Raw genomic sequence first — 57671 nt, forward strand, 5'->3', positions numbered from 1 at the left:
CTGGGGTTTGCAGAAGCGTTGGCCTTTTTTAGCCAACCCGAAGCTGAAACTCTGGAATTCGTAGCACTGGCTATCGACGGAGAAGATGAAGACAACCTTTCCCTGCTGGGTGAGATAATTACCCAAGCAAATGAAAAGAAAGTAAAAGTTGTTCTGATCGCCGAGGACGTTACTCCGGCTTCATTGCACCAACTGCTGCGCAAGGGCGCGGACGAGTTTGTGCCCTACCCTCTTCCGGAAGGTGAATTGCAGGAAGCCATTGAGCGTATGAAGCAGCCAGACCCGGTTGCCGTGGCGCAAGCGGCTGCCGTTCCTCTGGCGGGTGGCGAATCAAAGGAAGGCGCCTTGTTTGTCGTTCAGGGCCTGGCAGGTGGTGTCGGAGCGACGACGCTGGCCGTTAACCTAGCTTGGGAACTGGCATGTGCCTCTGACAAGGACGCGCCAACTGTCTGCCTGATCGATCTGGACCTGCAATACGGTACTGTTTCCACCTACCTGGACCTGCCGCGGCGGGAAACAGTGTTTGAAATGTTATCGGACACGGATGCGATGGACAGCGAAGTGTTCTCGCAAGCTCTTCAAACATATGAAGAAAAATTGCAGGTTTTGACAGCCCCCTCTGATATGGTGCCGCTGGACCTGATTACTCCGGAAGACATTCAACGCGTGATCGACGTGGCGCGCGCGCATTTCGACTACGTCATTGTTGATATGCCGAAGACGCTTGTCCTGTGGTCTGAAACAGTTTTGCAGGCTGCCCATGTGTATTTCGCCATGATTGAGCTGGACATGCGGTCCGCCCAGAATGCCCTGCGCCTGAAGCGTGCTTTGCAGGTAGAGGAACTGCCATTCAACAAGTTGCGCTTTGCATTGAACCGGGCGCCGAAGTTTACCGACCTGAACGGAAAAAGCCGTGTGAAGCGCATGGGGGAAAGCCTTGGTATCTCCATCGACCTGCTACTGCCTGATGGCGGCAAACCGGTCATGCAAAGTGGGGATCACGGCCTGCCTCTGGCAAATGCGGCCGCCAAGAATCCGTTACGCCGGGAAATCGCAAAGCTGGCAAAGTCGCTTCACAGCCTTGGCAGCAGTGCCGAAGAAGCTGCGTAACATCATCCCAAGGGGGGATAAGCCGTGTTTTCAAGATACAAAAAGCAGCCCATAGCGCAGCCCGTCAAAACGCCGGCGCAACCGCCCGAAACTGAGGCGTCCACAGCGCAAGAGACACCTGTTGCGACTGCCGTGGCCCGCAAGCCTGTGAAAAAGATTGCAGGTGAGGTCGCAAGCTCGGACCGGGATCGGAAACGCAAAGAGCGGCTGGGCGAGATCAAGATCGAACTACACCGCGAGTTGCTCGAAAACCTGAACCTGGCAGCACTGGAGAACGCTGGCGAATCGGAGTTGCGTGCTGAAATCAGTGCAATCGCCAGTGAAGTTCTGGAAACAAGAAACATTGTTCTGAACCGCGAAGACCGGTCCCAGCTGAACAAGGAACTTTATGACGAGGTAACGGGGCTTGGGCCGCTTGAAGCATTGCTTCAGGACGATACGGTCAACGATATTCTGGTGAACGGTCCACAACAGATCTTTGTGGAACGCTCCGGTAAGCTGGAAATCAGCGATATTACCTTCAAGGATGAAAAGCACCTGATGCGGATCATCGACAAGATCGTGTCCGCCGTGGGCCGTCGAGTTGACGAATCCAACCCGTATGTTGACGCCCGTCTGGCCGATGGCTCGCGTTTCAACGCTATGGTGCCACCGATTGCGGTGGACGGATCGCTTGTTTCCATTCGTAAGTTCAAGAAAGATAAGCTGGGCATTGACGATCTGGTCAATTTTGGGGCGTTCACCGAAGAAATGGCCGCCTATTTGCAGGCCGCCGTGTCCACCCGGCTGAATATCATCGTTTCTGGGGGTACGGGTTCAGGTAAAACGACCACGCTCAACGCCCTGTCCAGTTTCATAGACGACGCCGAGCGCATTCTGACCATCGAGGATACGGCGGAACTTCAGCTGCAACAGACGCATGTGGGCAGGATGGAAAGCCGCCCGCCCAACGTGGAAGGCAAAGGTGAGGTCAGTCCGCGTGACTGTCTGAAAAACGCCCTGCGTATGCGTCCTGACCGTATCATCGTTGGTGAGACACGTGGTGCCGAGGTTATCGACATGTTGCAAGCCATGAACACAGGCCACGACGGATCGATGACCACGATCCACGCCAACTCGGCCCGGGACGGTATTTCACGTCTGGAAAACATGATCGCCATGGCCGGGATCGAAATGCCGATCAAAGCCGTCCGTAGTCAGATCGCTTCGGCTGTCAACCTGATCGTGCAGGCCAGTCGTCTGCAGGACGGTTCGCGCCGGATGACCTCGATCACCGAGATCACCGGGATGGAAGGTGACGTGATTTCCATGCAGGAAATATTTCGTTTTCAACGCGTTGGCCTGACACCCGACAACAAGATCATCGGACACTTTACCGCGACCGGCGTGCGCAGCCACTATTCGGAACGCTTCCGTCTATGGGGCTTTGATTTGCCAGCGTCCATCTACGACCCAACCACAATGTAGGAGAACCAGGTATGCAATTGCCTATGGAGGCGATCATTTATGTCGCCATCTTTGTGGGGGTTCTTGCCTTGGTCGAGGGCATCTATCTTGTCGCCTTCGGCAAGTCCATCAGCCTGAACAGCCGGGTCAACCGGCGTCTGGACATGCTGGAAAAGGGTGCTGGGCGCGAACAGGTGCTGGAACAGCTGCGCAAAGAGATGCAGCAGCATATGAAGTCGCAGAGCATCCCTCTGTACTCACTGCTGGCAGACAAGGCGCAAAAGGCGGCAATCGCGTTCTCTCCACGTCAATTGATCATGATCATGGGTCTGGTATCCGCCATGGCCTTTGTCGGATTGAGCATCGGCACCGCTACGGACACGGCACTGCGCATCGTTGTTTCCATCGCAATCGGCATCGGTGGCGTCTACGCCTGGGTCAACCACAAGGCCAAGAAACGAATGGGTATGATCGAAGAACAACTGCCGGACGCGGTTGAACTGATGGTGCGATCTCTGCGTGTCGGAAATCCATTTGTATCGACAATTCAAGTGGTTGCAAACGAAGTCCAGGATCCGCTGGGGACCGAATTTGGCGTTATCGCCGATGAATGTGCCTATGGTCGCGATGTGGGCGAGGCGCTAAAGGACATGGCTGAACGTCTGGACATGCAGGATATGCGCTTTCTGGCCGTAGCTGTGGGTATTCAGCAGCAATCTGGCGGTAACCTTGCTGAGATTTTGGCCGGATTGGCAAAGGTGATCCGTGCTCGTTTTCGCCTGTTCCGTCGCGTCAAGGCGATTACAGCCGAGGCACAATGGTCTGGAAAGTTCCTGTCCGGGTTTCCCGTCGCCTGTCTGATATTCATTCTGGTCAAGGACCCGGGTTATTACGACGATGTGTTGGATCACCCCTGGTTTATTCCCGCGTGTTTTGTTGTCGCTATCCTGCTGACATTGAACCTGATCGTCATGAAAATCATCACCAACATCAAGGTCTGAGGGCAGTACCATGGAATTCCTGACCAGCATCAATGACCTGTTGACCCAGCACTTGGGTGAGTTCGGCCCCCTGATCATTGTCGGCGTACTTGGCCTGATTTTGGTTCTGGTCGCTGTCACACTGATGATGAAGCAGCCGGAAGATCCCCTGAAGAAACTGCAAAGATCTAATGCTGCCCCTCCAAAGCAGAAAAAGGGGAAAAAAGAGCAGCTTCGAAACTCAAGCCGAAACGAACAGCTTGAGAAGTTCGCGACTTTTCTGGAGCCCAAGAACGAAGAAGAATATTCGGCCGTCGAGCTGAAACTGCGTCAGGCGGGCTACAGGTCGAAGGATTCAGTTCGGTTCTTTCACTTTGCGCAGTTTTCTTTGGGTATCCTTGGCATTTTCCTTGGTGTTATGTTGGTCACAGTCTTTTCCGGCGGCCAGGAGTTTACCGGAACACAGATGATGATCCGGGTGCTTGTTCCCGGCGCAATTGGCTATTTCGCACCAAAATACTGGATTACGCGCCGGGTTGAAGAACGGAAGGAAGCGATTACCGCCGGCTTTCCCGATACGCTCGACCTGATGCTCGTCTGCGTTGAGGCCGGTCAGTCGCTGGATCAGGCCATTGTTCGGGTAGCCGGTGAAATGAGCGCATCGTATCCAGATATCGCGCAGGAATTCGAAACTGTCGCGCATGAAATGAAGGCTGGTAAGGACAAGGACACCGTCCTGCGTGATTTCGGCGTCCGATGCGGTGTGCAGGACGTGAACTCGTTTGTAACCGTTATGATCCAATCGGCGACATTTGGCACATCGATTGCCGAGGCGTTGCGGGTTTACGCCGGTGAGATGCGCGACAAACGTGTGATGCGCGCCGAAGAGGCCGCGAACAAGTTGCCGACCAAGATGACTCTTGTCACAATGATGCTGACAGTACCGCCACTGCTGATTATTCTGATCGGCCCGTCGGCGAACGTTATTTCGAGTTTTGGACGCTAGGTCGGATAGAACCATATGAATGCTGAAATCAGGTGCTTCCCTTCCGGGTTTCGCCGAATGCTCCGGGCCACCATGGTTTTTGCCATGGTGGCTTCTTGCACAGAAAGCCTGTCACCTAACGGATTGGATGCACCGGGAATTGACGCCAAAGGTCAGGCCGAGGACAGCATCAAAGTCGGAAACAGATTGATGGCCGCCGGAGAATACGAACTGGCGCTTGAAACTTTTTCCCGGGCCGCGCTGGAGCAGGGTATGACGCCCCAGGTCCTGACGTCTCTGGGCACCGCGAATGTCGGACTCCGCCGCTTGGGTCAGGCCGAAAAACTGCTGCGCCGTGCTGTAGAAGACGACACGGACTGGCCCGTGGCGTGGAACAATCTCGGTGTCCTGCTGATGGAGAAACAGGAATACCCTGAAGCCGCGCAAGTGTTTCAGCGGGCCTATGCGTTGGACAATGGCGAAAGTGACGCAATCCGGGACAATCTGCGCTTAGCACTCGCAAAAATGGAAAATCCTGTTAATAATACCCCACAAGAACAACAAGAATACACACTGGAGCAGCTTGGCGACGGGCAATTCACGCTACGCAAGATCCAGTAATTGAGGCGAGAGCAGTAAAGGACGCAAAAAATGCGCCAGCAATTCTTGATTCCGACTGTTGTTATCAGTGGTCTGATCCTTTCGGCCTGTGCAAAGGAAACCGAAGAGGAAAAGGTTGAACGCACATTCCAGGAAGTGAACGTAATCGACGAAACCAACCTGAACGATGTGCTTCTGAGCGCCGCTGATCCAAATGAGGCAGTGACCTATTTCCACGGTGCAGCACTCAAAAACCCGGACCGGATCGATCTTCAGCGTGGACTGGCGATTTCCTTGGGCCGTGCCAAACGCACGACCGAAGCAGTAACCGCGTGGAAGCGCGTTACGACGATGAAAGGCACGAATGCCGCGGACAAGGTCGAATACGCGGACGCACTAGTCCGAAACGGAGACTGGTCGCAGGCCAAAACGGTTCTGGATTCGGTCCCCCCGACCTTTGAAACCTTCAAACGGTATCGCCTTGAGGCCGTGGTTGCGGATTCCCGGAAAGAGTGGAAGCGCGCGGATCATTTCTATGAAACCGCTGTCGGACTGACGACACGTCCAGGCAGTGTGATGAACAACTGGGGGTATTCCAAACTGACCCGCGGCCAATATGCCGAAGCTGAGCGGTTGTTCTCGGATGCAGTCCGCCAGGACAACTCATTGTTTACCGCAAAGAACAACCTTGTTTTGGCCCGATCAGCGCAAGGCAACTATAGCCTGCCAGTCGTCCCCATGACTCAAGTCGAACGGGCGCGCTTGCTGAACACAATGGGTATTTCAGCAGTCAAACAGGGCGATATAACAACTGCCAAGAACCTGTTCCGTGAAGCCATTTCAACCCACCCGCAGCATTTCGACGAGGCAGTCCGCTCGCTTCGGGCGCTTGAAGGGGCCTGACACATGCAAATACCTGCAGTGGCCGCGGCTTGGTTCCTGCCGTTTGTGCTGCCGATCTGCTTTTACGTGGCATTCACGGATATGCGTGAGATGCGGATCAAGAACCATGCAGTCCTTGCGCTGGCACTGGTTTACATTGTGATAGGTCTGATCGTCCTCCCACCCTGGTCCACAGGCGGCATCAGCGGCAACCTGGGGCCGTTCACCGTGTCGATGCCGGTCTATTTCTGGCAACTTCTGCATATCGTCGTGGTCCTGGTAATTGGTATCTTCCTGAATGCTGCAGGCACCATGGGCGCTGGCGACGCCAAGTTTCTGGCTGCCGCGTCGGCGTTTGTATGGCTCGGCGATTTTAGAATTGTGCTGGTGATCGTGACCGCCTGCATTCTGGCTGCCGTGGTCACTCATCGTTTGGCCAAAATCACAAAGCTGCGCACCATTGCGCCGCATTGGGAAAGCTGGGATCGAGGCAAACAGTTTCCGATGGGGTTCGCCTTGGGCGGATCGCTCGCCATGTACCTGATTTTGGGCACTGTTCTCGGATCGTAAACTATCATCAGCGCGCCTTTTCGCTGCCTTTGTCCCGCCACAAAGCTGGTTCATTTTTTTCAAGACGCCCATTTTTGGGTTCTTGGCGTGACATTTTGATGGACGAGCACCGCGCATGAATATGCAGACTTCCTCTGTTATGGCCCCCCCTGCCCCCAAGGGTCTGGGCGAAATGAAGCTTCCGCTTGTAATGATGCGGGATATTCTGCTGAAGACGATTTTCCGCAAAAACGCGAGCACCGTGTCGGAAGTGGCCGAAGCCATCTGTCTTCCCACTTCGGTTACTCAGGAACTGATCGACATCGCGCGCGATCAGAAACTGCTTGAAGCGACCGGGACACTGAACGCCAATAGCGGCAATGAGATGGGGTATCAGCTGACCGATGCGGGCAAGGCCCGTTCGCTGGATGCGCTGAGCCAATCCGAGTATTTTGGTGCGATGCCGGTGCCGCTGGATGTCTATCGCGAGCAGGTTAAACGCCAGTCGATCCGCAATATTCAGGTCACGCGAGAACAACTCGTAGGTGCAATGGGCCATCTGGTCCTACCCGACAGCCTGCTGGATCATCTGGGCCCTGCGGTCAGCGCGGGCCGGTCGATTTTGATGTATGGTCCCCCGGGCAACGGTAAATCCTCAATCTCGAACGGTGTACGGGACGCACTGGGCGATAATGTTTATGTGCCCTACGCCATCGAATACTCGGGGCAGGTGATCACGGTTTATGACCCGATCGTTCACACGGCGATCCAACAGGAGCCGGATGATCCCAACAGCCTGCGCCGTCGCAAGCGGTTCGATTCCCGCTATGTGCAATGTGAACGCCCCACCGTTGTAACCGGTGGTGAACTGTCGCTCAGCATGTTGGATCTGGTCTACAACCCAACCGCACGAACCTATCAGGCCCCGTTGCAGCTGAAATCCACCGGTGGCATCTTCATCGTGGACGACCTTGGCCGTCAGGCCGAGCCGCCGCAGGCGCTGGTCAACCGTTGGATCGTCCCGCTGGAGGAAAACAAGGATATCCTCGGCCTGCAATCGGGTGAAAAATTCGAAGTACCCTTCGACACGCTGGTCATCTTCTCGACCAACTTCCACCCGAACGAGATCTTCGACCAAGCCGCCTTGCGTCGAATCTTCTTCAAGATCAAGATTGACGGCCCGAACCAGGAAAACTTCCTGAAAATTTTCGCCATGGTGGCCCGCAAACGAGGAATACCACTAGACGAGGCGGCACTGGTACACCTGCTGAAGGTCAAGTATCCGACTATCGACAATATCTATGCCAACTATCAGCCGATCTTCCTGATCGACCAGATGATCTCGATCTGCGAGTTCGAGGGCATACCTTATCAGATGAGCCCGGACCTGATTGACCGTGCCTGGGCCAATATGTTCGTCAAAGACGAGAAAATCGTCAAATAACGCCGTGCCAATCCCTCCTCCGGGCGGGTAATCTGTGACCATGACGCAGATTCCCGCTCGGATTGATACGTGGTTTTCCACCAAAGGCTGGTCCATCCACCCACATCAACAAGAGATGTTCGATCGGGCGAAGGACCCGTCAACCTTGCTGATCGCCCCAACCGGTGGCGGCAAGACCATGGCCGGTTTTCTACCTTCCCTGTCCGAGCTGGCCGACGGTGGCCATGGCGGATTGCACACGATCTATGTCTCTCCCCTGAAGGCCCTGGCAGCTGATATCAAACGTAACCTGCGCACCCCGGTGGACGAGATCGGCCTGCCTATTCGGATCGAGGATCGCACCGGGGACACCTCAGCCACACAGAAGAAACGCCAAAGGGCCGACCCGCCCCATATCCTGCTGACCACACCCGAAAGTCTGGCGCTGCTGACCTCTTACGAAGATTCGCCGCGCATGTTCGACGGCGTGCAACGGATCATCGTCGACGAAATCCACGCGCTGGCGGAAAGCAAGCGCGGCGATCAACTGATACTGGCCCTGGCGCGTCTTCAGCGTCTCAACCCGGATCTGCGCCGTGTTGGTTTGTCAGCCACGGTCGAAGACCCCGCAGCGATTGCCCACTTTCTGGCGCGCCACCCGGACCCCTGCCGGATCGTGCAGGCCGACCCCGGCCCGGACCCGGACATACAGATGCTGGAAACAACCGAAATGCCGCCCTGGTCCGGCGGCGGTGCGGCTTATTCGATTCCGGCAGTGTTGGAACAAATCCGGCGGCACAAGACCACGCTGATCTTTCACAACACCCGCGCGCAGGCCGAGATCTACTTTCACAATCTGTGGTTGGCAAATGACGACGGCCTGCCCATCGGCGTCCATCATGGCAGTCTTGACCGACAGCAACGCGAGCGGGTCGAGGCAGCGATGGTGCGTGGCGACTTGCGTGCTATAGTCTGCACCGGCTCGCTGGATCTGGGCATTGATTGGGGCGATGTCGAACTGGTGATTCAGATCGGTGCGCCCAAGAACGTCAAACGGCTGGTGCAAAGGATTGGACGAGCCAACCACCGCTATAACGCGCCTTCCAAGGCACTACTGGTACCTGCTAACCGGTTTGAAGTTGTCGAATGCATTGCAGCGCTCGAGGCTGCCAAGGCTCATGATCTGGACGGGGAACCCCGAGGCCCCGGCCCTCGCGATGTGTTGTGCCAGCACATTCTGATTGCGGCCTGCGCCGGGCCTTTTGACGCCGATGACCTTTATGCTGAGATGACATCCGCCGGGCCTTTTGCGCAGTTGACGCGACCCGAGTTTGACGCCTGTCTGGATTTCTGTGCCACCGGGGGTTACGCCTTGCGCGCCTATGATCGCTGGCAAAGATTGCAGCAGCGTGCCGACGGGCAATGGCAATTGCGCGATCCTCGCGCAACGTCACGCATTCGCATGAACTTGGGCACGATTCAGGATACCGACACCCTGAAGGTACGCCTGAAGCGCAGCCGTGGTGGAAAACCGTTGGGAGAAGTTGAAGAAGCCTTTGCTGCCTCGCTGACCCCCGGCGATACCTTCCTGATCGGTGGGCAGATCGTGCGCTATGAGGGCCTGCGCGAAATGGTGGTCGAAGTCAGCCGTCGCGCAGATCGCAAACCAAAGATCGCGACCTTCTCGGGTACGAAGTTTGCAACCTCCACGCAACTCAGTGACCGCATTCTGCGCATGTTCGCCCAAACTGACTGGCCGCACCTGCCTTCACACACGGCTGATTGGTTGGACTTACAGCGCCAAGTGTCTCGCCTGCCTCAGCGCGATCGTTTGCTGATCGAAAGCTTTCCAAGTGACGGGCGAGAGCATCTGTGCGTTTACGGTTTCGCCGGGCGCAACGCGCAACAGACATTGGGCCTGCTGCTGACAAAGCGAATGGAGGAAACCGGTTTGGCCCCGTTGGGGTTTGTAGCCACAGACTATGCCACGCTGATTTGGGGGCTGGACGCAGTCACTGACCCTCGCCCTTTGTTTCAACCCGAAGCGCTGCGTGAGGGGCTGGACACCTGGCTGGCAGGCAACGCGGTAATGAAGCGTACCTTTCGCGCGTCGGCAACAATTGCCGGTCTGATCGAACGCAACACGGGCGGGCAACGTAAAAGCGGACGGCAAGCCACATTTTCGTCGGATATTCTCTATGACACACTGCTGAAATATGATCCCGATCATCTGTTGATGCAGATCACCCGCGAAGAAGCCATGCGCGGGCTGGTTGACTTCGGTCGTATCGAGGCGATGCTGGCCCGCATCGGAGACCGCATCGACCTGCTGCGTCTGGACCACGTTTCCCCACTTGCCGCGCCGCTGTTTCTTGAAGTTGGAAAGGTGCCTGTCAAAGGGGCAGCCGAGGAAAGGCTGCTTGCAGAAGAAAGCGCACGCCTGCTTGAGACCGCCGGGTTGGACCAGCTTTGATCCCTCTTGCGCAACATTCGCAAACAGTTCAAGAACGTATCATGAACGTGTGCAAGTTTTCCTTTGCCGGTCAGCGGCTCGATGCGTTGCCATCTGGCGCACTATGGTGGCCGGAGCGGCGACTGCTCTGTGTCTCGGATTTGCATCTGGGGAAATCCGAACGCATGGCCCGTCGAGGCGGGGCGACGCTTCCGCCTTATGACAGTCGCGAAACGCTTGATCGGCTGGCGCGCGATCTGGAACACACCAACGCTGAAACCGTCATCTGCCTGGGTGACAGTTTCGACGATCTTGAAGCCGCCCGGGCTCTACCCGGCGCCGAAGGGTTGAGGATTGCAACGTTGCAGGCCGGGCGCCAGTGGATCTGGATCGAAGGAAATCACGATCCAGGCCCGATCGAGATGGGCGGCTCTCATTTGGTCGAATGGCAGTGTGGCCCGCTTATCTTTCGCCATATCGCTCAAAGTCGGCCACAAGGCGAGGTTTCAGGCCATTTTCATCCAAAAGCACGGATACGGACGAAAGGCAGGCACATCTCACGACCCGCCTTCTTGCTGGACAGCAATCGGCTGATCCTGCCTGCCTACGGTACTTATACCGGGGGGTTGCGCAGTTCGGATCAGGCACTGGCAGATCTCATGGACGCGGATGCAATGGCCATTCTGACCGGTCCGCAACCGCGCATGATTCCAATGCCGCGGTAAACTCAGATCAACCCGTCTTCTTCCAACATGGGTTTGTACTTGCGGCTCACCGGAACCAGGTCGTCGTTCATCAGGCGCAAAAAGGTTCTACCGCCTGATTTTTCAACGCAAACGATGGACGCATCCACCACCCAATGTGAACGATGCGAACAGTGTCCGGGAACCGGCTCCATCTCGGCAATTGCATCCGTAAAGCGCGAGCGGACTGTGAACGTGCCTTCCGAGGTCACAACATCCACATTGTGATCCCTGACCGTCAGACGATGGATTTGACCGTCGAAATTGGGTGGCAAGCGTCTGACAAGGCGCGGCTTCTCGATCTCAGGCGCAGAGTCCATCGAAGTATTTAGGTCACCGCGCTGCACAAGAACCAAACCAGTCGCGAACAGGACCCCATAGACTGCCACTGTCTGGGCACCTGGTGCCATGTGACCACCGCAGGTGAAAAGAACCCAAGCCAACATCCAAAGGGACGGTGTGAACAAGACCAGAATTAAAGCGGCAAATGCCACATCACGGGCAGGAACATTCAAAAATACAGGGTTTTTCTGCATCAGCTTTCGCGCCACCCCGGTGACAGTCAAGGCAAGGACCATCACCCCGGTCCAGAAAAGAAGTCGCAATCCAAAGGTCAGATCAGCAACCAGAAACGGCGGAAACGCATAGGCAAGCAAAGGAAGAAAGACGAGACCCGCCATCACCCGCTGTGGGGTAAATGCTTTCCGAATAGTGTCAATCTTGGACGTCATACCGCTTTTGTGCACGATTTAATAAAAATCAACCTGAGCACGTCGAGCACTGATGCACCTTACCTGTAACTGGCTGGGAATACAGGGATATCACGAATTTTAAAGCTGTCAAACCCATTTGGAACAAAATGGCCGTGGCGTCCAGTGTTTGTCCAGCGCAACCAAGGGGTTTGTCGGGCCGAATGGATCGACCCGACCAGATTGCTTTATGCCGTCAAACCTTCTGGTTCGGGCAGAGCATTGGCACGGCAGCACGCAGTCAACGTGTTGGCCAGCAGGCAGGCAATGGTCATCGGGCCTACGCCACCCGGAACCGGAGTGATCGCGCCAGCACGCTCGGACGCGCTGGCATAGTCCACGTCACCGACAAGCTTGTTCTTTCCGTCACGCTCGATGCGGTTGATGCCTACGTCGATCACGGTCGCGCCTTCCTTGATCCAGTCACCCGGCACCATTTCCGGACGGCCCACGGCGGCCACGACGATATCGGCACGGCGCACGACATCCGGCAGATCCTTGGTGCGCGAATGCGCGATCGTCACGGTGCAGCTATCGCCCAGCAGCAGTTGCGCCATCGGTTTGCCCACAATGTTCGAGCGGCCAATCACAACCGCGTCCATGCCGGAAAGTGAGCCGTGGTGGTCACGCAGCATCATCAGGCAGCCCAGCGGGGTGCAGGGCACCATCGACTTCTGACCGGTGCCCAGCAGGCCCACGTTCGAGATATGGAACCCGTCGACGTCTTTGGCCGGGTCGATAGAATTGATCACCAGATCTTCATTCAGGTGCTTGGGCAGCGGCAACTGGACCAGAATGCCATGCACGGCGGGGTCGTTGTTCAGCTTGTCGATCAGCGCCAGCAGATCTTCTTCCGACGTCGCTGCGTCCAGTTTGTGCTCGTACGAATTCATACCGACTTCAACAGTCATTTTGCCCTTCGAGCGGACGTAGACCTGGCTGGCAGGGTCTTCGCCCACAAGAACCACGGCCAGGCCGGGGGTGATGCCGTTTTCCTCTTTCAGCTTTGCGACCTGATCGGCCACTTGTGCGCGCACTTTTGCGGCAAAGGCCTTACCGTCGATAACCTGAGCTACCATGTTTTGATCCCTTCTTTCAAAAAACGGATCGGGCGCACAAAGCGCCCGGTCAGTCAGTCGGTGCCAATCACGCGCTCTTCGCGTGCAATCGACCAGTCAATCAATATGCGCCATAGCTTCTCGGCCAGATCCGGGTCCATCCCCAGCGCGTCCGAGTTTGCACGCACGCGTTGCACCACCTCTTCGACGCGTTCCGGGATACGGGCCGGAAGGCCCTCGCCCGGCTTCAGCTGCGACGCGCGGTCAATATAACTCGCGCGAGTCACCAACATTTCGATCAGTTGGCGATCCAGCTTGTCAATCTCGGCCCGCAGGTCCTGCATCGTGTTACAGTTCTGGGGCGGTGTCAGAGTGGGCATCGTCATCTCCTCATGGCCCGGGAATGAATCCCCGGACCACGAGATGTCTTATTCAGCAGCTTAGAACAAGCCCTCGATCTCACCTGCGTCATTGAGGCAGATGGTTTCAGCGGCCGGCTTGCGAGGCAGACCGGGCATGGTCATGATCTCGCCGCAGACAACCACGATGAAACCGGCGCCTGCGGACAGGCGAACTTCACGCACCGGAACCGAATGGCCGGTGGGCGCACCGCGCAGCGTCGGGTCGGTCGAGAAGGAATACTGCGTCTTGGCCATGCAGACCGGCAGGTTGCCATATCCCGCCTCTTCCCACTCGCGCAGCTGGTTGCGGATCTTGTTGTCGGCCAGAACCTCGTCAGCGCGATAGATACGCTTGGCAATGGTTTCGATTTTCTCGAACAGAGGCATTTCGTCGGGGTAGATCGGTGCAAAGTTCGCGGTGCTGCCTTCGACGATTTCGACAACTTTCTCTGCCAACGGGGCAGACCCTTCGGAACCCAGTTCCCAGTGACGCGACAGAACAGCCTCGACGCCGTGCTCGCCACAATAGTCCTTAACGGCCTGAACCTCGGCATCCGTATCGGTAACGAAGTGGTTAATTGCGACAACAACCGGCACACCGAACGACTTTACGTTTTCGATATGACGGCCCAGGTTGGCACAGCCCGACTGAACCGCATCGACGTTTTCCGCACCCAGATCAGCCTTGGCAACGCCGCCGTTCATCTTCATCGCGCGCACGGTCGCAACCAGAACAACTGCCGACGGGGCAATGCCCGCCTTGCGACATTTGATGTTCATGAACTTCTCAGCGCCCAAATCGGCACCAAAACCCGCTTCGGTCACGACGTAGTCGGCGACTTTCAGAGCGGTTTTGGTCGCGATGACCGAGTTACAGCCATGTGCGATGTTCGCGAACGGGCCACCGTGAACAAATGCCGGATTGTTTTCCAGCGTCTGCACCAGGTTGGGCTGCATTGCGTCCTTCAGCAGAACGGTCATCGCGCCTTCGGCCTTGATGTCGCGGCAATAGACTGGGGTCTTGTCGCGACGGTAGGCAACAATGATGTCACCCAGGCGCTTTTCGAGATCCTTCAGGTCGTTGGCGAGGCAGAGGATCGCCATGACTTCCGACGCCACGGTGATGTCAAAGCCAGTTTCGCGCGGGAAACCGTTCGACACTCCGCCCAAAGATGCAGTGATCTGACGCAGCGCCCGATCATTCATGTCGACCACGCGACGCCATGCAACGCGGCGGATATCAATCTCGCACTCGTTACCCCAGTAGATATGGTTGTCGATCATCGCCGACAGCAGCGAATGCGCCGACGTAATCGCGTGGAAGTCACCGGTGAAGTGCAGGTTCATCTCTTCCATCGGAACAACCTGCGCGTAACCGCCACCAGCAGCGCCGCCCTTCATGCCGAAGTTCGGGCCCAACGAGGCTTCGCGGATACAGATCATCGCGTTTTTGCCGATACGGTTCAGACCGTCACCAAGTCCAACGGTGGTGGTGGTCTTGCCTTCACCTGCCGGGGTCGGGTTGATCGCAGTGACCAGGATCAGTTTGCCATCTTCGCGGTCCTGCACCGAGTTGATGAAGTCCTGGCTGACTTTTGCCTTATCATGGCCGTAAGGCAGCAGATCCGCAGAGTCGATGCCAATCTTGGCACCGATTTCCTGAATCGGCTTTTTGTTCGCTTCGCGGGCGATTTCGATATCGGATTTGTAGCTCATTGGCCGGGGTCCTTGATTGAATACCGTGCAAAGCCGACGCAGGGCGTCGGCGCTGTGCATTCCATACCCTTGTGTACAATTTCAATAGCCATGGATTCCGACATTCTGGCGTCGTGAAGCGTCGTAAGTTCGTTTCAGGGGTTTCTAATCGGAAACAAGCCCGTTTTCGCAAGCCCAGGCAGGTTGATCCGGAACAAACAGCTTTAGCCGATCCCCAAGTTGAATGCGTCCAGGTCGCTCTATCCATCCAGTGATGCCCCGACGTCCGGCCGCCGCAGGTTTGAAAGTCGGGCCACACCCAGGGTGATCCGCTTCAACCTCGCGCCCAGGCAGAACACATGGGGCGTTTTCCATGTCTACTGTTATCGTCATCCCACTTTTTGCCTGAAGACGTGAAGACGGCGGAATATGTGAGAAATCCGGGATCCCACGCAGCACAATGGACGCCCCAAGGTAAGACGGATCAAGCTGGTCCAACCCCATGTCCTGCGCAATTTGCTGCAACTCCTCGGCAGAGAGAACCGAAAGCTGACGCACATTGCGAATTTCGGTGCCTTTTGGATAGAGATTTGAGACCCTGACACATGACGCGCGATTAAGCCCCTCGTGGCGCTCGCCCTTTACGCCGTCGAAGCCCAGATCAAGCGTATCAACGGCATCAGCTCGCAGGGATTTTCCCGCAGGAACATGGCCAAGCCAGATTACTTCAGCAGTATACTCGGTTTCCCGTAGAAACGGCATAGCCTTCCCTTTTCATCCTTTTGCTTGCGCGCATAATGCCCGGCAAAACCCCGATGAAAAGAGAAAAGACCCGGAGCGTGCCCCGGGTCTGTTTCTTTTGCCTATGCAGTGGGTTCAGGCTCCATCCCGCCATCATCGGGAGGAGACTTCTTGGCCTTTGTCTTAGGAATGGCCGTGACACTGGGCGCGCTGCCTTCATCCGGCTTGTCGCCTTCATCATCATCCTCGCTGGGTGACTCGCCATTCATTACGCGTTTGATCTCATCCCCAGTCAGGGTTTCATACTCAAGCAGGCCCTGCGCAAGACGCTCCCATTCTTCGTTCTTTTCGGTCAGAATCTGGTGCGCCCGCTCGTATCCTTGCTGGATTAGGCGTTTCACCTCTTCCTCGATCAGTTCTTTGGTATGGGCAGAGACCGAGAACCCGGCAGTATTGCCCTGATATCCCTCATGCGCTTCGGCATAGTCGATATTGCCAACCTTGTCAGACATACCCCAGCGCATCACCATGGCGCGCGCCAACTGGCTGGCCTGCATGATGTCCCCGGCCGGGCCGTTCGACACATGATCTTCACCATATTTGATCACTTCCGCGGCTTTCCCGGCCATGGTCATAGCCAGCTTTTGCTCACATTCATCACGGTGATAGTTCAGACGGTCCATTTCTGGCAGTGATACAACCATACCCAACGCGCCACCGCGCGGGATGATCGTCGCCTTATAGACCGGATCACACAGCGGCAGACTCAGGCCGACAACGGCGTGTCCGGCTTCGTGATAGGCGGTCTTTTCCTTCTGATCCTGGGTCAGCACCATCGAGCGGCGCTCGGCGCCCATCATCACCTTGTCCTTGGCGTTCTCAAAGTCCTCCATGGTTACAAAGCGACGGCCTACGCGGGCGGCCATCAACGCGGCCTCGTTCACGAGGTTTGCCAGATCAGCACCCGAGAAACCCGGTGTCCCGCGCGCAATGATGCGCAGATCGACATCGGGGCCCAGAGGTGTCTTGCGGGCATGTACGCCCAAAATCTTTTCGCGGCCTTTAATGTCAGGATTGCCAACGGTGACGTTGCGGTCGAACCGGCCCGGACGCAGCAAGGCCGGGTCCAGTACGTCCTTGCGGTTGGTGGCCGCCAGAATGATCACACCTTCGTTGGCTTCAAATCCGTCCATCTCGACCAGCAACTGGTTAAGGGTCTGTTCGCGTTCGTCGTTACCACCGCCGTAACCGGCACCACGATGGCGGCCAACGGCGTCAATCTCGTCGATGAACACAATGCAGGGCGCGTTCTTCTTGGCCTGTTCGAACATATCGCGGACACGGGATGCACCGACACCTACGAACATCTCGACAAAGTCGGACCCCGAAATGGTGAAGAACGGAACGCCCGCCTCACCCGCGATGGCACGGGCCAGCAATGTCTTACCCGTCCCCGGTGGTCCCACCAGCAGAGCACCTTTCGGGATCTTGCCGCCAAGCCGGCTGAATTTCTGCGGATTGCGCAGGAATTCTACGATCTCTTCCAGTTCTTCCTTGGCCTCGTCGATTCCTGCGACGTCATCAAAGGTCACGCGACCATGCTTCTCGGTCAGCATCTTAGCCTTGGATTTTCCAAAGCCCATCGCGCCGCCTTTGCCACCGCCTTGCATCCGGTTCATGAAATATACCCAGACACCGATCAGCAACAGGAACGGCAAGAGCGTGATCAGGAACGACTGGAAGCCAGACTGTTGTTGCTTGACCGCCTGAACCGGGATGTTCTCATCGATCAAAAGCTTGGTGACTTCGGCATCGCCGGGTTTGATCGTGACATAAGTCGCACCGCTTTCTGTGGTATAGCGAATCTGCTCGCCATCCAACGTCACGTTCTTGACTTCGCCGCCTTGCACGGCGCCGACAAAGTCGGAATAAGTTCTCTCATTGCTCTGAAGCGTTCCGCCCGGTCCACTGAACAGATTGAACAGTGCAAGGATGAGCAAGAACAGAACGACCCAAAACGCGATATTGCGAGCGTTGCCCAAGGAAATTCTCCCAAAAGTTCCGGCAGGTGAGGAGCTGCCAAGTTACCTCTTAAAATAGAGAGGATTGTGGTATGTTCAATGCGATAAAAAAGATGCGTAGAACTCGGGCCATTCTGGTGACGTGTCCGCGCGCCATCCGTTCGCGAATCCCGCAAGCGGAGCAGCCAGCACCGTTTCCCCTTTCCAGACAGCAGGCGTCGCGCTCAAGGCAAGTCTGGGGCGGCCTATTTCGCGCCAATCGGGCACCTGTCGCAGCCCATCTTCACCCAAAGCGCGGATCTCGGCACCGGATATTTCGGGTCCGCTCAAGACCCATTTGCCATCCCATACTTCGTCGGATGCTGATATCTGAGCCTCCACGGTCCTAAATTCCCTGCAAATCCAAACACTATTGCCCTCGGGGACCAACAGACACCCACCGACCGATCCAGACCGCCCGTTGGTCATGGCCTCCATCGCCTGCTCGACCGCAGCCTGACGCGGGGGGTATCCCTGCCCTGCGATCCAGGCGAGGCTTCCAACCAACACGCGGCGTCGGATTTCTTTGGGCAATGCGGCAAACCCGGCTCTGTCCACCTTCACATCACCTTGCTCAACCTGGGCTACATTCCGTGCGGATTCCTGCGCAAACACACCCAGGGCTGCATGTGCCTGCGCCAGGTTGTCGGCCACTCGAGACAGTGAAAGCGCGTCAATTCCCAATGGTTTGAGGCCAAATAGGGCTTCTCGCGCTTTGATGCGGTCGAAACGTGTGTCCTGATTCGACGGATCTTCGACCCACGATGCGCCGATACCGGCCAGGTAGGCTCGCAGGTCCTTTCGGGTGATCCCCAGCATAGGTCGCAGTAATGTCAGCCCTTCCAGTTGCCGACTTGCCGACATGCCGGACAGACCCGTGACACCTGATGATCGACCCAAGCGCATCAACAACGTTTCCGCCTGATCATCTGCTGTATGCCCCAACGCCATGGCGTCTATTCCGCGCTCCCGCGTCCAGTCGGCGAGCAATTTGTAACGAGCCTGACGCGCATGATCCTGCAAGTTGCCAGCGCCGTCCCAACCCGCCCAATGCAAAGTATCATGAGCCATCCCCAATGCAGCGGCCTGGCGGGACACGGCCTCGGCCTCCTGCCTAGCCTCGGGGCGCAAGCCATGATCGACCGTGGCAACAAAAACGGTGGTCGTTTCGGTTTGAGCGATCTCATGCAAGAGATGCATCAGCGCGACAGAATCCCCACCACCTGACACCGCTACCCCCAGTTTGCGCGGAAGCCTTTCGGGAAGCCGGGCGCGAAGCTCTGCAAGCAGGTTTTCGCTGTGTCGTCTCAAGAACACCCCAGCGCAGACATCTCTTGCGTGGCATTCGCGAACGCGGGTGCGGATGGAAAGCGCACGCCAACTTCATTGAGCGTGATGCAAGCCTGATCGGTCTGCCCCAGACGCCCCAGCGCCGCGCCCAACTCATAGAGGGCCTCGGGGGCTAAGGGACCTTCGGAATCTCCGGTAAAGCTAGCCAAGAACGCACGCGCGGCTTCGCGGGTGTCGCCAAGGCCTTCAAGCGCATGACCTCTTTTCAGATTAGCTTCAGGGGCAAGAGGGCTGCCGGGATAGCTTGTTTCAAACTGCGCAAACAAGGTGGCAGCGGTCTGATAGTCGCCTTCGGCCAGCGCTTGCGATGCCGCGTCGAAATCCGCCCGTTCACCTACAGCAAGTTCACCCTGATCTGTTTCAGGTGGTGTGGCAGGCGTGATTGCAGCTGTACCAGCATCCGTGCCATCTCCACCCAGCGTGCTCGTCGGCTCACCCGATATCTCGCAATTTGCCTCCAACTCGCACAGACGAAATTCCAGATCCCCGATGCGATTGGTGCCATCGGAGACAATGCTCTGCACCCGCTGGTTAAGCTGTTCGGTCTGACGGGTCAGGCGCTGCAATTCGGCCTCTATTGCGTCGACGCGCTCAAGAATCGAACTGCCGGACAAATTTGGCGGGGGGGATCCTGTGGTGGAAAACTCGCGCTTCAGACGCTGAATTTCCACGTACAGCACCGTCAGCTCCTGGCGTATGTCAGCCAAGGTCTGTTGATCTTGTGCCTGTGCAACACCGGTCGTCGCCATGACCGCCGCCAATACCCATCCTGCAATACGCATTGTCTTACCCCAGAGTTGACCCGGTCAGCACCGTTACCGCGCGGCGATTCTTGGAATAACATTCCTCAACGCTGCAAATTTCGATTGGGCGCTCCTTGCCGTAGCTGACGGTTTTGAGACGGTTGCCCGCGACACCGCGCGAAATCAGATACTCACGCGCGGCATTTGCCCGACGCGCGCCCAGCGCAAGGTTGTACTCGCGCGTGCCCTGCTCATCCGCGTGACCTTCGATCGTGGCAACAAAATCCGGATTGGCCAGCAGCCAGTCGGCTTGTCCTTGCAGTACGGTCTGCCCCTGCGGAGACAAGGTCGACTGGTCCACGGCGAACAGAACACGGTCGCCGACGGTTTGCTGGAAATACGCTGGCGAACGCGGGTCACTGGGCGAGCCCGGTACGATTGCGCCAGTGCCACCGGCACCACCGCCGCCCAAAGCAGAGGGGTCATTGTTCGTACAGGCCGCGATCACACTCAGCGCGCCCAACGCCAGGACTTTGCTCAATACATTCATTTCAAGTGCCTCGTGTTTTGATTATTGCCGCCTGTCTACCACAGGGACGATTCGTTGTGAACTTTGCTGCGATCAATTCTGTAGTGGGCCCCATGACGGATCACTGCCGCCATCCGGTGTACGCACAGGGCGCAGGTTGCGGCCCGAGATATCCACCGAATACAGCGAGGCCCGGCCACTGGCACCCTGCGTTTCACGGGTGAACATGATGACACGTCCATTGGGCGACCACGTCGGGCCTTCATCCAGGAACGAGGCCGTCAGCAACCGCTCTTCGGACCCGTCCGTGCGCATAACGCCAATGTGGAAACGGCCCTGGTTTTGCTTTGTAAAGGCAATCAGATCGCCACGCGGGGACCATACCGGCGTGCCATAACGACCTGCGCCAAAACTGATCCGCGTGGCCTCGCCTCCGTTCGCAGGCATCACGTAAAGCTGCGGCGTACCAGAACGGTCGCTTTCAAACACGATCCGGCTGCCGTCGGGCGAATAGCTGGGTGCGGTTTCAATCGCCGGCGTGTTGGTCAGACGGGTGCTTTTCCCCGAGGCCAGATCCATTTTCCACAGATCCGTATTTCCGCCCTGAATCAATGAATACACGATCGACCGGCCATCCGGCGAAAAGCGGGGCGAGAAGCTCATGGTTCCGTCCTGCGTCTTCAGTTCCTGCCGTTTGACGCGGCCCACATCCAGAACATAGATGCGCGGGCTGCCGCTTTCATAGCTGGTGTAAAGCAACCGATCGCCGGTAGGCGAAAAGCGCGGCGCCAGCACGATCGCCGCACTGTCGGTCATGTACTGCACATTCGTCCCATCATAATCCATGATCGCCAGACGTTTCAGGCGCTGGTTCTTCGGCCCGCTTTCCGAAACAAAGGCCACGCGGCTGTCAAAGTAACCGCCCTCGCCCGTAATCCGGCTGTACACCTGATCGGCCACCTTATGGGCCATGCGTCGCCAGCCTTCGGTGGTACCCGCCAGTTGAAGGCCGTTCCCCAGTTCCTGACCCGAAAACACATCCCAGACCCGAAACCGAACCGTGAGGTTCTTGCCCGAAACATTGACCGCCCCCGTGATCAGCGCATCGGCATTGATCGCTTTCCAATCGGCAAACTGAACCGGTGCTTCGAAGCTGCTGACCCGGCTGATGAACGCATCCGAGGAGATTTCGCGAAACAAACCGGTTCCCGTCAGATCAGCCGCCACCACGCGCGAGATGTCCTGTGCAAATTGCGCCGCTGACGGGCCATCGGGGACAAAGTTCGGTACCGCAAAGGGCAATGGTTCGATAATGCCCTGGTCCAACTCCAGTCGCAGGGGACCGTTCTGTGCAAGAACCGGCGCAGACATCAGCGTCAGGCCGACAAAGAGGCTGGTCAGAAGTTTCATCATTTGATCCGCATCCTCTCGGGATTGAATGTAATCTCAACATCCTGCCAATGAGCGTATTTGTCAGCAGGCAAGTCATATCCTCTGGCCCCGCAGCGTAAAATCGCGCGCCGGGCGGCCTGATAGGCCTGATTGGCCGCACCCGCAGACCCACCAGAACTGTCCAGCATCCGAATGCTGCCATCCACAACTGTACCATCACGGTTCAGCGAAAATGCTACAACGACCACAGTGCTCAGCGCATCCGTAGACAAAGAGCCCACGTTCCAGCATTTGGACACGGCCAATCGCATCGCGTCCTTCTCGCCGCTGGTCAGCGGTGGGCCGGAAGGCTCGGTTCCGCTGCCCAAGGCTTCGGCCAGAGCGTCATTGATTGCGACCTCATCGGCCTGTGCGTCAGGTTCAGGTACCGCTTCCGGCGTCTGCGCCACAACAGGTTCGGGCGGGGGGCTTGGGCGGTTCGGACGCACCCGCGGTCGCGGTGACGTAAGCGGAGATTGCTCTTTGGTTTCCTCTGCCTCGGTCACGATCTCCGGGGCCGCTTCTTCCGGCGCAGTCTGATCCTGTTGTTCCTGCTGAACCTCGGCGCCTTCGTCCAGAGACACCGGCGGCGTTTCGAAATCATCCGGTTTTGCCTCGGGCGGTGGTGGCGCTATGGCCTCGGGGGCGACACGATCCGACGGGCGCGGCTGCGCCTCGGGCCCCGGGGGCACAGGCTGTGCGACAGGTTCGACCTCGGGCTCTGTCAATGTTGGCGGTTCGTCCGGCACGTCCGGCTCCGGCGGCGCTTCGACGATTACAGGAGCAGGCTCGGGTTCGGGTTCGGCAGGCACGACGGGTTCAGGGCGCGGCTGTTCCTCGACCACAGGTTCTGGCGGCTTGGTCTCAGCCTGTGGTTCGGGCGGCTGTTGCAATGCCGTCGGCACCTCCGGGATCGCAGGCGCATCCCGCTGGGCCGTCATGGCCGCGAATTGTTCAGCGGTAATCACTGACACATCCTGTACGGCCATCGGCAACGGCTCGGATCGGAAGGTGCCGCCGAACAGCGCCGCTCCGATCAGGCTGACATGCGCAATCGCCGAAATCTTGGTGCCGGTATCCACCGTGCGGCCTCACTCTCCACCTTCATCCAGCGTCGGCCCGCCCGTATCGGTCACAAGCCCAACGTTGGAAAACCCGCCCGCGTTCAGCGCACCCATGACTTGCATGACTTGAGCGTAAGGAATTGCGCCATCGGCGCGCAGGAAAACCCGGTCACTGCTCCGCTCTGCGGCGATGGCCCGCAGCTTGCCAATCAACTCTTCGCGCAACACGTCAGTTGTCTGAATTTGCACACGTCCATCTGCCGTCAGAGTCACGGTCAACGGTTCTTCATTGTCACTGGGCAAAGCACTGGCAGCGGTCTTGGGCAGATCCACCGGAACACCGACGGTCAGCAATGGCGCGGCCACCATGAAGATGATCAGCAAAACCAGCATGACGTCCACAAACGGGGTCACGTTGATCTCCGCCATGGGTTGCGCGCGACCGCGACGCCGGCCGCGTCTGCGCCCGTTTCCACCCGAAGATTGCTGAACCGCCGCACCCATTGTCAGCTGTCCAACTGGCGCGACAGGATGGTTGCGAATTCATCGGCAAAGGCTTCGTACCCGCCCACGATGCGGTCACAGTCTGCACTGAGCTTGTTGTAAAAAATCACCGCCGGGATCGCCGCCAGAAGGCCCAGCCCCGTCGCCATGAGCGCCTCGGCAATACCTGGGGCCACGACCGCCAGGTTGGTATTCTGCTGCTCTGCGATTTCGATAAAGGCATTCATAATGCCCCAGACGGTACCAAACAGGCCGATGAACGGCGCAGTCGATCCAACCGTGGCCAAGATGGGCAGACCTTTCTGCAAGGTCTCTGCCTCTTTCGCAATGGCCACATCCATGGAACGGTCTATCCGCGCGGTCGCTCCGGCAATCAATCCGCCATCATTTCGGTGCGACCTTCGCCATTCGATCATGCCCGCTGCAAAAATCTTTTCTGAACTGCCATCCGGCTGGGTTCCGATCTGTTCGAACAACTCGTCCAAAGGGTTTCCGGACCAGAAGCTCTCGTCAAATGTCTGCGCCTCGCGACGGGCCGCGCGGTAATTGATCAACTTCTGGATAATAATACCCCAAGACCAGATGGATGCGCCGATCAGCATCAACATCACCAATTTGACGATAAAGGTCGCGCGGGCATACAGCCCCCACATGGAGAAATCGATCTCCTGCGCCAGCGCCAGCGTTTCAGCTTCCATGAACCTGCTCTTTGTTTTGCCTGACGGCCGTTTGTTTGGCCTTGTTTTGCCAAACGCTAACGCAGTTGGGGCTGAAATGCCAACAGAACCACCCCTGAGACGCAAATTGTTACATCAATGCGCGAATCTCTGCCGGAAGTCGGATCGGCCTGCCGTCCTTGTTGATGCACACAGCTGTGACCGAGGCGCGAAAAATCTCGGTCTCGCCGCGCCGGACCAGCTGCGCCATGGTCAGCCGCACACCCGAGATTTCCGTGACTTCGGTTTCGACGATCAGTTCGTCATCGAACCTGGCAGGCGAAAGGTAATCGGCCTCAACCCGCCGCACGACCCAAACAATGCCCTCTTCCCGCATCGCGTTCTGGTCATTGCCCAGATTGCGCACCCAATCCGAACGCGCACGTTCAATATACCGCAGATAGTTCGCGTGATAGACAACGCCGCCCATGTCGGTGTCTTCATAATATACGCGAACCGGGTAGATGTGTTTCATTGCGGTGGCTCCAACCGGGCAAACAACCTGAGCGCATGAGACGCATCCTGCGCCGCCCCTGGCAGAACCGGATCATAAGCTGACCGGATTAGCGCAGCAATGTCGGGGCGAAGGATCGTCGTTTCACCTGCCACAGCCAGCGGAGATTGCGTTCGAAACGCAGTATCGGACCAAAGCAGGATGGTTTGCACCACCTGCCTCAGCGCCAGCGCTTCCGCCGGTACCTTGGACAACTGCTTGTCCATGCGAAGAAAAACAAAAGCCGCACGGATCGCGCCGTCCTCTTCGAACCGGAAAACGCGGTACTGGTTTGCATCCGCTTCAACCAAGCGCTCGACCAACGGTGCCAGATCGGGAATCAGACGATCAAGATCCGGCACCTCCAGCAGCTCTTGCCAATCCCGGAAGAAGAAGATCATGCAGTTGGCACCAAGCTCGGGGTCGGTTTCGGCCATTTTGTGACCGGCCAGAGTGACAACAGCCTCGAATGCGCCCTTCACAGTGGACAGCGTCTCGTCTTCTACACCAAACACAATCGGCACGATGGGCCGCCCCCAACGCGCAAACAGAAACTCACCGCTTTCGCGCGTAAACAGTGCCTCAATCTCTTCCGGTGTCACGCCCAGCCCTTCATCTTTTCGAAAAACCTCACACGGAAAGGCATAAAATCTCTGGGCGCTGGCATCAACCAAACAGATCGCTCTGCCGCTTGGGCGCAGCCATTCCCAGATGCGTCCAGGCCTTTTGCGCCAACATACGCCCACGCGGTGTTCGCTGGATCAGGCCCTGTTGCAGCAGATAGGGTTCAATCACTTCTTCCAGCGAGTCCCGGCTTTCCGAGAGCGCCGCCGACAGCGTCTCGATCCCAACCGGCCCGCCGGCGTAGTTTTCAGCGATCAGTTTCAGATAGCGCCGGTCTGCGCCATCCAGGCCAAGATTGTCGACGCCCAAACGCGTCAAGGCACCGTCGGCCAATTCGCGCGTGATCCGCCCATCTCCTTCGACTATGGCGAAATCCACCACCCGGCGCAGCAGGCGCCCGGCAATACGTGGTGTCCCGCGCGACCTGCGCGCAATCTCGCGCGCGCCATCATTATCGGCTGGCGCGCCCAGCTTACGCGCGTTGCGGGTGACGATCTCGTGCAACTCGTCAATCGTATAGAACTGAAGTCGCGTCGGAATGCCAAACCGGTCGCGCAAGGGCGTTGTCAGCAGACCCATCCGAGTGGTCGCCCCCACAAGCGTAAAAGGTTGCAATTCGATCCGAACGGTGCGGGCGGCCGGGCCTTCACCGATCACCAGATCCAGCTCGAAGTCCTCCATTGCCGGATAAAGCACTTCTTCCACCGCCGGGTTCAGTCTGTGAATCTCGTCGATGAACAGCACATCGCGCGTCTCCAGATTGGTCAGGATCGCCGCCAGATCACCCGCCTTGGCCAGAACCGGGCCCGAGGTCATGCGGAAGTTCACCCCTAGCTCGCGTGCCATGATCTGCGCGAGGGTCGTTTTACCCAACCCCGGAGGTCCATGAAACAACGTGTGATCCATCGCCTCGCCCCTTTGGCGCGCAGATTGGATGAAGATGCGGAGGTTGGCGCGCGCCTCAGCCTGACCGATGAATTCGTCCAGCCCCTGCGGGCGCAGCGCGCGGTCGTTGTCCTCGGGCAGGGGCTCCGGGCGCACAGTGGGATCAGCGTCTACCATTCATCTAGCCTTTCGGAGCCAACAAGCGCAGCGCAGCACGAATCAGATCCGCCTCTCCCGCCTCAGGCTGACTGGCCGCCGCCTCGGCCACGGCCGCTGCTGCGTCGGACGGCCCATATCCAAGATTGGCGAGCGCCGACAACGCCCCGGCGGACGCGGCAGACGCACCAGAAGGTGGCTTCACCGAACGTTTTGGCGCGGACGCGGGTTCACCCGGCTCGACGACTTCAAGCTCTGGCCCATCCATCGCCTCGGTAACCGTGCCGCCCATGGCCATCACACCCGGAGCCTTGTCCTTGAGATCCAAAACAATCCGCTGGGCCGTTTTAGGTCCGACACCTTTGGCCGCCTTGACCGCGCTCCAATCGCCCAATGCGATTGCGCGGCTGACACCGTCCGGCCCCAGTGCGCTGAGGATCGCCAGAGATACCTTCGCTCCGACCCCCTGAACCGAGCACAAAAGGCGGTGCCATTCTTTCTCGATCAATGAGAGGAAACCGTAAAGCTGCATCAGGTCTTCGCGCACGACCATGTCTGTATAGATCGAGACCGCCTCACCCACACCCGGCAACGCAGCCATGGTCCGGTCAGAACAATAGACGAGGTAACCAACGCCACGCACATCGATCAGCACGTGATCCGCCGCGCGGTAGTCCAAGCGACCTGTCAGTTTACCAATCATGCCCGCACCTCTTTCACACGCGCCTGTTGCGTCTTTCCGTAATAGGCATGGCAGATCGCAATCGCCAGCGCATCTGCCGCATCGGCCCCTTTCGGCAAACAGCCCGGCAATTGCAGTTTGACCATGTGCAGCACCTGCTCTTTCTCGGCATGACCCACACCAACCACGGTCTTTTTGACGCGGTTGGGTGCGTACTCTCCCACCGGCAATCCAGCCTGAGCCAGTGTCAGCAACGCCACCCCCCGCGCCTGACCCAGTTTGAGTGTGCCGGCGCCATCCTTGTTCACAAAAGTCTGTTCGATGGCGGCCTGATCCGGTTGGTAATCGGCGATGACTTCGACAATCTGGTTGTGAAGAGATAACAGCCGCTCACCCAGATCATCTCCATCCGACTTGCACAAACCATTGGCCACATGGCTCAGGCGGCTGCCATTTGATTCGATGACGCCCCATCCCAGGGTCCTAAGCCCCGGATCAATGCCCAGAATTCGCATGTTTTGCCTCGGCCTGCTCGGGTTCTGTGATCTTTTTTCAACGCCTAGCACGAAGCGTGAACATTTTCCAAGCGAATTGACCCATGAGCTGAAAACGACAGACCTGTTCCACAGGCGACTTAACGCGCGATTTGCGACATGAGGATGTCTGAATTCGACACTGTTATGAACGCATTTTAACCAAATATTTAAGGGGATTACAGCTTCGTGAAGCGTTGCAAAAAACGCATAGGACACATGCAAAATCGGAACTTGTGCAGGCGATATGGCGGCACTAAATGCCGGGCAGATCGCAAGACTGCAAAGTGAACACCAACCAGAAGGAAACAGGATATGGCTGCACTGGACACAACCCGCTTCGCCTCCACTGGCTCATTCGGCCTTGCTGGCCGTATCGGCGCATTTTTCGTATCGGCCGTGAACGCCGCCGTCGAATGGAATGACGCCCGCGTTACCCGCAATGCGCTGACTGGTCTGAGCGATCGCGAACTGGAAGACATCGGCCTGTGCCGTGGCGACATCGACGCCATCGCCCAAGGTCGCCGGTAATACCGACCACCACACTCATTCGCCCCTTTCTTTTCCCTAGAGGGCAAACAGAAACACCGCATGCCCCAGGCACGCGGTGTTTTTTCGTCCGAAGACTGATAATCAGTACAAAATCTTGTTGAGCTGAACCGCCAGCGCTTGCGACACCGGGTCGATCTGCATCACCCACGCACCGGCTTTCTCGACCGATGTGCCTTCGTTCAAACTATCGATCCGATATTGGTATCCGGTCGGGCCAAGGCTGGACAAAAGAAACGCTTTGAACGCCAGAACTCCCAGAAGTGTGAGCAACAGTACCCTGGCAGGCACTGCCGAACTTACCCGCTGCGGCTTCATGACGACCAGGCCATCCCTGCGCATCGTCGCGCGATAGCCACGGCTCATCTTTTGATGCTTCTTGTTCAGGCGATTAACGCGCTGAGTGAACTCCAGTTGTTTACCCGTCATGGCAGCCTCCAAAAACCGCCCCCCTCGACTTCAGTCAGGAAACGGTAAAAAGAGATTACGACAAAATCGTGGCAAAATTCCACAAAACTCCTGCAAATAGCCTAGTTTGCGCCCTGTTTCGTTAAGATTAGCGTCGTCCATTCACCAATCTCACCCCTGTGAGTTAGATTGAGTTCATTTTGAGAATAAACAGATACGACGTCATCAGCCTGTTCATTAAGGATTCCCGACAGGATTGCATACCCGCCGGGACGCAGATTCGCTGCGATTTCCGGCGACAGGGCCACCAAGGGACCTTTGAGAATATTCGCAAAGATCAGATCGTAGGGCGCGTGCGCCTTGAGATCGGGATGACCGAACCCTGCGGCTTCAACGCATTGCACTGCACCTGCCATGCCGTTTGCTTTCAGATTGGCTTCGGCCACATCCACGGCCACTTCATCGATGTCGCTGGCAATGATGTCGCCGTCAAACACCCGGGCTGCGGCCATGGCCAGAACGGCGGTGCCGCAACCGATATCCGCCACTTTTGTTGCTGCAAAGCCTTCGTCCAGCAGCCTGTCAAAAGCCTTAAGGCAGCCCAACGTCGTACCATGGTGGCCGGTGCCAAAGGCCATCGCGGCCTCGATCAGTAGCGGAATACGGCCTTCGGGCAGCTTATCGGCATCATGGCTGCCATAGACAAAGAAACGGCCCGCCTCGACTGGCGCCAGTTCGCGTCGCACATGTGCAACCCAGTCGGTTTCCGGCAGTTCTGAAACAACAAACGGTTTGGCGCCGAACGCGGCGGCCAGAACCGCCAATGCAGTCTCGTCCGGGGCTTCGGTGAAGTATCCGCCGACCTCCCACAGGCCAGAGTCGTCTTCGACTTCGAACACACCAACGCCCGTTGGCTCCGGCTCCAGACGTTCCATCGCCTCGCCCAGACCTTCGGCGGCTTTCTTACCTGTCAGCGTGGTCAGTGCGGTGAATGTGGGCATGGGGGCTCCTGTCTCGATTAACTAACACCGCGCCTAGGACGCCGCGCCGTGAAGGTCAAGCGCTGAGGCCTATTCCGCGGGGGCGGGGGCGTACTTGGTCAGGATGGTTTCGTTGCCCGGCTCGGGATGACGCGGTATCAACAGGGACAGCAGTAGTGAACCGATGGCCATAGCCGTGGCCAGGCCGAACACGGCCCCCGGCGACACCACCCAAAGCAGGCCAAGCAAAGCGGGCAAAAACACCGCCGCAATATGATTGATTGTGAAGGCCACTGCAGCGGTCGGCGCGATGTCAGCAGGGTCGGCGATTTTCTGGAAATAGGTTTTCAATGCCAAAGCCAGCGCAAACAGCACATGGTCGATCACGTACAGGGTCGCCGCCAACAGCACCCCCCAGCCGAACCAATAGATGCCACCATAAGCAGCGAACACGATAGCCAGACCGGTATATTCAAAGATCAGCGTGCGCCGCTCTCCAAACTTTGCCACCGCCTTTCCAAGCAATGGGGCGGCCATCATGTTGATCATCAGGTTGATCAGATACAGGCTGGTCAGTTCATGCACTTCAAATCCGAACTTCTCGACCATCATGAACCCGGCAAAGACGACAAATATCTGCCGCCGCGCACCGGCCATGAATTGCAGCGCATAATACAGCCAGTAGCGTTTACGCAGGATCAGCTTCTTGGTCTGTGGTGTGGGCGCATCGAATTGCGGATAGGCAAACAGGCAGAACAGTGCCAGCAAAGCTGTAACACCGCCAGCAGCCATAAAGACAATGTTGTACGACAGATCAAAGCGATCCCAGGTCAGTACGATCAGCCCATACACCACCATGGTCGCCGCCGAGCCCATCGCCACCAGCCATCCCAGAATTTGCGGCGCGCGGTCCTTGGGCAACCATTGCAACTGAAGTGACTGGTTAACAGTCTCGTAGTAATGGAACCCGATCGAACTGAACAAGGTCACAAACAGCAACCCGCCCAGACTGGGGAACCAAGCAGTCACAGCCGTTGCGACACCAAGCATCATCAACGAGATCATCGCCAGCACCTGCTCGCGGATGAAAATGATGACGGCAATCACGCCAACCGCCAGAAAACCCGGAATCTCGCGCACCGTATGCAACAGGCCGATATCAGCCCCGTCAAAGTTTGCCGCCTCAATGACGAAATTGTTCAGCAGCGCGCTCCATGCGTTGAACGCAATGGGCATGGTCAGCGCCATCATGAACAAGAGCGTGATGGGGCGGCGCCAGAACGGCAGGCTCTGGGCCTCGGAAAGCGGCATGGGATTCAGCATGAGGGTCCTCTACGCCCATTTCACTGCTTTGGCGAGAGGGAAGCCATGCGCACACAGTCACTCTGCGCAAATGCAGATGTCAGTAAAAGCTCTGCGGATCGATATCGACTGTCAGACGGATATCACCCTTCAGGCGCAAAGGCGCGATCCAGCGGGAAATGGCATCCTGGATCGGCGCGCCCTTGGGGGCTTTCACCAACAGACGCACTCTGTGGCGGCCACGTATACGAGCGATGGGTGCTGGCGCAGGGCCAAATACCTGCCCACCGATCTGCGTCAAAGGTGTATCGTTGCGCGCCAATGCATTGCCGATATCGAAAACCGGTCCAACCTCGGGCCCCGACAACACGATCCCGGCCATGCGACCATAAGGCGGCACTCCTGCCGCCTGCCGACCTGCCGCCTCGGCTTTCCAGAAACCTTCCTCATCACCCGAAAGGATGGCCCGGATCACCGGGTGTTCCGGTTGAAACGTCTGCAACAACGCCTGACCCGGCTTGTCCGCACGCCCCGCACGCCCGGCCACTTGCCGCATCAATTGAAACGTACGCTCAGCCGCGCGGAGGTCCGCGCCGTGCAATGACAGATCAGCGTCAATCACACCGACCAGAGTGAGTTTGGGGAAGTTATGCCCTTTGGCCACCAATTGAGTGCCGATGATAATATCGGCATCCCCTGCAGCAATCTCTTCAATCTTGGCCTTCAAAGCCCGCGCCGAGCCGAACAGATCAGAGCTCAGCATCGCGATGTCGGCGTCTGGGAATGTCGCCTCGGCTTCTTCAGCCAACCGCTCAATGCCCGGCCCGACCGGGGCCAGCTTGCCTTCCACGCCGCAGGAGGGGCAGGCTTCGGGCATCGGCTTGGTTTCACCGCATTGGTGGCACATCAGCCGCTTGAGAAACCGATGCTCGACCATGCGTGCGTCGCAATGGTCACAGGCAATCTGCTCACCGCAGGCCCGGCACAACGTTACCGGCGCATAGCCACGGCGGTTTATGAACAGAAGCGACTGCTCGCCTCTCTCGATCCGCTGCTGCACCGCTTGCCGCAAAGACGGAGAAACCCACGTTCCGGGCGTCATCTGTTCGGCCCGCATGTCGATGGGCTTCATCTCGGGCAAAACTGCTTCTCCGAAGCGCGAGGTCAGATCGAGCCGTTCGTATTTGCCGGCATCGGCATTGGCCCAGCTTTCCAACGAAGGCGTCGCACTGGCCAGAATCACCCGGGCGCCACAGATCGCCGAGCGCAGAACTGCCATGTCACGGGCGCTGTAATGCACGCCGTCTTCCTGTTTGTAGGACGTGTCGTGTTCTTCGTCGACGACCACCAGACCCAGATCGCGGAATGGCAGAAACAGCGCCGACCGGGCGCCCACAACCAGTTGCGCATTCCCCTGTCCGACCATCCGCCAGACCCGACGCCGTTCCGTCATCGTCGCGCCAGAGTGCCATTCCGCCGGGCGCGCACCAAATCGCGCCTCAACCCGGGTCAGAAATTCTGCGGTCAGGGCAATCTCGGGAAGCAGAACCAATGCCTGCCGCCCCATGCGCAGCGCTTCGGCCACGGCCTCCAAATAGACCTCGGTCTTACCGGAACCGGTAACGCCTTTCAGCAGCGTGGTGCCGTAATCGCCTGTCTGCTGCCCGGCCTGAAGCCGCTTGACCGCCGCCGCCTGATCCTCTGTCAGGTCTTTACCGGGCAGGTCCGGATCAAGATGCGGGTAAGGCAGGTCGCGCGGGCTGTCCTCTTCGCGCACGGCGCCTTGTTTGACCAACCCCTTGACAACAGATGACGTTACGCCCGCCTGTTCGGCGAGTTCCTTCAAGGTAAAGGCCAGCCCGCCATAATCCCGCAACACCTCCAGAACCCGGTTCCGGGCATCGGTCATTCGGTCAGGTTCAGCATTGCCCAGCCGGTAGACCTTGCGCATAGACGGCGGATCACCCAGGCCCGGTGCCCGCGTAGCAAGACGCAGCATCGCAGGCATTGGCGTCAGAGTGTAATCGGCAACCCTCTCCAGAAACACCCGCATCTCTTCGCGCATCGGTGCAACTTCGAGAACCCGGATCACCGACCGCGCCTTGCTCAGATCAAAACCGCCCTGCCCCGGCCCCCAGACCACCCCCAGCACCTTGCGCGGACCCAAAGGAACTTCGACAAACGCACCCAGAAAGCACCCGCCCTCGGGCGCTTTGTAATCCAGCGTCCGGTCCAGCGGCTGCGTTGTCAGCACCGCAACCAGCTCTCCTTGGTCGAAAAATCCGTTAGCGCTCACGGCATGTCCTTCGCAGGGGGTTCCAGCATGGGTCTCTTTGAGGTAAAGCCATCCGCGACCAAGGCCAACCCATCAAAGGACTGCCCTCATGAAATTCTTCGTAGACACAGCCGAAATCGACGCCATCGCCGAACTGAACGATCTGGGCATGGTGGACGGCGTAACCACCAACCCCTCACTGATCCTGAAATCGGGTCGCGACATTCTGGAAGTAACCAAGGAGATTTGTGAACTGGTCGACGGCCCGGTATCGGCAGAGGTTGTCGCTACCGAAGCTGATGACATGATCGCCGAAGGCCGCAAGCTGGCCAAGATCGCGCCGAATATCGCCGTAAAGGTTCCGCTGACATGGGCGGGCCTGAAAACATGCAAAACGCTCAGCGACGAAGGCCAGATGGTCAACGTGACGCTCTGTTTTTCTACCAATCAGGCAATTCTGGCCGCCAAAGCGGGCGCAACCTTCATCTCACCTTTCATCGGCCGCCTGGACGACATCAACCTCGACGGTATGGATCTGATCGCAGACATCCGCCAAGTCTATGACAACTACGGGTTCGAGACCGAAATCCTTGCCGCATCGATCCGTACCGTCAACCACGTGACCGACAGCGCCCGCATCGGGGCCGACGTGATCACTGCACCGCCTGCCGTCATCAAGAAACTGGCCGACCATCCGTTGACGGACAAAGGTCTGGAAACCTTCCTGGCGGACTGGGCCAAAACCGGCCAGAAGATCCTCTGATCCCAGGCGCGACCGCGCGGTGCCGAACGGCGCCGCGCCCGGCCCACAGGCCAAATGCCTTATCTGTGATCGGGCGTGGCAGGCGGGAGCTCCCTCGCCACAGCACGCAAGGAAATCCATCCCTGCGTGCATTTTTCCCAAGGCAAATCCCGTCCGGCATGTTATAAGCCGCGACAACAAAAAAAGACCGGACGGGATATGAGCAGTAACCCCAAACTCGAGGACAACCTCCGCGCAGCGATACTGGCCGAGCCGGACGTCGTGCTGGACGACAAGGACCTGATGCAGGCACTTGTTGCAGCCAACGAGCAGGCACGCGGCGACAACGTGATCGACCTGCGCGGCATTGCCATGCAACGGCTCGAGGCCCGGCTGGATCGGCTGGAAGACACTCATCGCTCGGTCATTGCAGCAGCTTATGAAAACCTCGCGGGCACCAATCAGGTACACCGCGCCATTCTGCGCCTGCTGGAACCGGTCGAGTTTGAAGGTTTCCTCCGCGCGCTGGGCGCTGACGTCGCAGACATCCTGCGCGTCGATAGCGTTACGCTGGTTCTGGAAACCACCGTGGTTCAGAACGATCCTGCGATTGACACGCTGGGTGGCGTCCTGACGATCGCGGAGCCCGGTTTCATCGACCGATATCTGACCATTGATCGCGGTGGCCCCGCACGGGACGTGATCTTGCGGGAAATCCATCAGCCAAGCCGCCGTATATTCGGGTCTCAGGCTGGCCAGCTCCGCTCTGAGGCCTGCCTGAAACTCGACCTCGGGCCAGGCCGCCTTCCAGGCATGATCGTCATGGCAGCCCGCGACCCGCGACATTTCACGCCACAGCTGGGCACTGATCTTCTGGCCTTTTTTGCCGGCGTATTCGAACGCTCGATGCGTCACTGGCTGTCGTGAGCCTGATCTCACCCGCGTGCCGCGACGCGCTGCAGCACTGGCTGGACAGTCTGGGCGCGCTGGCCGGGAGATCCGAGAACACGCAAAACGCCTATCGCGGTGATGTCACCGAATTTCTGTCGTTCATGACACTGCATCACTCTGAACGACAGGGGCTGAAAGCGATTGAACGGATCACGGTATCGGACATGCGCGCCTGGATGGCGGATCAGCGCAGCGCAGACGTAAGCGCACGATCGTTGGCGCGCAAACTGTCGGCGGTCAAGAGCTTCTATCGTTGGCTGGCAGAGCGTGAGGGGTTCGAACCCACAGCCGTTCTGTCCACCCGCGCGCCAAAATTCACCAAAAAACTACCCCGTCCACTGGCCGAAGACGCCGCGCGAACCATGATCGATACTGTGGAACTGCAATCCACATCCGACTGGGTCGCCGCTCGTGATGTCGCTGTTGTCACGCTGCTCTATGGCTGCGGCCTGCGCATATCCGAGGCGCTATCCCTGACCGGAGCGGACGCGCCGTTGCCTGCGACGCTGCGCATCGTCGGGAAAGGCGACAAGGAGCGGATCGTTCCGGTTCTTCCTGCCGCCCGCGACGCGGTAGACCGGTACTTGCAGCTGTGTCCACACGCAAAAACACATGACGCGGCCCTGTTTCGGGGCGTTCGTGGCGGGCCACTGAACCCGCGTGCGATCCAGGGGGTCATGGCCAAAGCCCGTATGCAATTGGGATTGCCCTCTACTGCAACACCCCACGCTATGCGGCACAGCTTTGCGACCCACCTGCTTTCAGCCGGTGGCGACCTGCGCGCCATTCAGGAGTTGCTGGGCCACGCTTCTTTGTCGACGACGCAAACCTATACGGCAGTGGACACTGCGCGGTTGATGGAAGTCTACAACCGCGCGCACCCAAAAGCCTGACTTACACATCACTCGAAAACCCGGGCTTTTGGTTTGCATCTCAGACGCGCATCGGTCATGACGCTTGCATGACACTCAGATTCAAAGCTCTTTCCGTTCATCTCTTCACTGCAACAGGCGCTGTTTTTGCCATGCTGGCCATGCTGGCTGCCGTCGAAGAGAAATGGAGCCTTATGTATCTTTGGCTGGTCGTGTCTTTCATTGTAGACGGTATCGATGGTCCGTTGGCACGACACTATCACGTCAAGCACAATGCGCCCGAGTTCGATGGCGTTCTGCTGGATCTGATCATTGACTACCTGACATATGTGTTCATCCCGGCCTTTGCCCTGTTCAAGTCGGGGCTGATGGACGGCTGGACCGGATGGTTCGCGATCATCGTGATAACCTTTGCCAGTGCGATGTATTTCGCGGATACACGCATGAAGACCAAGGACAATTCCTTTTCCGGCTTTCCCGGGTGCTGGAACATGTTCGTCATCGTGATCTTCGCGCTAGAGCCGAGTTTCTGGGTCATCCTGCTGCTGGTCACGCTGCTGTCGCTGGCCATGTTCCTGCCACTAAAGTTCGTCCATCCCGTACGCACCGAGCGCTGGCGCAGCCTGACCTTGCCGATGGCACTGGCATGGACGTTTTTCGCGGGTTGGGCCGCCTGGGTCGATTTTCACCCCGAAAGCTGGGCCCATTGGGGGCTGGTAATCACCAGCCTGTACCTGACCTTTGCAGGCATCGCCCAACAGATCATTCCGCAGCGCCACGTCTGAGGCAGCGCTGCCTGAGCCGTTTTACAGAACTTCCTGCACCTCGAATTCGGTGCTGTTATGGGTAAAGACGTCGCCCTCTTGCAGGCCGGCCATAGCCAGATAAATCGGGCTTTGAGTTGAAATGCCCATATAGGTCTTACCGTCCACCTCGAACCGCGTCGTCGAGACACAAACGACAAATCTGCGATTGTTGAACTTGATCACAGCACCCGGTTTGACCGTGTCGGTCAGACTGAAATCGGTATTTTCGATGACATCAATCTTGGCATGATGCGCGTGGACCGGGGCGTCAAAGGCAGCCGCCAGATCGGCGTTCTCACGCGATGCGGCAATGTCATCCTTGTCGTGACCTTCCCGGTCGTCCAATTGAGCATCTTTCAAAAACGCGTCGTAATGCGCCTGCGCTGTTGCAAGCTCTTGCGCTTCGAGCGACATCAACCGGTCTACAATGGCCTTCTTGCTGGCTGCACGGTCTTGTTCAGTGGTCATGCAATGCGGTCCTTCAAATTCTGCACCAATTACAAGTTGTGCCTGCAGAAAGCGGATTGCAACCGAATTTCGATGCTCAGATCAAAAGGCCTGCCGCTCGCTCATGTCGCAAGAGGGCAACTTTTGTCTCAATACCACCGTCGCCCGAAAAGCCGCCTAGGCCATTGGCGGCCAGAACCCGGTGGCAAGGAATAATCACAGGGATCGGATTTGCACCGCATGCCTGGCCAACCGGCTGGGCGGGCTGCCCCAATGCCTTTGCTATATCGCCATAGGTGCGCGTTTCTCCTAGCGGAATGGCATACATGATGTGACAGACCTGCTTTTGAAACTCTGATCCGTCAATGCGATATGGCAGATCGAAGCGGTCAAGTCGCCCTTCATCATAAGCCCCCAGCTGGGCGGCGGCTTCGCGCAGCAACGCGGTCGGTTCGCCTTTGTCCCTGCCGTTCCAGACAAGCCGCGTAAGGGCCCCGTCTGTTTCTTCAACACCAAGTCGTCCGAAACGGGTTTCAACGGAAATCATCGCCATGGATCAACGGTTTCAGATCAAACCGCCAAGCGCAAGCGCAGGGGCGTGCAAAACCGCGCAACGCATCACTTTTGGGCAATGGCACCATTCATGATACGCTTCTGTCGTTACTTAAAGAGATTTGGAGAACGCAATGGGTCGTCATTTGATCCTCACGGTACATGGAATCGGTGAACAAAAACCCGGTGAAACCGTCGATCAGGTGGTCGGTGCCGCAACAACTTGGCTGGATGGAAAACCCAGACCCCCGATCGAAGTCGAACGCGGAATGATCGAACTGGCCGAATCCACCTTCGACGGAAACCCGAGAAATGCAGAGTTGTTCGAAGTCAATCTGCGCACAGTGACCGACCCGGCTGTCCCACAGGACAAGGCCATGTTTGCAGAAGTTTATTGGGCCGATCGGTCTCCGGCCCCGAAAGGAGCCATCAAAACTGTAATGGATCTGATTTGGGTCATTCTGGCTCTGGGTTATTTGGCGATGGACAACGCCGAGCAGACCCATAGCCGCAAAGGCGTTGCCCCGGACCAGCCCAATGGCCGGAACACACTGGCAGCGCAACTGGTTCACCTTTTCACTTGGATCTTCTTCGGTGCGGTTGCGACGCTGAACGTCTATTTGTTGATCGGTGCCGCAGCGGTCATGACCGATCGGATACCTGTCTCGTTTTCCCAGAACCCTGCCCTGTTATTCTTGCTGCTGTTTGGGCTTTACGCCGGTGGGACCGTTGTTGGGCTGGGGCAAAGCCGGGCAGCGCCGACCTATCTCAGGCGGGTCTTCTGGCGCGGAATGCTCGGAATGGGGGCAGTACTGACTCTCTGCCTGATCTTGGGGCCGCTGGGTCTGGAATTTTGGGCCTGCGTTCCTTCTGACACGGTAAGCTGCCCACCGGCTCTGGAGCAATTCGTGGCTTTTCAGGTTTTTCTGCTGTCCCTCTTCTGGGCTGTACTTATCTTCCTGACGATCATTCTTTACGCGCTGTCTCTGGCAAAGCTTCAGATCAATGATACGCTAACAGAGCACAGGCGGCTTTACCCCAGCATATGCGCAGGCATGCTTGTTTTCTGGATGTTTTTCATTTCCGGTCTTTGGTTGACCATTGAGCAATTGCTGGAGACCGTTTCGTGGTTGTCCGGAGGTCAACTGCAACGTCTTTTTGAAAGCAATTTGAACGAGTCCATCGAAACACTCAGCGTGGCTTTCGTGGCCATCGTCCTTCTGGGCTTCGTTGGGGTCGGGCTTTTTGCGGGCCGGAAGACGTACAAAGCCAACCTTCACACCCGCAATGGCCTGATCAGCCGAGCGATTGTGAATCGGCTGGCGCAGTGGGTCTTTTTGTTTGGCACAATCGTGCTGGTTCTGGTTACGATCCGCGAGATCGCGGCTAACCAAAATTTTGAAGCCGCATGCAACGTTGGCATAATGGATACCAACCTGATCAGTTGGGCTCTGGACAGGTTGGCTTGTTCGCAAGGCGAGATCGGCCTGATCGTGCTTGGTGCAACTGCGTTGATGTATCGATTCTCTGATTTTGTTTCCGCCGGATTGGGCGTGGCACGAGATATCGTTACCTACGCCATTCGCGACAAGTGCTATCTGGGAAAAGACCTGGAAACGCGGCAACGCAACTACCCGGATCGCAAGGCGATAGACGAACGTTTCTATCGCACGTTGTACTATGTTCTCGATATCTTTCCAGCAGATCACGTTACGGTGATATCCCATTCACAGGGCACCGTGATTGCCACACAGATGCTTACCGACCCACGTGTCCAAAAGCGTATTGGCGGCCGACCTCTGACTCTCGTTACAATGGGTTCCCCGGTCACGCATATCTATCAGCGCTATTTTCCCGAAATGTTCACCCTTGCGGCCAGTCATCTGAACGCCGCGTGGTTCAACATCTTCCGGCAGGACGATTTTGTTGGAACGGAAATCGAGGGTGGGCTGATTTTTGCGAACCGGAACATCCCGGTCGATCCCGGAGGGCATACCGGTTACTTCACAGATTACCAGGTTTGGAATGCGCTGACGGACCCTGCCATTGGCTTTGACCTGTTCAATCCTGTCCCGCAGGCAGTGCAGACATAGGCAGGAAAGCCCCCCGAGTGAACCCGAGGGGGCGATTTGACTTATCCAAGCGCTTCGTCACAGCGCCCGCAAACACCCGCGTGGGTGTGACGGCCCACATCAGGCAGGATTTTCCAGCAGCGCTGACATTTCTCGCCTTCTGCTTTTTCGAATACGACGGCAACGCCTTCGATTTCCGGCACACGGAACGCCTCGGCCGGGGCAGGATCGCCGGTCACCGTCAGACCCGAGGTGATGCACATGTCGTCCACGTCGAACGTGGCCAGCAGATCGCGGGTGTCACCATCCTCGACATGCACAATCGGTGCCGCTTCGAGGCTGGAACCGATCACCTTGTCCTGACGCTGGATTTCCAGCGCGGCGGTTACGGCCCGACGCACACGACGAACCTTGGCCATGTTGGCCTCAAGCTCAGCGTCGCGCCAATCGGCGGGTGTATCCGGGAAGTCCACCAGATGGACCGAACTGTCGTCGCCCGGGAACCGCTCCAGCCAGACCTCTTCCATGGTGAAGACCAGAACGGGGGCCAGCCATGTGGTCAGGCGATGGAACAGAATGTCCAGCACGGTGCGGGCAGAACGACGCCGCAGGTTGTCACCATCGCAATAAAGCGCATCCTTGCGGACGTCGAAGTAGAACGAAGACAAGTCTACGGTCGCGAAAGTGAACACTGCGCTGAACACGCCCTGGAAATCGAAGGACGCATAGCCCTTGCGCACCTGCTCATCCAAATCCGCCAGACGGCTGAGAACCCAGCGCTCCAGGCGCGGCATGTCTGCGGGATCAACCCGATCTGCCTCGGTGAAATCGGCCAATGATCCCAGCATGAACCGCATGGTATTGCGCAGTCGGCGATAGCTGTCGGCGGTGCCTTTCAGGATTTCCGGCCCGATCCGCTGGTCGGCGGTATAATCGGTCTGTGCCACCCACAGGCGCAGGATATCGGCGCCATATTGCTTGATGACCTCTTCCGGCACGATGGTGTTGCCCAGCGATTTGGACATCTTGTTGCCCTTGGCATCCAGCGTGAAACCGTGAGTCACCACGTTCCGGTACGGTGCGCGGCCCTTGGTGCCGCAGGCTTGCAGCATGGACGAATGGAACCAGCCGCGGTGCTGGTCGGTGCCCTCCATGTAGACATCGGCAATGCCATCCTCGGTTCCGTCCTCGCGATCACGCAGAACGAACGCGTGGGTCGAACCCGAGTCGAACCACACATCCAGCACGTCAAAGACCTGATCGTAGTCGTCAGGATTGACGATGCCGTCGAGGATCTTTTCCTTGAAGCCTTCGGTATACCAGACGTCTGCGCCGTCCTTTTCGAACGCCGCCTTGATGCGGGCGTTCAGTTCTTCATTGCGCAGCAGGTAATCCGCATCGGTGGGCAGAGCACCTTTCTTGGTGAAACAGGTCAGCGGTACACCCCATGCACGCTGGCGCGACAGAACCCAGTCCGGGCGCGCTTCGATCATCGAGTACAGGCGGTTACGGCCTGTCTGCGGCGTCCATTTCACCAACTCGTCGATCGAACGCAAAGCGCGTTCGCGGATAGTGTCGCCCATCTCTCCCATGCCGTCGTCCAGTTTGCGGTCAACGGATGCAAACCACTGCGGCGTGTTGCGATAGATGATCGGAGCTTTCGAACGCCACGAATGCGGATAGCTGTGCTTGATCTTGCCACGCGCCAGCAGCCCGCCAACCTCGGCCAGCTTGTCGATGACCGCTTTGTTGGCGTCGCCTTCTCCGCCCTTGCGGGACAGGATGTATTTGCCGCCAAAGAACGGCAGATCGGCACGGAACGAGCCGTCATCCATCACGTTGTAAGTGATGACCTGCTCCAGCATGCCCAGATCGCGGTAAAGCTCGAATTCCTCCATCCCGTGCGACGGCGCACAGTGGACGAAACCGGTGCCTTCGGTATCGGTCACGAAGTCAGCGGCGCGGAAATCGCGGATGTCGTCCCATTCGCCGTTGCCGCCTTCGGCCCCGGCCAACGGGTGAAGCAACTGAACGCTCTCCAATTCGTCAGCGGTCACGTCGCGCACACGGGTCCACTGATCGTCGTTTAGACGGGCACGGCCCAATACATCGGCGGCCAAGTTGTCGGCCAACAGGAACCTGTCGCCCACTTTTGCCCAACATTCCTCGGGCGTGTCGATAACTTCGTACAGACCGTAGGAGATGTCTTTGCCATAGACGACGGCCTTGTTCGACGGCACGGTCCAAGGCGTCGTCGTCCAGATCACCACATACGCATCATCCAGATCGCCAGCGTTGACGACCTTGAACTTCACCCAGATGGTAAAGCTTTCCTTGTCGTGATACTCGACCTCGGCCTCGGCCAGCGCAGTCTTTTCGATGGGCGACCACATGACAGGCTTCGATCCCTGATACAGCGTGCCGTTCATCAGGAACTTCATGAATTCGTCTGCGATCACGGCTTCGGCGTGATAGTCCATGGTGATATAAGGATCGGGCCAGTTGCCAGTGATGCCCAGACGCTTGAACTCTTCGCGCTGGATGTCGATCCAGCCCTCGGCGAATTTGCGGCATTCCTGACGGAAGTCGACGATGTTCACCTCATCCTTGTTCTTGCCCTTCTTGCGGTATTGTTCCTCGATCTTCCATTCGATCGGCAGGCCGTGGCAGTCCCAGCCAGGAACATAGCGCGCGTCATGACCCATCATCTGATGAGAGCGCACGATCATGTCCTTAATCGTCTTGTTCAGTGCGTGCCCGATGTGCAGGTGACCATTGGCGTAAGGGGGGCCATCATGCAGGGTAAAGGGCGTGCGGCCTTCTTTCTCGCGCAGGCGGTCATAGACGCCGATGGTCTCCCACCGTTCCAGCCATGCGGGCTCGCGCTTGGGCAAGCCTGCACGCATGGGGAAGTCGGTTTTGGGCAGGTTCAGCGTGTCTTTGTAGTCTGGTGTTTGGGTAGTGTCGGCGCACATTGGGGGCGTCCTCAGGATAATCTTGTCGTGTTTGGATCGAAGCGGTCAGTGCGAATTCTCAAGCACCTTTGCCCGGCGTCTCGCGAAATCAGAGCGCCGGGGATATAATTCGAATAATGATGGCTATCCGGTCATGCATGGCCGCGCTTATATGACGCCTGCACCTAATGGTCCAGAGGTTCCGCCCGTTGCAGCGAATGGCGCAGTTTCGCCCACCGGTTCAGCCACGCAAGACCAGCCAGAGCAAGACCCAGCGCCAGCAGCGAGAACACCCGGATCAGGCCACCCAGACCGGCGATGTCAATCAGGAAGACCTTGGCCACGGCCAGCCCGATCACGGCCAAACCGGCTTTGCGCATTACGTCGGACCTGCTGGCCAGAGATTGATAGAATAGAGCGGCCCCGATCATCAGAAGAACGATGGTATAGGTGTAGAGCTCGGGCTGCGTGACGCCATTGCCTTCATACATACCCTCTGCGCCCTGCCAGACGTGGCGGATCGCCAAGCCCAACCAAACTGCGGCCAACACCCCCGCGGCGGCATAGCTTCCTTGCATGATCAGTTTCGGCATTTCCCTGATTCGCCAAGCAGAACCCCAAACAACCAACGCAGGCAACAAATAGGCAATGGCGAGTGAATTCAGAAGTGGCGGCCCAAGCACCGGGTCTGCGTTCGGATTCAGCAATGGGTTCTGGTCCGCCAATGCCAACATCAGATAGAAAAGACCATGAGCTGCAAAGAACAGAGCCAGCAGGTATCGAAGGTAGTTCAGTTTGCCACCCAGCCCGAACCTTTGCACCTGCGCAAACGCAAGCAAAAGCCAGATGACGGCCAACAGACCTAGGCCCCAATGGCTGTTGTCAGCGCCGCCCTCTCCAAAGCCTTCGAGCCAACGCAGCAGCAACAATGAAAGCAGGATACCCGCTGTCGCCCAGGCCGCGCTTTCCAACAGCAGCGCCGCCAGGGGGCGTTTCAACGGACGCAAAAGCCACCAGCCCGCGACAAATCCCAATGTGGCCGCGCCGTAGACCATCGCCATTTCAAGCACCGGAGCGGAATTGGCCCAATCCAGACCCGGATCAAGCACCAAACGAACGGTAACAGTAAAGACACCCGCCCAGATAAACCAGCTCATCGGCGGCAAGATGAACCTGCGGTCCAACGCTGCTGCAACCATAACGCTGGCCACCAGAGCAACCGTGAGCGCCGATGAACTGAGCACGATGACGCAGGCGAATACCAGACACGACAACGCGGACAGAGTGGCCAGAGCCGCTCGCATCCGGTCATCGCCGTCAACACGGGCAAAACGTTCTGCCAGAACCACCATCAGCACAGCCAGTGCGATCGCATGGAGCGCCCAGGGGTAGGCTCCGATCACCAAAGCCGGATGCCAGCCAATTTCCAGCGCGATGGCCAACAAAGGGGCAAAAAGCGCGGCTCCTCCGGCCCAGACGGCGCGATACTGGCTCGCCGAAAATGACCGCCATGCCATCAGGGCTGACATCAACGCTCCCAAGGCGACCAGCACAGTGACCACCATCGGATAGTCCGCCTCGGGCGTTTCTGCGTAAGCCTCGGCGAACCTGTACAGAGCCGCGCCGTTCTCAAGCCCATGGGAGGCAACAAAAAACACCAATCCGGCAGCAGGCAGAACAGTCAGGTCTTGCAACGCCGGTGCATCCTTGGTCCATAAGAGCAATGCCAGAATGAGGGCGGACAACAGGCTGACGCCTATCCAGAATTCAGCCTCTGTGTCCGCCCAATGCCAGGACAGGATCACCGTACTTGCCGCAATGGCTCCTACAGCCAGACGGGTTGGGAATTCGGGCCAAGGGCGAACCTTGGGATGGCGGATCATCTCCGACAGCATGGGGCCCGCATGATCCGGCCAAATGCGCCGCACCGGAATGGCGGTTGCGAAAAGCGCCAGCACCGTTGCGGCGATCAAGTAACCAGGTTCTGTATTCGGGGCACTGGTCGCCAGGAGCAGGTTCGCCGCATATGCCCCGAACAGCGCCAGCACCGAAATCCATGCCCAGCGCCGCACCGTATCGATACCCAGCCCCAAAACGGCAACCAAAAGGAAATATGCATACAGCCAAGAGGGATTGTCGGACGCGCCTCCGACCAGGAAAGGAGCGGCAAAGGCTCCGATCAGACTGACCGCAGCCAGCAGTGGACCGTGGAACCACCCCAGAACAAGGCCCACCATCGCGACAACGACCATTCCTGTCAGTGCCGTTTCGGCACCGATCAGGTTATACAACTGGCGGGCAGACAGGATCGCCCCGAAAAAAGTGACCAGCCCGGCACCGGAAAAGACCGAGGGTAAATAGGCAGTGGCCGCCTCCTCATCATCCCCGAACTTCCGACGCAACACCTCGCCTGCAAGGATCAGAACAGCGCCGAAACCAAGGGCTGCAAAAACACGGGCCGCCGGAGGCAGCAAACCGTTTTCGACGCCGTATTGCACAAGGAAAATGCCAGCCAATGCCAGAGACAGGGCCGAAACCACATAAAACCAGTTCTCGCGCAGCCACGCGCCCAGAGCCGCAAACTTGTCGTGGCGAAACACTATGGCCGGTGAAGAAACGTCTGCATCCTGAGCCTCGGCACTGTTGTCTTCCTGCCGTTTTGGAGCCGACCAGGGTGCCGGCCTGCTCTGCTTCTCTTCTGCAGCAGGTTGCGGTGCATGCGTTTCCTGTTCCGGTTGCGGCAGGACCGTCGCATCGCCTGAAGCCAAGGCGTCGATTTGCGCTTCTAGCTGCTCCACCCGGCGCCGCAACCGGGACTGTCCGACCAAAAGTGCAATCAATGTCACAGGGATGGCCAGAACAATCAGGCCAACAAGAACAAGCAGCGATTCCAACTGAGTCTCCGATCCTTTTGGAGGTCAAGCTATCTTGAGCCGCCGGCAAGTGACAGTCAGGAAAGCTGTGACCCGACTTAAAACACGGGAATCTCCGGACGCGCGATCATCAGCCAGAGTATCGTAAGAACCGCCAGAAACGCCGGAATTCCGCAGACAAACCAGAACCGGAACAAACGGTAATAGTCCCGCGGCAGTTGCGTTCCCTTCTCTTCCGCCCATCGTGCAAAGTTTCGCAACCGGATTTGCACCCAGACGACTGGCAGCCAGAACAAGCCGGTCAAAACATAGAGCACCAGAGACAGCACAATCCACCCTTCGCTCAAGGGCCACCCGATACGCCACGCAAGCAATGCGCCGGTTACGGGCTGAACGATCACAGCGGTCGAGGTGAACAAAAGATCGGCCAGAACAACGATACCTGCCGTATGCGCAATGATGCGAGGATCGCCGTTGCGATGGGCCATCAGCATGAAAAAGGCGATCCCCGCGCCCGTGCCCAACAGCACGCAGGCACCAATGACATGCAGCCAACGCAGTACAAGGTCAGGGTCCGTCATCTGCGATCCAACATGGGCAGTGCGACAAGCGACAGGATCATTGCAGGCAGGATTTTCACCAAGGGCCCCAACGGCTCAGACCACAGGTCCGGCGCTGTGATCGAGGCGGCTATCAGATAGAACATGGCCACAGCAATCTGAGCCTGACAGGCCCGCGCAGCCCACGGGCGCCAGAGAATGGCCAGACCCAGAACTATGTCACCCAATGACCAGAACACAACACTGGCCAAAGCCATAGGTGCTGACCACCCTGCTCCGATCAGAACGTCCGAGGCAGTGGACAAGCTGACCAATCCAAATAGCCCTGACAGTAGCCAGAACAGGCTGAGTGTCGCTACGACCAGCGGCATCAACAACGTCATCTGCGCAGTCAGCCTGTGTTCACGGGCACACGGAAGCGTGGCGTAGATGTCTGTCAGTGAAGCGACCCCGAGCCCAGATGCCGCCCTATAGGGCTCGGGATCTCCGGTCACGCCATCTGCCATGACTGTCAACGCCGTGCTTCGCAACGGGGATTTCCAGCCAACCCGGGCCAACCCATCTGCCAGCTCTGCAACGGCTTTTGTCAGGATAGGAGGTAAGGCCACAGCGAAGCGCGTTCCGGAAACCCAAGCCATCTCCGGGTGCTGCGCACCACCTCAGCCAGGCTGTGAGGGGTATCTTCGACAAGGTCGTATGTGCCTTGCGGCAAGTGACCTGCAACGGCGTCGGTCACTGCCTTGCATAAATCCTGCATTCCCACGCATTGAACAGGCGTGTCAGGGTAAGCCAGAGGCTGAACCCAGGGCACCGCAGCCAACATACGCAGCAACGCGGTACCGCCATAGTCCGTCTGTCCAAGGACCAGACCGGGCTTAAGTATCCAGAGCGGCACACCTGACGCGCGCAGCGCCGCATCTCCAGCCGCCTTGCTGCGCAGGAAATGCGTACTCGCCGCAGCTCCTGCACCAATGGCAGAAATCTGGACGACACTTGCACCATGATCCATGCAGCCGTCAGCCAAGGCTGCTATCGCAGTGTGGTGCACCGCTTCGAGGTCATCGTCTGCATTGTCCTGCAACGCGCCGGCGCAGTTTACCACGACATCCACATCAGTCAGCAGGTCCTGCCAGTCCTGCGCGACAAGCAACTCACGCAGGTCACCCTGTTTCAGAGAAACACCCGGCAGGATTTTTGACCCTTGCTCAAGATCGCGCACCATACCCTGAACTGTTGCGCTTTCGGCCTGTAAAGCTCGTGTAACCGCAGCACCAATGAACCCATATGCGCCCAGAACCAAAACCTGTTTTCCAGAAAGATCGTGTCGTGACATTGGCCCATGCGCCCGTTTTCGATCACTCTACCCAACCGGGTGCAATTGAACAGTTATGACCGCCGGACTGCGACATTACGGATGGAACAGGGACCCGACGAGATACGCGATCAGCGCGGCCAGCCCGCCAATCAATAGCGTCTCGAGCCCCGACCGCCACCAGGGGGCCAGTGACCACCGGCTTTTGAGCGCACCGATCGCAAAGAAGACCCCCATGGTCATCCAGGCAGACATCGCAAACGCATTCTGCACCGAGGCGAGAAACGGCAGCAGCGGGATCATCCCCGCCACCAGAAAGGCAAAGAAGGTGGCCAGCGCCGCCTTCATCGGATGCGGGTCGACACTGCCCAGACCATATTCACCTTCGATCATCAGGTTGATCCAGTTTTCAGTGCTCGAGGTGATCTCTGCCGTAGCCTCATTCAGAATGTCGCCAGTCAGCCCTTTTTGCGCAAGGATCTCACGCACTTCTTCGCGCTCGCCATCCGGGTACAACGCGATGTGGCGTTCCTCGACCGCGCGGATGCGGCGAATGTTGTCCAGTTCGGCCTTGGTGCCCGAATAATTGCCCGCAGCCATCGAAAACCCGTCAGCCAGAACATTCGCCAGGCCAAGCGCCACGATAACGAACGGGGAAAGACCTGCCCCGGCAACGCCTGCCACAATGGCAAACGTGGTGACGGATCCGTCGATGCCGCCATAGACGACGTCGCGCAACACGCCTCGGCCGGGCGGTGCGTTGATCCGTTCGGCGATTTCCTGCGGGCTGTGACCGTGATCCGTCATGGCTGGCTCCTTCGACACATTCAGTGTGCCGAAGGGCAGGCCGGGGCGCTTTGCTTTGGATCAACCCTTGGAAAACAGGCCCTGCAAGGCGCGCTTTATGATGCCCCGCGTCGAAGGTTTGTGCCTGTCCGAAAAGGGCAGCGGACGGCACACCTCCATCGCGGCCACACCCACACGGGCGCTGAGCGCCCCGTTGACCAGACCCTCTCCGAACCGGCGGGACAGTTTGCTGAGAACGGAACCACCCAGAACAGGCTCCAGCAGATCATCGCCAACTGCCACCGCTCCTGTCGCCACCAGATGCACAAATACACTGCGGGTCAGGCGCCAGCCGCCCAGCGTGCCCGCGCGACCGCCATAGATTTCCGCAACCCGGCGGATCATCCGCAACGACGCTGCCAGCGCGGTTATCACATCCGCAAGCGCCAATGGCACCAATGCGGTCACTGTGGCAACTTGCCGGGCCGCGGCTTCGACCTCGCGGCTGGCGGCTTGGTCCAGAGGGGCCAGCAGCTCATCTTCGGCAAGCTCCAGCAGCGCTGATGCATCGAACTGATCCGCCATACGTTCGGTTAATCGTTCGCGGCCCCAGCGCGTGTCTTCACGCCCTTGGTAGAATGCGATGATACGGTTGGTGACCGCACGGGCCTGAGCCAGATCGTCGTCGGCCAATGCGGTGTCAGCGGCCCGACGCAGGCCATCTACGCGGGACAATCGCCCCAATGCAGCCAGTTCACGGATAGCAATCATAAGCGCCACAAGAACCAGCGCGGCGATCAATCCGGTAACGATCCAACCCAATACAGGTGTGCGCGCCACCAGCGAGGTCGCAAAATCCCACGCGGCCACAGATATGGCAGCCCCGACCACTGCCAGGGCCAGCCCCCAGAACCAGCGCGCAAGCGCCGATGGTTTGCGCGCCGCCAGCCGTGCCGCGCTTTGCATCGCCTGCCCTTGCGGTTGCGCGATGTCTGGCACCGGCGGGGCCTTCGCGACATCAGCAGCGGGCTCATCCAATTCAAGATCGATCAAAACCGGGCCTTTAGCCATGGATCACACCCTCACTGCGCCAGACAAACCGTATGTCGGGCAAGTTTTCATCGTTATCCGCCCCATCGCTGCGGGCCACCTCGGCAAAACCGTTACGTTCATAAAACCGACAGGCTCGGGCATTGTCCTGAAACGCGGACAAGCTCAGCTCTGAGCGGCCCGATTTGGCGTGATTCAGCAATTGCTGACCAATCCCCCGCCCCCGAACCGGTGCATCCAGATAAAGCGAATGGATTTCACGACCGTTAAGCGCCAAAAAACCTACAACACCGGCCTCAGCTTCGGCCACAGTAACCCATTCCTGATCAATCATTCGCCCACAGAAGGCGATCGTCTCGGCGCAGCTGTGCAATTCAGGCATCCAGTCGTTTTCCACGGTGAAACTATGCAGGATTGTCCCGATGGTGCCTGCATCCGTTGTGCGTGCGGGACGCAGAAGTACCGTCACAACCGATCTCCAATCAAAAACTGGGCCGCACGATCCAGTCGGATATGCGGCGGGCCGTCACCGGGTTTCAAGGTCAACTGGGCCGGGGCAAAGGCCATGAAGCCGTAGTCTTCGCCCAACCAAGCATCAGCCCCATTTCGGGCCGGGCCCAACAGATGCGCTGGATCCTCGGGCAATTCACCGGGGTAGAAGGCAGCCTGTTTCCCACTATCCAACAAGGTACCCCGAACGCATGGCAGTTCTGTCCCGTTGTGATTGCGCAATTCTTCGGTCGTCGCGCGCAGCGATGCCAGAGACAGGGCCTCGGTCCGGGCTCCGGCGAAATTCGCCCGATCGCGCGCCTCCCGCGTCAATGCTTCAATGATCGCGGTGAGGCGGGGATGCTGCGTGTGGTGCAAATGGTCGGCTTTTGTCGCCGCAAACAAAATGCGTTCGACCCGTTTTCCTAACAGAAATTGGCTGAGCCACGCATTTCGGCCTGGGCGAAAGGCCGACAGGATATCAGCCATGGCACGGCGCATATCCTCGACCGCCTGCGGACCCTTATGAATAGCGCCCAGCGCGTCAACCAGAACCACCTGCCGGTCGATCCGCGAGAAGTGATCCCGAAAAAACGGTTTCACGACCTGAGCTTTGTAAGCTTCGTATCGCCGTTCCATCTCGCGTTGAAGCGTTCTGCGCCGCGACGGGCCAGACGCCACCAACGGCGCAAAGGTCAGGACCGGAGAACCTGCCAGATCCCCCGGCAACAGGAACCGTCCAGGGGTACAGTCGTAATACTCGGCTTCACGTGCCTGGTTGAGATAGGTCGTAAACGACGATGCCAGCGCCTGCGCGGTCGGCTCGTCATGCGCCCCGGACGGGTCTGCGGCGTTGACCTGGGCCAGATACCCGGCAGCCTCCGAACGGGTCTCGATACGTGTCAGTGTTTCCTGAGACCAGTCTGAATACGACTTGTCCAGCAAAGCCAGGTCCAGAAGCCATTCTCCGGGGTAATCGACAATGTCCAGATGAACGGTGCGCGGTCCCTGCAAGCCAGCAAGCAAGCCGGCTGGGCGGGCTTTGAAGGACAGGCGCAGTTCTGAAACCGCGCGCGTGCTGTCTGGCCAGTGCGGTGTCGGACCGGTCAGGGCGGACAGGTGCGTTTCATAATCGAACCGGGGCACAGTGTCATCCGGCTGCGGTTGCAGATAAGCGGCGTTGATCCGACCTTCCTGCTGCGCAACCAACCCGGTCATGCGTCCCCGATCCAGCAGGTTCGCCACCAGCGAGGTGATGAAAACCGTTTTGCCCGACCGCGCCAACCCCGTGACACCCAGGCGGATGACAGGCTCAAAAAACGTCTCGGACACGCTGTCGCCTATGGTTTCGACGCCGCGCACAAGGCTGTCTGCCAGTGATGAGATGACCAATCTGTCGCCCCGCAATTATCGTTTCACCCAAGATAGGTAGAGGGTACGGCACATACCAGCGCTTTCGCCCCCTTGCCCGTTCCCGCGCTGCGCTGTACCAGCGGCACATGCCCAGATACGCGTTGAAAGTTGAATACCAGGGGGAACCGTTTGCCGGATGGCAGCGGCAGAAGGATCAACCGTCCGTGCAGGGGGCAATCGAACAGGCCCTGTCCCGTATCCAGCCGGGTGCGCATACGATTGCTGCCGCAGGGCGCACCGATGCTGGGGTTCATGCGTTGGGCCAGGTCGCCCATTGCGACATGGTCAAGGAATGGGACCCGTTCCGCCTGTCCGAGGCGCTGAACTATCACCTCAAACCGCAGCCGGTGGCGATCGTGGACGCCGCGCGCGTGACTGACGATTGGCACGCGCGGTTTTCGGCGGTCGAACGGCAATACCTGTTCCGCATCCTGATACGACGCGCGCCTGCAACCCATGACAGGGGGCAGGTTTGGCAGATCAATCATCCGCTGGATGTCGAGGCCATGCAGGAAGGGGCGAACATGCTGCTGGGTCGCCATGATTTCACGACCTTCAGGTCGTCGATTTGTCAGGCCGCCAGCCCGGTCAAAACTCTGGATGAGTTGCGGGTAGAACTGGTTCAGGGCTTTTCCGGCCCCGAGGTCCATTTCCACGTACGGGCACGGTCATTCCTGCACAATCAGGTACGCAGTTTCGTCGGAACCCTGGAACGTGTGGGCGTCGGAGCGTGGGCCCCGGAAGAGGTGCGTGAGGCCTTGGAAGCTGCCGACCGTGCGGCCTGCGGCCCTGTCTGTCCGCCGCAAGGGCTGTATCTGGCGCGGGTCGGATATCCGGAACCAGTGTTCGACTGACCTAAATCGCCCGCAAAAGCAATCCACTTGCGATCACGGCAATGATCAGCCCGGCGACCAGTTCGATTGTTGGGGCCAGCACCGATGCGAACCGCGTTGCTGAGGCTGAGGCCAGCAGACCTCCGCGAAGGCCAAAGGATGTCCATCCCACCAAGGTCGTCACCAACGCCGTGCCCAATGCCATTGCAAAGGCCCCAGCGATACCGACCATCGCGATGCCCATCTGCCACGTCAGGATCAGTACGAACAATGCACCTGTGCACGGTCGCGCCGCGATGCCAGCTATCAGGATCAGGGCCTCGCGCAGTGAACCAACATTTGCAACTTCTTGCGCAGTTGGGCCATGGCGGTGACCACAGTCTGAACAGACCTCTCCATCGTGGTGGTGATGATGCGTGTGATCGTTTTCATCATGATGGTGGTCGTGGGGCGATGTGGTTTTCCGTCTACTTGCGAAACTGCGCAAAGACCGAACCACCAGCCAAAGACCGATAAGGGCGATTGCACCGTAGCTTATCGGAGCCATGACCTGTTCAGTCGTTCCAACAAGGCTTTCACGGGACATCTGGAACACCAGCACCCCGGCATAGACCAGTACGACGGCCGTCACCGCCTGCCCCAGGCTGGACAATACACTGATCGCCGATAACCGCCAAAAGGCGACGCGCCGACCCAACCCGTAGCCACCGATCAGGACCTTTCCGTGGCCGGGGCCGATGGCATGAAAGAACCCGTAAGCGAAACAGACCGTCAGTAGCGTTGCCACCGCCTCGGGCTGCTCGGCACGCGCGGCACGCAAGGACCGGGCAATCTGGTTCTGGAATTCTCGTTGCTCCCCCGCGGCCCAGGCCGCAAGACTGTCAAAGCCTCCGCTGCCCCAGAACCAGAGCAGCAGACCGCAGGCAAGAGCAACCGGAACAATCAGGTAGCGGGACATGAAACACGGATCTCGGTCGCGAAGTTTTCACCGACCAGTGGAATATCGTTTTCCTCGAGGTCATAGTCTGCGTCCAGTGTCAGCAGGAACGCCTGCATCTGTGCAAGTTGTCCATCTATGTCCGGGTCAAACCGATCCATCTGGCACGCAGTAGGACCTGTGACGGTCACGGGCCGCGTCACCTCGTAGGCGGTGTAAAACGTCTCATCAAATGCCTTTGCGGACAATGCCGTGGCAGGCACGGCGCCAGCTTCCACCGCCCTGAGATGCGTGGTGACAACGCGCCCGTCTTCAACTGTCGCGTGCGCCTCCATCGGACCGGAAAGTGCAACCGGGTTTCCGTCTGCCGTAACGACAAGATCGCCGTTGTATCCTTCAACCCACTGCATATCGAACCCGGTCAGGAACTGTTCTTCGCTTTCCGTCAGAATGCCGTCAGCATCCTGATCCAGCTTCATGTCTTCCAGAACCAGCAACGAGTAGAATTCGTCATATGCCCAGGTCACGCGGACATGGGTCAATTGACCAGCGTCATCCACGATGAACTCCAGCCCGGTACCAATGAAAACATGCGGGTGGGCATTGGCCTGCATAGGCAAACAAAGGATCAAAGTGGTTATAAGGTAACGCATAGTCGCAAGATAGGTGTCCCTCCACGTGGCGGCAACGACATTTTCAATCCCTATGCGAAATCCGGCCAAACATCAGGTCGGCGGAAACAGAACCAGTGTTTGCAGCGCAGTACCCACCGGACCCTGCGTATCGAAGAGCACGGATTGAGACATGCCGATACCGGAAGGCTGCCAATGCGAAACCGACTTCGAGGCCAGCCAGTCCGAAACCGGTTCACGGTGGATATGCACGGTCAGGTCAGTATTCATGAACCCCATTTCCGAGGTTGGCGCATTCCATGAGATACCGTTACCACAATCGGCCAAAGGACACAGCGCCTGAATGGGCGACTGATCCTCGCCTTGCAAAAGCTGCGGAGTACGCATCCAAATTGTTTTGGGCCCGGCCCCCTGGTTTCCCCCTGTCGGATAGCGAATATCGCTGTAATGGGCGAAACCGGGCAGATCGTGGCGAATTTCACCAATTGGAAAGGGGCCCTCGACAACGTCCTCTATCCTCGGCGCATCTATGTCGACATTCGGCACCTGCCCCAGATCGCGCCGCAAAAGATGCATCGTGGTGGCCGTAGCGCAGAGCGTGTCATCAAGATCGTGAACCGTGACCCGCGTGGTCCCGAGCGTCTTGGTATGGCGCGTGGTCTCTGCCGCGACACGGAGCCCGGCCAATGGAAGTGGCCGCAACAAATCAACGGTCAGACGGGTCAGCATCTTTTCGGGGCCGATTTCGGTTTCCGCGGCCCGCACAATCAAACCGCTGACCGGCCCCGCGTGGCAATGAGCGGCAGACCACGGCCCGCGCGCGGCATCGTTACCAATAAAGGCCCCGTCATCGCGCTGATGAAAGTAGGTCTTGTCCGCAAAATCGAGCGCTTCCGCCATGTGTTCCTCGGGTCTATTCTTGTGCAAATCGTTTCAATTCATCTGGGCCCAGGTGTTCAACCACTTTCGCTATTCTGACGTCGGGGGGCGGACATGTTGGACACACCGTCCTTGCAATCAGTTTCGCTTTCGCTTCCAGGGAAACACGTGTCATCCAGCCGCACGATCTCAGCCCCGGTCATTGCGGTAACATCCTTCAGATGATCATGATTTTGATCCATCAGGCTGATTGTCATGTTTGCCGAAATGTCCCTGTCAAGCACCCAGTCCGGGCTATACTTTTACCGCAAGGATGGCTTAACTGCCCGGGCCCTGTCCACCGTAATGACGGGACGTCACCGCATCAAACCTAAGCAGGAGCCGTACATGGCGTTGTTGATCGAAACCGGGTTGTCCAACTGGATAAGTGATGACGACATTGCCCGCAGTTTACAGGCGGTGTTGCCGGATGCGGATATCCGCACCGCCGATACGTTGGGAAATCCGGATGACATAACAATGCTGGCCGTGGTTGATATGCAACGTGACCACCCGACGCGACTGCCCAACCTGAAACTGGTACAAAAGCTGGGTGCAGGGGTGGAAACCATTGTCAGTCATCCCGGTTTGCCCGGTCACGTTCGCATCGCCCGCCTGAAGCCTGACGCACCGGCGCAGGGCATTGCCGAGTGGTTTCTGGCCTATATCCTGCGCGCTCAGCGACACATGGCATTTCACGAAGCGGCCCAAACCCGCGCCGAGTGGTCCCCGCGCGCACCGGTTTTTACGCCGGACACCGTAGTCGGCGTTCTGGGTCTTGGTCACATCGGTGCCCGCACCGCGCGGATGCTGCACGCCGTGGGCTTTCAGGTGATGGGCTGGAGCCGTACGCCCAAAGCCATCGAAGGCGCAACTTGTTTGCATGGGCAGGACGCGTTGCCCGCGCTTCTTGGCCAATGCGACCACGTTTGCGCAATCCTGCCCTCGACCCCTCAAACCGCTGGCCTGTTTGATGCCCGGATGCTGGCGGCGATGAAACCCGGCAGTCAGTTGCTGAACGCTGGGCGCGGAAATCTGATTGATGAGGGCGCTCTCATCGCGGCACTGGACGCAGGTGTTCCGGGGCATGCCGTGTTGGACGTCACGTCGCGGGAACCTTTGCCACAAGACAGCCCGCTATGGCGCCACCCCGGCGTTACGATCACGCCACATGTTTCGGGCTGGCATCTGGGCGATGCGTTGTCGGATGTGGCTGAAAACTTCCAACGCCTCTGTTCTGGCGCGCCCTTGCTACATGAAGTCAATCGCGATCAGGGCTATTGAAACCTGACCCGATGATCAGGGCGTAAGGATCCAGTTGCCATTGCCATCGTTGCATCGGCGGGTTCGGATTTCCCTGCTCTGATCACCACCGTCCGGCTGAATCACATGCTGAAGACCAACGCAATTTCCCTTCACCGATTGCACCCGGATTGTTCCTTTTGAACCCGTGTCGTCATTCTTCCATGACCGCTCCTGGCCCACGGATGGCGTGCCACTGGTTAAAAGCGCGTTTGAGGCCGCGTTGACCACTTCGAAATCTGCTGGAGACAACCCCATCTCGGCTATGATTCGAGATAGCGGCTTGGCCTCGACCGCATTGGTCATCAAAAGAATGCCGAATGCGGCTATGGCGGTTAAAATCGGGGCATTCATGGCGGCCTCACAGAACTGAAATCATTTGTGGTCAAGGTTATACACCTGATCCGGCGGGGCCAAGCCCCGAAGCGAACCTTCAAATTATCCCGAACTGGCCTATCTGCGCGATTTCTGTTCGCAAGCCTGCAATACAGGCGATCCGGGGCGATTCAGGTTTTGGTGGCACAAGGGCTTCAACCGACATTTGCCTTTGCCCCCGCCTCGCCGGTTACAACTGCCCGACAAGGTGGCGCCACAATTTTATGACCTTAGGGCTTCACAGACGGGCCTGAATTTGCTGAAATTCAAGTAAATTCTGATTTTTAGCACTGGAGATTGTTCCATGAAACTACGCCCTGCCCCAATGGCCATCGCAGCACTCGCTGCATCTGCGGTCCTACATACCTCGCCGATATCGGCCAAGGAAGAAACCAAATCCGTCTTCGTCATGAGCCGCACCTGGGCGGTGACACAGGTTTCCGACGCGCCGGTCGTTTATCGCGCCACGCGTGACAACAACAACCTCAACCCCTTCGGGCCTCCACCGCGCCTGCGTACGGTTCAGGCCATTGCCGCGATTCAGCAGGCAACCGGGTGCAAACCGATCGTGGCCAGTATGTATCAGAACATCTCGGGCCAGTTTTTCTCGCAGGTCAGTTGCAACTGACACAGCTTCAGATCAGGCATTGAGGTCACCCGACCGGCCTGCCATAGCTTGCGCATGAAACTCGCGATTAACGGATTCGGCCGCATTGGCCGCTCGATCCTGCGGCAGGTTCTGGCCCTGCCGGCAGGGTCAGATATCGAGCTGGTGCTGATCAATGACATCGCGCCGCTGGACACCTGCGCATACCTGTTCAAATACGACAGCACATTCGGCCCCTATCCCGGCGATGTGTTCGGGGGGGACGCCGCGCTGATCGTGGATGGACGCGCGATTCCCATGACCCACAGCGCCGATCTGTCCCGCGTTGATCTGTCGGGCGTTGACGTCATGCTGGATTGTACGGGTATCGCCCGCAGCTCAGACGTTGCGCGTCGCGGGTTGTCCGCGGGCGCAGGTAAAGTACTGATCTCAGGCCCATCCCCCGCCGCTGATGTCACCATCGTTCTGGGCGCAAACGAGGACCAGTTGGGCAACGCCCGGATTGTGTCAAACGCGTCCTGCACCACCAATGGGCTGGCGCCACTGGTCAGGGCCATCGACGATATCGGCGGCGTCGCATCGGGGCACATGACCACCATCCACTGCTATACCAACAGCCAGCCAATGGTCGATGCCCCGCGCGGCGACCTGGCCCGTTCTCGGGCAGGGGCACTGTCGATGGTGCCGACCACATCGAGCGCGATGCACCTTATCGATGTCGTCCTGCCTCATCTGGCAGGGCGCATTTCGGGCGCGGCTGTCCGCGTTCCCACGGCAAGTGTGTCAGCCGTGGACCTTGTGGTCACATTGCAGCGCGGCATGAGTGCAGAAACCTTCGATCACGCCCTGAAGCAGGCCGTTGCTGCATCACCTGTGCTTGGCTGGACTGACTTGCCTCTGGTCTCGTCCGACCTGCGGGCTCGCCCTGAATCGCTGGTTATTGCCGGGCCTGAGACCCGTATGGTGGGTGAAAATCAGATTAGGGTCTTTGGTTGGTACGACAACGAATGGGGGTTTTCGGCGCGAATGCTGGACGTGGCCCGCCTTATGGCAGCCGAATAGCCGGGCGGTGACGTCAACACAATAAGGC

General features: G+C 58.2%; 57 protein-coding genes (1 of these 57 only partly in view). 20 read left to right on the top strand and 37 right to left on the bottom strand.

Annotated features, from left to right (window positions below):
• The 10 genes from AC2FFA_RS11625 to pdeM form a co-directional block, all read left to right on the top strand.
• Positions 1–1110, top strand: the 3' portion of a protein-coding gene (locus AC2FFA_RS11625; protein WP_496851779.1) for a CpaE/TadZ family protein. 126 nt of this gene lie to the left of the window's left edge; 1110 of the gene's 1236 nt are visible here — the last part of the coding sequence; its start codon lies off the left edge, out of view; the stop codon is at positions 1108–1110.
• Positions 1111–1134: 24 nt separating this feature from the next.
• Positions 1135–2577, top strand: coding sequence for a TadA family conjugal transfer-associated ATPase (locus AC2FFA_RS11630; protein WP_117869718.1), 1443 nt, complete (start codon positions 1135–1137; stop codon positions 2575–2577).
• Between the two features lie 11 nt (positions 2578–2588).
• Positions 2589–3557, top strand: coding sequence for a type II secretion system F family protein (locus AC2FFA_RS11635; RefSeq protein WP_117869719.1), 969 nt, complete (start codon positions 2589–2591; stop codon positions 3555–3557).
• 10 nt (positions 3558–3567) lie between these two features.
• Positions 3568–4542: a type II secretion system F family protein gene (locus AC2FFA_RS11640; RefSeq protein WP_117869720.1), complete on the top strand. Its 975-nt coding sequence runs from the start codon at positions 3568–3570 to the stop codon at positions 4540–4542.
• Positions 4543–4599: 57 nt separating this feature from the next.
• Positions 4600–5142, top strand: a complete 543-nt coding sequence (locus tag AC2FFA_RS11645) for a tetratricopeptide repeat protein (protein ID WP_496851780.1) — start codon at positions 4600–4602, stop codon at positions 5140–5142.
• Between the two features lie 30 nt (positions 5143–5172).
• Positions 5173–6024 carry a tetratricopeptide repeat protein gene (locus AC2FFA_RS11650; RefSeq protein WP_496673807.1) on the top strand — a complete coding sequence of 284 codons (852 nt, stop codon included), beginning with the start codon at positions 5173–5175 and terminating at the stop codon, positions 6022–6024.
• Positions 6025–6027: 3 nt separating this feature from the next.
• Positions 6028–6573, top strand: a complete 546-nt coding sequence (locus tag AC2FFA_RS11655) for a prepilin peptidase (protein ID WP_117869722.1) — start codon at positions 6028–6030, stop codon at positions 6571–6573.
• A gap of 115 nt (positions 6574–6688) precedes the next feature.
• On the top strand, positions 6689–7996 hold the full coding sequence (locus AC2FFA_RS11660) for a DUF8689 domain-containing protein (RefSeq protein ID WP_117869723.1): 1308 nt from the start codon (positions 6689–6691) through the stop codon (positions 7994–7996).
• Between the two features lie 40 nt (positions 7997–8036).
• A complete protein-coding gene (locus AC2FFA_RS11665) occupies positions 8037–10448 on the top strand; it encodes a ligase-associated DNA damage response DEXH box helicase (protein ID WP_496684062.1) in 2412 nt (803 codons plus the stop codon).
• 41 nt (positions 10449–10489) lie between these two features.
• The gene (gene pdeM / locus AC2FFA_RS11670; RefSeq protein WP_496851781.1) at positions 10490–11152 is read left to right on the top strand and encodes a ligase-associated DNA damage response endonuclease PdeM; all 663 of its coding nucleotides are present in this window, start codon (positions 10490–10492) and stop codon (positions 11150–11152) included.
• Between the two features lie 2 nt (positions 11153–11154).
• Here the strand turns inward: pdeM and AC2FFA_RS11675 are convergent, their stop codons facing one another.
• The 18 genes from AC2FFA_RS11675 to ruvC form a co-directional block, all read right to left on the bottom strand.
• Positions 11155–11901 (bottom strand): LytTR family DNA-binding domain-containing protein, encoded by a 747-nt coding sequence (locus tag AC2FFA_RS11675; RefSeq protein WP_496851782.1) that lies wholly within the window; start codon positions 11899–11901, stop codon positions 11155–11157.
• Between the two features lie 206 nt (positions 11902–12107).
• Complete coding sequence (gene folD / locus AC2FFA_RS11680; RefSeq protein WP_117869726.1) at positions 12108–12998, bottom strand: bifunctional methylenetetrahydrofolate dehydrogenase/methenyltetrahydrofolate cyclohydrolase FolD; 891 nt, start codon at positions 12996–12998, stop codon at positions 12108–12110.
• 53 nt (positions 12999–13051) lie between these two features.
• On the bottom strand, positions 13052–13357 hold the full coding sequence (locus AC2FFA_RS11685; RefSeq protein ID WP_117869727.1) for a chorismate mutase: 306 nt from the start codon (positions 13355–13357) through the stop codon (positions 13052–13054).
• Positions 13358–13417: 60 nt separating this feature from the next.
• The gene (locus tag AC2FFA_RS11690; protein ID WP_117869728.1) at positions 13418–15094 is read right to left on the bottom strand and encodes a formate--tetrahydrofolate ligase; all 1677 of its coding nucleotides are present in this window, start codon (positions 15092–15094) and stop codon (positions 13418–13420) included.
• A gap of 144 nt (positions 15095–15238) precedes the next feature.
• Positions 15239–15835: an MOSC domain-containing protein gene (locus tag AC2FFA_RS11695; protein ID WP_496851783.1), complete on the bottom strand. Its 597-nt coding sequence runs from the start codon at positions 15833–15835 to the stop codon at positions 15239–15241.
• A 101-nt stretch (positions 15836–15936) separates the two neighbouring features.
• Complete coding sequence (ftsH, locus tag AC2FFA_RS11700) at positions 15937–17856, bottom strand: ATP-dependent zinc metalloprotease FtsH (RefSeq protein WP_117869730.1); 1920 nt, start codon at positions 17854–17856, stop codon at positions 15937–15939.
• Between the two features lie 75 nt (positions 17857–17931).
• On the bottom strand, positions 17932–19191 hold the full coding sequence (gene tilS, locus AC2FFA_RS11705; RefSeq protein ID WP_496851784.1) for a tRNA lysidine(34) synthetase TilS: 1260 nt from the start codon (positions 19189–19191) through the stop codon (positions 17932–17934).
• Positions 19182–20006, bottom strand: a complete 825-nt coding sequence (ybgF, locus tag AC2FFA_RS11710; protein WP_496851785.1) for a tol-pal system protein YbgF — start codon at positions 20004–20006, stop codon at positions 19182–19184. The genes tilS and ybgF overlap by 10 nt, the downstream gene beginning before the upstream one ends.
• Positions 20007–20010: 4 nt before the next feature.
• Complete coding sequence (gene pal, locus AC2FFA_RS11715; RefSeq protein ID WP_117869733.1) at positions 20011–20517, bottom strand: peptidoglycan-associated lipoprotein Pal; 507 nt, start codon at positions 20515–20517, stop codon at positions 20011–20013.
• Between the two features lie 72 nt (positions 20518–20589).
• A complete protein-coding gene (gene tolB / locus AC2FFA_RS11720; RefSeq protein WP_496684077.1) occupies positions 20590–21909 on the bottom strand; it encodes a Tol-Pal system beta propeller repeat protein TolB in 1320 nt (439 codons plus the stop codon).
• Positions 21906–23009 (bottom strand): cell envelope integrity protein TolA, encoded by a 1104-nt coding sequence (gene tolA / locus AC2FFA_RS11725; RefSeq protein WP_299898566.1) that lies wholly within the window; start codon positions 23007–23009, stop codon positions 21906–21908. The genes tolB and tolA overlap by 4 nt, the downstream gene beginning before the upstream one ends.
• A 9-nt stretch (positions 23010–23018) precedes the next feature.
• Entirely contained in the window at positions 23019–23495 is a 477-nt protein-coding gene (gene tolR / locus AC2FFA_RS11730; RefSeq protein ID WP_117869736.1) for a protein TolR, read from the bottom strand.
• Between the two features lie 2 nt (positions 23496–23497).
• Positions 23498–24193 carry a protein TolQ gene (gene tolQ / locus AC2FFA_RS11735; protein ID WP_117869737.1) on the bottom strand — a complete coding sequence of 232 codons (696 nt, stop codon included), beginning with the start codon at positions 24191–24193 and terminating at the stop codon, positions 23498–23500.
• A 109-nt stretch (positions 24194–24302) separates the two neighbouring features.
• Positions 24303–24686, bottom strand: coding sequence for a tol-pal system-associated acyl-CoA thioesterase (ybgC, locus tag AC2FFA_RS11740; protein WP_299898561.1), 384 nt, complete (start codon positions 24684–24686; stop codon positions 24303–24305).
• Positions 24683–25306 (bottom strand): hypothetical protein, encoded by a 624-nt coding sequence (locus AC2FFA_RS11745; RefSeq protein WP_496851786.1) that lies wholly within the window; start codon positions 25304–25306, stop codon positions 24683–24685. Before AC2FFA_RS11745 ends, ybgC begins: the two co-directional genes overlap by 4 nt.
• A 64-nt stretch (positions 25307–25370) precedes the next feature.
• Positions 25371–26390, bottom strand: a complete 1020-nt coding sequence (gene ruvB, locus AC2FFA_RS11750) for a Holliday junction branch migration DNA helicase RuvB (RefSeq protein ID WP_496673767.1) — start codon at positions 26388–26390, stop codon at positions 25371–25373.
• Positions 26391–26394: 4 nt separating this feature from the next.
• A complete protein-coding gene (ruvA, locus tag AC2FFA_RS11755) occupies positions 26395–27072 on the bottom strand; it encodes a Holliday junction branch migration protein RuvA (RefSeq protein WP_299898555.1) in 678 nt (225 codons plus the stop codon).
• On the bottom strand, positions 27069–27566 hold the full coding sequence (gene ruvC, locus AC2FFA_RS11760; RefSeq protein WP_117869741.1) for a crossover junction endodeoxyribonuclease RuvC: 498 nt from the start codon (positions 27564–27566) through the stop codon (positions 27069–27071). Before ruvC ends, ruvA begins: the two co-directional genes overlap by 4 nt.
• A gap of 333 nt (positions 27567–27899) precedes the next feature.
• Between ruvC and AC2FFA_RS11765 the strand changes: the two genes are divergently transcribed.
• A complete protein-coding gene (locus AC2FFA_RS11765) occupies positions 27900–28115 on the top strand; it encodes a DUF1127 domain-containing protein (protein WP_117869742.1) in 216 nt (71 codons plus the stop codon).
• A gap of 102 nt (positions 28116–28217) precedes the next feature.
• Here AC2FFA_RS11765 and AC2FFA_RS11770 read toward each other — a convergent pair whose 3' ends face one another.
• The 4 genes from AC2FFA_RS11770 to AC2FFA_RS11785 form a co-directional block, all read right to left on the bottom strand.
• The gene (locus AC2FFA_RS11770; RefSeq protein ID WP_117869743.1) at positions 28218–28562 is read right to left on the bottom strand and encodes a hypothetical protein; all 345 of its coding nucleotides are present in this window, start codon (positions 28560–28562) and stop codon (positions 28218–28220) included.
• Between the two features lie 101 nt (positions 28563–28663).
• Positions 28664–29542, bottom strand: coding sequence for a 50S ribosomal protein L11 methyltransferase (locus tag AC2FFA_RS11775; RefSeq protein WP_496717748.1), 879 nt, complete (start codon positions 29540–29542; stop codon positions 28664–28666).
• A 69-nt stretch (positions 29543–29611) separates the two neighbouring features.
• Positions 29612–30844, bottom strand: coding sequence for an MFS transporter (locus AC2FFA_RS11780; RefSeq protein ID WP_299638314.1), 1233 nt, complete (start codon positions 30842–30844; stop codon positions 29612–29614).
• A gap of 79 nt (positions 30845–30923) precedes the next feature.
• On the bottom strand, positions 30924–33119 hold the full coding sequence (locus AC2FFA_RS11785; protein WP_496851787.1) for a primosomal protein N': 2196 nt from the start codon (positions 33117–33119) through the stop codon (positions 30924–30926).
• An 88-nt stretch (positions 33120–33207) separates the two neighbouring features.
• Between AC2FFA_RS11785 and fsa the strand changes: the two genes are divergently transcribed.
• The 4 genes from fsa (at position 33208) to AC2FFA_RS11805 (ending at position 36448) form a co-directional block, all read left to right on the top strand.
• Positions 33208–33861 (top strand): fructose-6-phosphate aldolase, encoded by a 654-nt coding sequence (gene fsa, locus AC2FFA_RS11790; protein WP_117869747.1) that lies wholly within the window; start codon positions 33208–33210, stop codon positions 33859–33861.
• 198 nt (positions 33862–34059) lie between these two features.
• A complete protein-coding gene (locus AC2FFA_RS11795) occupies positions 34060–34767 on the top strand; it encodes a DUF484 family protein (RefSeq protein WP_117869748.1) in 708 nt (235 codons plus the stop codon).
• The gene (locus AC2FFA_RS11800) at positions 34764–35684 is read left to right on the top strand and encodes a tyrosine recombinase XerC (protein WP_496851788.1); all 921 of its coding nucleotides are present in this window, start codon (positions 34764–34766) and stop codon (positions 35682–35684) included. The genes AC2FFA_RS11795 and AC2FFA_RS11800 overlap by 4 nt, the downstream gene beginning before the upstream one ends.
• A 68-nt stretch (positions 35685–35752) precedes the next feature.
• Positions 35753–36448 (top strand): CDP-alcohol phosphatidyltransferase family protein, encoded by a 696-nt coding sequence (locus AC2FFA_RS11805; RefSeq protein ID WP_117869750.1) that lies wholly within the window; start codon positions 35753–35755, stop codon positions 36446–36448.
• 21 nt (positions 36449–36469) lie between these two features.
• Here the strand turns inward: AC2FFA_RS11805 and AC2FFA_RS11810 are convergent, their stop codons facing one another.
• On the bottom strand, positions 36470–36937 hold the full coding sequence (locus AC2FFA_RS11810) for a hypothetical protein (protein ID WP_299898545.1): 468 nt from the start codon (positions 36935–36937) through the stop codon (positions 36470–36472).
• Between the two features lie 76 nt (positions 36938–37013).
• Positions 37014–37469, bottom strand: coding sequence for a methylated-DNA--[protein]-cysteine S-methyltransferase (locus AC2FFA_RS11815; protein ID WP_117869752.1), 456 nt, complete (start codon positions 37467–37469; stop codon positions 37014–37016).
• A gap of 133 nt (positions 37470–37602) precedes the next feature.
• Between AC2FFA_RS11815 and AC2FFA_RS11820 the strand changes: the two genes are divergently transcribed.
• A complete protein-coding gene (locus AC2FFA_RS11820) occupies positions 37603–39561 on the top strand; it encodes a lipase family protein (protein WP_299898542.1) in 1959 nt (652 codons plus the stop codon).
• 41 nt (positions 39562–39602) lie between these two features.
• Here the strand turns inward: AC2FFA_RS11820 and ileS are convergent, their stop codons facing one another.
• The 9 genes from ileS to AC2FFA_RS11865 form a co-directional block, all read right to left on the bottom strand.
• Positions 39603–42515, bottom strand: coding sequence for an isoleucine--tRNA ligase (ileS, locus tag AC2FFA_RS11825; protein WP_496851789.1), 2913 nt, complete (start codon positions 42513–42515; stop codon positions 39603–39605).
• A gap of 164 nt (positions 42516–42679) precedes the next feature.
• On the bottom strand, positions 42680–45388 hold the full coding sequence (locus tag AC2FFA_RS11830; protein WP_496851790.1) for a DUF2339 domain-containing protein: 2709 nt from the start codon (positions 45386–45388) through the stop codon (positions 42680–42682).
• A gap of 77 nt (positions 45389–45465) precedes the next feature.
• Positions 45466–45948 carry a DUF2269 family protein gene (locus tag AC2FFA_RS11835; protein WP_496851791.1) on the bottom strand — a complete coding sequence of 161 codons (483 nt, stop codon included), beginning with the start codon at positions 45946–45948 and terminating at the stop codon, positions 45466–45468.
• On the bottom strand, positions 45945–46535 hold the full coding sequence (locus AC2FFA_RS11840; RefSeq protein WP_496851792.1) for a DoxX-like family protein: 591 nt from the start codon (positions 46533–46535) through the stop codon (positions 45945–45947). Before AC2FFA_RS11840 ends, AC2FFA_RS11835 begins: the two co-directional genes overlap by 4 nt.
• A complete protein-coding gene (locus AC2FFA_RS11845) occupies positions 46514–47260 on the bottom strand; it encodes an NAD(P)H-binding protein (RefSeq protein ID WP_496851793.1) in 747 nt (248 codons plus the stop codon). The genes AC2FFA_RS11840 and AC2FFA_RS11845 overlap by 22 nt, the downstream gene beginning before the upstream one ends.
• Positions 47261–47335: 75 nt before the next feature.
• The gene (locus AC2FFA_RS11850) at positions 47336–48046 is read right to left on the bottom strand and encodes a VIT1/CCC1 transporter family protein (protein ID WP_117872825.1); all 711 of its coding nucleotides are present in this window, start codon (positions 48044–48046) and stop codon (positions 47336–47338) included.
• A gap of 60 nt (positions 48047–48106) precedes the next feature.
• Positions 48107–49096, bottom strand: coding sequence for a YcjF family protein (locus AC2FFA_RS11855; protein ID WP_496717758.1), 990 nt, complete (start codon positions 49094–49096; stop codon positions 48107–48109).
• The gene (locus AC2FFA_RS11860) at positions 49089–49544 is read right to left on the bottom strand and encodes a GNAT family N-acetyltransferase (protein WP_496851794.1); all 456 of its coding nucleotides are present in this window, start codon (positions 49542–49544) and stop codon (positions 49089–49091) included. The genes AC2FFA_RS11855 and AC2FFA_RS11860 overlap by 8 nt, the downstream gene beginning before the upstream one ends.
• The gene (locus AC2FFA_RS11865) at positions 49541–50956 is read right to left on the bottom strand and encodes a YcjX family GTP-binding protein (protein WP_496851795.1); all 1416 of its coding nucleotides are present in this window, start codon (positions 50954–50956) and stop codon (positions 49541–49543) included. Before AC2FFA_RS11865 ends, AC2FFA_RS11860 begins: the two co-directional genes overlap by 4 nt.
• A gap of 107 nt (positions 50957–51063) precedes the next feature.
• On the opposite strand from AC2FFA_RS11865, the gene truA reads away from it, so the two are divergent.
• Positions 51064–51831, top strand: a complete 768-nt coding sequence (gene truA / locus AC2FFA_RS11870; protein WP_496676570.1) for a tRNA pseudouridine(38-40) synthase TruA — start codon at positions 51064–51066, stop codon at positions 51829–51831.
• Position 51832: 1 nt separating this feature from the next.
• Here truA and AC2FFA_RS11875 read toward each other — a convergent pair whose 3' ends face one another.
• From AC2FFA_RS11875 to AC2FFA_RS11885, 3 genes are all read right to left on the bottom strand, one after another.
• Positions 51833–52768: a nickel/cobalt transporter gene (locus AC2FFA_RS11875; RefSeq protein ID WP_496676568.1), complete on the bottom strand. Its 936-nt coding sequence runs from the start codon at positions 52766–52768 to the stop codon at positions 51833–51835.
• On the bottom strand, positions 52753–53400 hold the full coding sequence (locus AC2FFA_RS11880) for a DUF1007 family protein (RefSeq protein ID WP_496851796.1): 648 nt from the start codon (positions 53398–53400) through the stop codon (positions 52753–52755). The genes AC2FFA_RS11875 and AC2FFA_RS11880 overlap by 16 nt, the downstream gene beginning before the upstream one ends.
• Before the next feature lie 72 nt (positions 53401–53472).
• Positions 53473–54279 carry a thioesterase family protein gene (locus tag AC2FFA_RS11885; RefSeq protein ID WP_496851797.1) on the bottom strand — a complete coding sequence of 269 codons (807 nt, stop codon included), beginning with the start codon at positions 54277–54279 and terminating at the stop codon, positions 53473–53475.
• 366 nt (positions 54280–54645) lie between these two features.
• Here AC2FFA_RS11885 and AC2FFA_RS11890 point away from each other — a divergent pair, with 366 nt between their 5' ends.
• Positions 54646–55581 carry a 2-hydroxyacid dehydrogenase gene (locus AC2FFA_RS11890; protein WP_496851798.1) on the top strand — a complete coding sequence of 312 codons (936 nt, stop codon included), beginning with the start codon at positions 54646–54648 and terminating at the stop codon, positions 55579–55581.
• Positions 55582–55596: 15 nt separating this feature from the next.
• Here AC2FFA_RS11890 and AC2FFA_RS11895 read toward each other — a convergent pair whose 3' ends face one another.
• Positions 55597–55953, bottom strand: a complete 357-nt coding sequence (locus AC2FFA_RS11895; RefSeq protein WP_117869765.1) for a hypothetical protein — start codon at positions 55951–55953, stop codon at positions 55597–55599.
• Between the two features lie 325 nt (positions 55954–56278).
• Between AC2FFA_RS11895 and AC2FFA_RS11900 the strand changes: the two genes are divergently transcribed.
• Both AC2FFA_RS11900 and AC2FFA_RS11905 read left to right on the top strand, forming a co-directional pair.
• Positions 56279–56602: a hypothetical protein gene (locus AC2FFA_RS11900; RefSeq protein WP_496851799.1), complete on the top strand. Its 324-nt coding sequence runs from the start codon at positions 56279–56281 to the stop codon at positions 56600–56602.
• A gap of 54 nt (positions 56603–56656) precedes the next feature.
• Positions 56657–57643 (top strand): type I glyceraldehyde-3-phosphate dehydrogenase, encoded by a 987-nt coding sequence (locus AC2FFA_RS11905; protein ID WP_496851800.1) that lies wholly within the window; start codon positions 56657–56659, stop codon positions 57641–57643.
• Positions 57644–57671 lie beyond the last annotated feature (28 nt).

It is taken from the genome of Ruegeria sp. YTSB088 (assembly GCF_059609825.1).

What these genes read in the sequence shown, in the direction of transcription:
- AC2FFA_RS11875 (WP_496676568.1), bottom strand. Translation starts at nt 52,768, where the DNA reads ATGTCCCGCTACCTGATTGTTCCGGTTGCTCTTGCCTGCGGTCTGCTG.
- AC2FFA_RS11850 (WP_117872825.1), bottom strand. Translation starts at nt 48,046, where the DNA reads ATGACGGATCACGGTCACAGCCCGCAGGAAATCGCCGAACGGATCAAC.
- ybgC (WP_299898561.1), bottom strand. Translation starts at nt 24,686, where the DNA reads ATGAAACACATCTACCCGGTTCGCGTATATTATGAAGACACCGACATG.
- AC2FFA_RS11835 (WP_496851791.1), bottom strand. Translation starts at nt 45,948, where the DNA reads ATGACGGACCCTGACCTTGTACTGCGTTGGCTGCATGTCATTGGTGCC.
- AC2FFA_RS11650 (WP_496673807.1), top strand. Translation starts at nt 5,173, where the DNA reads ATGCGCCAGCAATTCTTGATTCCGACTGTTGTTATCAGTGGTCTGATC.
- AC2FFA_RS11645 (WP_496851780.1), top strand. Translation starts at nt 4,600, where the DNA reads ATGCTCCGGGCCACCATGGTTTTTGCCATGGTGGCTTCTTGCACAGAA.
- AC2FFA_RS11655 (WP_117869722.1), top strand. Translation starts at nt 6,028, where the DNA reads ATGCAAATACCTGCAGTGGCCGCGGCTTGGTTCCTGCCGTTTGTGCTG.
- AC2FFA_RS11810 (WP_299898545.1), bottom strand. Translation starts at nt 36,937, where the DNA reads ATGACCACTGAACAAGACCGTGCAGCCAGCAAGAAGGCCATTGTAGAC.
- AC2FFA_RS11890 (WP_496851798.1), top strand. Translation starts at nt 54,646, where the DNA reads ATGGCGTTGTTGATCGAAACCGGGTTGTCCAACTGGATAAGTGATGAC.
- truA (WP_496676570.1), top strand. Translation starts at nt 51,064, where the DNA reads ATGCCCAGATACGCGTTGAAAGTTGAATACCAGGGGGAACCGTTTGCC.
- AC2FFA_RS11675 (WP_496851782.1), bottom strand. Translation starts at nt 11,901, where the DNA reads ATGACGTCCAAGATTGACACTATTCGGAAAGCATTTACCCCACAGCGG.
- AC2FFA_RS11640 (WP_117869720.1), top strand. Translation starts at nt 3,568, where the DNA reads ATGGAATTCCTGACCAGCATCAATGACCTGTTGACCCAGCACTTGGGT.
- AC2FFA_RS11780 (WP_299638314.1), bottom strand. Translation starts at nt 30,844, where the DNA reads ATGCTGAATCCCATGCCGCTTTCCGAGGCCCAGAGCCTGCCGTTCTGG.
- AC2FFA_RS11845 (WP_496851793.1), bottom strand. Translation starts at nt 47,260, where the DNA reads ATGTCACGACACGATCTTTCTGGAAAACAGGTTTTGGTTCTGGGCGCA.
- AC2FFA_RS11775 (WP_496717748.1), bottom strand. Translation starts at nt 29,542, where the DNA reads ATGCCCACATTCACCGCACTGACCACGCTGACAGGTAAGAAAGCCGCC.
- ileS (WP_496851789.1), bottom strand. Translation starts at nt 42,515, where the DNA reads ATGTGCGCCGACACTACCCAAACACCAGACTACAAAGACACGCTGAAC.
- AC2FFA_RS11880 (WP_496851796.1), bottom strand. Translation starts at nt 53,400, where the DNA reads ATGCGTTACCTTATAACCACTTTGATCCTTTGTTTGCCTATGCAGGCC.
- ybgF (WP_496851785.1), bottom strand. Translation starts at nt 20,006, where the DNA reads ATGCGTATTGCAGGATGGGTATTGGCGGCGGTCATGGCGACGACCGGT.
- AC2FFA_RS11885 (WP_496851797.1), bottom strand. Translation starts at nt 54,279, where the DNA reads ATGGCGGAAGCGCTCGATTTTGCGGACAAGACCTACTTTCATCAGCGC.
- AC2FFA_RS11635 (WP_117869719.1), top strand. Translation starts at nt 2,589, where the DNA reads ATGCAATTGCCTATGGAGGCGATCATTTATGTCGCCATCTTTGTGGGG.
- AC2FFA_RS11900 (WP_496851799.1), top strand. Translation starts at nt 56,279, where the DNA reads ATGAAACTACGCCCTGCCCCAATGGCCATCGCAGCACTCGCTGCATCT.
- ruvA (WP_299898555.1), bottom strand. Translation starts at nt 27,072, where the DNA reads ATGATTGGTAAACTGACAGGTCGCTTGGACTACCGCGCGGCGGATCAC.
- pdeM (WP_496851781.1), top strand. Translation starts at nt 10,490, where the DNA reads ATGAACGTGTGCAAGTTTTCCTTTGCCGGTCAGCGGCTCGATGCGTTG.
- AC2FFA_RS11695 (WP_496851783.1), bottom strand. Translation starts at nt 15,835, where the DNA reads ATGCCGTTTCTACGGGAAACCGAGTATACTGCTGAAGTAATCTGGCTT.
- AC2FFA_RS11905 (WP_496851800.1), top strand. Translation starts at nt 56,657, where the DNA reads ATGAAACTCGCGATTAACGGATTCGGCCGCATTGGCCGCTCGATCCTG.
- AC2FFA_RS11820 (WP_299898542.1), top strand. Translation starts at nt 37,603, where the DNA reads ATGGGTCGTCATTTGATCCTCACGGTACATGGAATCGGTGAACAAAAA.
- AC2FFA_RS11765 (WP_117869742.1), top strand. Translation starts at nt 27,900, where the DNA reads ATGGCTGCACTGGACACAACCCGCTTCGCCTCCACTGGCTCATTCGGC.
- ruvC (WP_117869741.1), bottom strand. Translation starts at nt 27,566, where the DNA reads ATGCGAATTCTGGGCATTGATCCGGGGCTTAGGACCCTGGGATGGGGC.
- ruvB (WP_496673767.1), bottom strand. Translation starts at nt 26,390, where the DNA reads ATGGTAGACGCTGATCCCACTGTGCGCCCGGAGCCCCTGCCCGAGGAC.
- tolR (WP_117869736.1), bottom strand. Translation starts at nt 23,495, where the DNA reads ATGGGTGCGGCGGTTCAGCAATCTTCGGGTGGAAACGGGCGCAGACGC.
- AC2FFA_RS11895 (WP_117869765.1), bottom strand. Translation starts at nt 55,953, where the DNA reads ATGAATGCCCCGATTTTAACCGCCATAGCCGCATTCGGCATTCTTTTG.
- AC2FFA_RS11690 (WP_117869728.1), bottom strand. Translation starts at nt 15,094, where the DNA reads ATGAGCTACAAATCCGATATCGAAATCGCCCGCGAAGCGAACAAAAAG.
- AC2FFA_RS11855 (WP_496717758.1), bottom strand. Translation starts at nt 49,096, where the DNA reads ATGGCTAAAGGCCCGGTTTTGATCGATCTTGAATTGGATGAGCCCGCT.
- AC2FFA_RS11685 (WP_117869727.1), bottom strand. Translation starts at nt 13,357, where the DNA reads ATGCCCACTCTGACACCGCCCCAGAACTGTAACACGATGCAGGACCTG.
- AC2FFA_RS11815 (WP_117869752.1), bottom strand. Translation starts at nt 37,469, where the DNA reads ATGGCGATGATTTCCGTTGAAACCCGTTTCGGACGACTTGGTGTTGAA.
- AC2FFA_RS11795 (WP_117869748.1), top strand. Translation starts at nt 34,060, where the DNA reads ATGAGCAGTAACCCCAAACTCGAGGACAACCTCCGCGCAGCGATACTG.
- AC2FFA_RS11770 (WP_117869743.1), bottom strand. Translation starts at nt 28,562, where the DNA reads ATGACGGGTAAACAACTGGAGTTCACTCAGCGCGTTAATCGCCTGAAC.
- folD (WP_117869726.1), bottom strand. Translation starts at nt 12,998, where the DNA reads ATGGTAGCTCAGGTTATCGACGGTAAGGCCTTTGCCGCAAAAGTGCGC.
- pal (WP_117869733.1), bottom strand. Translation starts at nt 20,517, where the DNA reads ATGAATGTATTGAGCAAAGTCCTGGCGTTGGGCGCGCTGAGTGTGATC.
- AC2FFA_RS11665 (WP_496684062.1), top strand. Translation starts at nt 8,037, where the DNA reads ATGACGCAGATTCCCGCTCGGATTGATACGTGGTTTTCCACCAAAGGC.
- AC2FFA_RS11660 (WP_117869723.1), top strand. Translation starts at nt 6,689, where the DNA reads ATGAATATGCAGACTTCCTCTGTTATGGCCCCCCCTGCCCCCAAGGGT.
- AC2FFA_RS11805 (WP_117869750.1), top strand. Translation starts at nt 35,753, where the DNA reads ATGACACTCAGATTCAAAGCTCTTTCCGTTCATCTCTTCACTGCAACA.
- fsa (WP_117869747.1), top strand. Translation starts at nt 33,208, where the DNA reads ATGAAATTCTTCGTAGACACAGCCGAAATCGACGCCATCGCCGAACTG.
- tolB (WP_496684077.1), bottom strand. Translation starts at nt 21,909, where the DNA reads ATGATGAAACTTCTGACCAGCCTCTTTGTCGGCCTGACGCTGATGTCT.
- tolQ (WP_117869737.1), bottom strand. Translation starts at nt 24,193, where the DNA reads ATGGAAGCTGAAACGCTGGCGCTGGCGCAGGAGATCGATTTCTCCATG.